This is a genomic window from Chryseobacterium tructae (assembly GCF_030409875.1).
Lineage (GTDB): Bacteria > Bacteroidota > Bacteroidia > Flavobacteriales > Weeksellaceae > Chryseobacterium > Chryseobacterium tructae.
In genome coordinates, this window is the sequence record NZ_JAUFQR010000002.1 from 7,501 (window position 1) to 65,171 (window position 57,671).

Consider the following 57,671-nt stretch of genomic DNA (forward strand, 5'->3'; position numbering starts at 1 on the left):
TGCATAATCTTTGTCATTCTGTAAGAATCTCTCCATCCCATTATTTACAAAAATCTTCCACTACAACTACCCACATCTAGTCTTCCATCAATAGGAGTGGGCTTTAGCCCGCTCAAATAAATAAAAATAAATAAATCCCCTTCCTCTGGCTTTAGCCTCAACCTATTTCAATAATCTTTTTCGAAAAACGGGACGATACATTATATAATAACTTCCATTACTCATTACTCATTACTCATTACGTGTATAAAAATCCTTCTATAATATCTCCAAAACAGTATTAGAACACTTTTAAAAAACAATTCCACAATTGTGGATAAGTATTAATTGTTATTTAAGTATAAATAAATCAAATAGTTAATAATGATACTTACCAACAATCAGTATGTGTATGTAAACTTTATGTTAAATAAACTTGCGGGGTATGTATGAAGAGTCTATCTTTGCCCCACTGAAAAACGAAAGAGATTCGGTAAGCGCAGAAGGGCTTTTAGATAAGCAAAAACAATATGATACTTGATAAGATATAAGCGAAAAAAGCTTTATAAGTTTTAGCAAATAAAACTTGTGAGATAAAATAAAGTTAGTATCTTTGCAGTCCCAATTAAGGGAGCGCAGGAGTATAGAGATTGAGGTTAAGGGAGGAATTAAGGTTACTTAAAAAAAACTTTAAAAATTTTTCTTTCGAAACATTTGGTCATTACGAAATAAAGTTTTACTTTTGCACTCGCAAATACGGAGCGACACTGACAGAAAGATTGCTTCGTTACAAAGCGAAAGAAGAAAAGATCATTGACATACAATATAACAACCAAGTAAGGAAAAACTAAAGCGTTAAAAAACTTTGAGTGAGTCAGACAAACATACAATGGAGAGTTTGATCCTGGCTCAGGATGAACGCTAGCGGGAGGCCTAACACATGCAAGCCGAGCGGTATTTGTTCTTCGGAACAGAGAGAGCGGCGTACGGGTGCGGAACACGTGTGCAACCTGCCTTTATCTGGGGGATAGCCTTTCGAAAGGAAGATTAATACCCCATAATATATTGAATGGCATCATTCGATATTGAAAACTCCGGTGGATAGAGATGGGCACGCGCAAGATTAGATAGTTGGTGAGGTAACGGCTCACCAAGTCTGCGATCTTTAGGGGGGGCCTGAGAGGGTGATCCCCCCACACTGGTACTGAGACACGGACCAGACTCCTACGGGAGGCAGCAGTGAGGAATATTGGACAATGGGTGAGAGCCTGATCCAGCCATCCCGCGTGAAGGACGACGGCCCTATGGGTTGTAAACTTCTTTTTGTATAGGGATAAAACCTACTCTCGTGAGAGTAGCTGAAGGTACTATACGAATAAGCACCGGCTAACTCCGTGCCAGCAGCCGCGGTAATACGGAGGGTGCAAGCGTTATCCGGATTTATTGGGTTTAAAGGGTCCGTAGGCGGATCTGTAAGTCAGTGGTGAAATCTCACAGCTTAACTGTGAAACTGCCATTGATACTGCAGGTCTTGAGTGTTATTGAAGTAGCTGGAATAAGTAGTGTAGCGGTGAAATGCATAGATATTACTTAGAACACCAATTGCGAAGGCAGGTTACTAAGCAACAACTGACGCTGATGGACGAAAGCGTGGGGGAGCGAACAGGATTAGATACCCTGGTAGTCCACGCCGTAAACGATGCTAACTCGTTTTTGGGGCTTCGGCTTCAGAGACTAAGCGAAAGTGATAAGTTAGCCACCTGGGGAGTACGAACGCAAGTTTGAAACTCAAAGGAATTGACGGGGGCCCGCACAAGCGGTGGATTATGTGGTTTAATTCGATGATACGCGAGGAACCTTACCAAGGCTTAAATGGGAAATGACAGGTTTTAGAAATAGACTTTTCTTCGGACATTTTTCAAGGTGCTGCATGGTTGTCGTCAGCTCGTGCCGTGAGGTGTTAGGTTAAGTCCTGCAACGAGCGCAACCCCTGTCACTAGTTGCCATCATTAAGTTGGGGACTCTAGTGAGACTGCCTACGCAAGTAGAGAGGAAGGTGGGGATGACGTCAAATCATCACGGCCCTTACGCCTTGGGCCACACACGTAATACAATGGCCAGTACAGAGGGCAGCTACACAGCGATGTGATGCAAATCTCGAAAGCTGGTCTCAGTTCGGATTGGAGTCTGCAACTCGACTCTATGAAGCTGGAATCGCTAGTAATCGCGCATCAGCCATGGCGCGGTGAATACGTTCCCGGGCCTTGTACACACCGCCCGTCAAGCCATGGAAGTCTGGGGTACCTGAAGTCGGTGACCGTAATAGGAGCTGCCTAGGGTAAAACAGGTAACTAGGGCTAAGTCGTAACAAGGTAGCCGTACCGGAAGGTGCGGCTGGAACATCTCATTTTAGAGCGTCTTTTAGACGATAAACAAAATTAGTATCGAGAGATACAAGTACTTATTCAAAGTAAAGCTTTAGTTTTTTGTTTGGTTGATTTATATTAAAAATACAAAACCCACTAGAAATTAGTAAAGGGATTGAGAGAGACAAAGAAGATAAAAGCAGAGAGAGAAAGACGAAGAAATTAGTCTATTATCTATCAGTCTATCATCTTTACGTCTAATAGACAGTCTCGTAGCTCAGCTGGTTAGAGCGCTACACTGATAATGTAGAGGTCGGCAGTTCGAGCCTGCCCGAGACTACTAATTAAAGGGATTTAAAGATTGAAGAATTTAAAGATTTAAAAATTAGCAGCGTTTAATTTTTAAATGATAAAATCATTAAATATTTAAATCTTGACCTAGAGGGGAATTAGCTCAGCTGGCTAGAGCGCCTGCCTTGCACGCAGGAGGTCAAGGGTTCGACTCCCTTATTCTCCACATATAGATGGTTTAATATTAAATAAGCAGATAGAGCCAAAAAAACAATATTTTGCGAATTAGATCAGAAATAGCATAACGATCATTGACATTAACGGTAAAGACATCACAAAGAGATAACCGAGCACTTTCGAGTGCGAAGTTTACAAAAATATTGATAATTTAAATTATCTAGAAAAATACTGAACTAATAATAATATTAGGAAAGAAATCGTTAAGGGCGTATGGCGGATGCCTAGGCTTTCAGAGGCGACGAAGGACGTGGTAAGCTGCGAAAAAGCTGCGGGGATTGGCACACACGAATTGATCCGCAGATGTCCGAATGGGGCAACCCGGCATGTTGAAGACATGTCACTCCGCAAGGAGAGCAAAACCCGGAGAACTGAAACATCTAAGTACCCGGAGGAAAAAGAAATCGAAGAGATTCCGTAAGTAGTGGCGAGCGAAAGCGGATTAGCCCAAAAAGTCTTTATATATTTAGAAGAACGTTCTGGAAAGAACGGCCGTAGACGGTGATAGCCCCGGTATTCGAAAGGTATATTAAGATGATAAATGAGTATGGCGGGACACGTGAAATCCTGTCTGAATATGGGGGGGACCATCCTCCAAGGCTAAATACTCCTGAAAGACCGATAGTGAACAAGTACTGTGAAGGAAAGGTGAAAAAGCACTTCGAATAGAAGGGTGAAATAGAACCTGAAACCGTACGCCTACAAGCGGTCGGAGCAGCATTAAGCTGTGACGGCGTGCCTTTTTGCATAATGAGCCTACGAGTTAATTTTTACTAGCGAGGTTAAGGTATTAAGTACCGGAGCCGGAGCGAAAGCGAGTCTGAATAGGGCGTATAGTTAGTAGGATTAGACGCGAAAACCTTGTGATCTACCCATGGGCAGGTTGAAGCTCTGGTAACACAGAGTGGAGGACCGAACCGGTTGACGTTGAAAAGTCTTCGGATGACCTGTGGGTAGGGGTGAAAGGCCAATCAAACTGGGAGATAGCTCGTACTCTCCGAAATGCATTTAGGTGCAGCGTCGTATATAAGTTTATTAGAGGTAGAGCTACTGATTGGATGCGGGGGTTTCATCGCCTACCAATTCCTGACAAACTCCGAATGCTAATAAATGTTCTACGGCAGTGAGGGCATGGGTGCTAAGGTCCATGTCCGAGAGGGAAAGAACCCAGACCAACAGCTAAGGTCCCAAAATATATGTTAAGTTGAAGCAACGCGGTTGGACTGCATTGACAGCTAGGATGTTGGCTTGGAAGCAGCCATTCATTTAAAGAGTGCGTAACAGCTCACTAGTCGAGCGGTCCGGCATGGATAATAATCGGGCATAAAACATATTACCGAAGCTATGGATTTGTATTTTTAGATACATCTGGTAGGAGAGCATTCTATTTGCGCCGAAGCAGTACTGTGAGGTATTGTGGAGCGGATAGAAAAAGAAAAATGTAGGCATAAGTAACGATAAAGGGGGGCGAGAAAACCCCCCCTCACCGAAAGACTAAGGTTTCCTCAGCCATGCTAATCAGCTGAGGGTTAGTCGGGACCTAACGCGAACCCGAAAGGGGTAGTGGATGGACAATGGGTTAATATTCCCATACTTGCTCACACTAAAAAGGGGACGGAGTGCCGTACTTACTGGAGACTGACGGAATAGTCAAGGCCTAGCCTTCGGGCGAAGCTGCTGTAGGGAAAGTGCTTCCAAGAAAAGCCGAAGTGAAGCAACCCGTACCAAAACCGACACAGGTAGTCGAGGAGAGAATCCTAAGGTGCTAGAGTGAATCATGGTTAAGGAACTAGGCAAAATAGTCTCGTAACTTCGGGAGAAGAGACGCCATCAGCAATGGTGGCCGCAGTAAAGAGGCCCAGGCGACTGTTTATCAAAAAAACACAGGACTCTGCAAAAATCGAAAGATGCAGTATAGGGTCTGACACCTGCCCGGTGCTGGAAGGTTAAGGAAGGTGCTTAGGGTTAAACCGAAGGCATTGACTGAAGCCCCCAGTAAACGGCGGCCGTAACTATAAACGGTCCTAAGGTAGCGAAATTCCTTGTCGGGTAAGTTCCGACCTGCACGAATGGTGTAACGATCTGGGCACTGTCTCAACCATGAGCTCTGTGAAAATTGTAGTATCGGTGAAGATGCCGATTACCCGCAATGGGACGAAAAGACCCTGTGAACCTTTACTATAACTTCGTATTGACTTTGAGTAAGTAATGTGTAGGATAGGTGGGAGGCTATGAAGTGGGCACGCTAGTGTCTGTGGAGCCGACGTTGAAATACCACCCTTTACTTACTTGGAGCCTAACTTCTTTTAGAAGGACATTGCGTGGTGGGTAGTTTGACTGGGGTGGTCGCCTCCAAAAGAGTAACGGAGGCTTTCAAAGGTACCCTCAGCACGCTTGGTAACCGTGCGTAGAGTGTAATGGCATAAGGGTGCTTGACTGTGAGACCAACAAGTCGATCAGGTGCGAAAGCAGGACATAGTGATCCGGTGGTTCCGTATGGAAGGGCCATCGCTCATAGGATAAAAGGTACTCCGGGGATAACAGGCTAGTCTCCCCCCAAGAGCTCACATCGACGGGGAGGTTCGGCACCTCGATGTCGGCTCGTCACATCCTGGGGCTGGAGAAGGTCCCAAGGGTTGGGCTGTTCGCCCATTAAAGTGGCACGCGAGCTGGGTTCAGAACGTCGTGAGACAGTTCGGTCTCTATCTATTGCGGGCGTTAGATGTTTGAGAGGGCTTGATTCTAGTACGAGAGGACCGAATTGAACAAACCTCTGGTGTATCAGTTGTACCGCCAGGTGCACTGCTGAGTAGCTACGTTTGGAAGAGATAAGCACTGAAAGCATATAAGTGCGAAACTCGCCTCAAGATGAGACATCTTTTAAGGGTCGTGGGAGATGACCACGTTGATAGGCTATAGGTGTAAAGACAGTAATGTCATAGCCGAGTAGTACTAATTACCCGTAGATTTATAGCCTGATATGGCCGCTCGAAAGTGCAGCAAGGTTAGCTCTTTGTGAAAGTTTTTATCGCTTAAAACAGATATCAGAGATTAGATCTCAGATATCAGACAAATTGGTCTGAGATCTGATGTCTTGCATCTGACATCTTATATACAACCTTTAGGGTGGTTTTTAGCGGTGGGGCTCACCTGTTCCCATTCCGAACACAGAAGTTAAGCCCACCAGCGCCGATGGTACTGCTAACGCGGGAGAGTAGGCCGCCGCCAGTTTTTATTTTATTTTTAAAAATCCTTTATCGCAAGATAAAGGATTTTTTTTGTTATATACCTTACCTCTGTAATCCCCCACCAATAGTAATACGTGCTCATTAACCAGTAATAAACAGTGAGCAATCCGAAGCCCATTCCTGATACCTCGTTCCTGATTCTTGATTCTCATACTCATACTGCTACTTGCTCTTCATGGAAGTCTTTACTCTTTATTCTTTTTATCACTAATATTTCCTGGTATCACTGCATACTTAGCTCTATTCCTCCTCGTTATTTAGGTTTTGGCTAAAGCCTTTTAGAATTGTTATTGATGATAAAGCTAGCTAAAGCCCACTTCTATTGAATGAATGTTGGATAGATAGATAGATAGATAGATAGATAGATAGATAGATAGATAGATAGATAGATAGATAGATAGATAGATAGATAGATAGATAGATAGATAGATAGATAGATAGATAGATAGATAGATAGATAGATAGATAGATAGATAGATAGATAGATAGATAGATAGATCAGGTCTAATGTTGTCTAGACCCCCACGGGATGACAAAGTATGGGATAAGTGATTATTGGAATCTACACTCTATCTTCTTCTAAGTCTATTTCTAATTTTTTTATTTACCAGGGTTACCCTTTTTACAATTCAATCTTTTATTTTCTCACAGATTTATTCCTTGATATCATTATTTTATCATTTATTACTATATTTTTAGCCCTGATGTTCTATGTTAATTTGCAAATTATTTAAGTTAAAATTTTATCTTTTATATAATCAGAATTATAAGGGACTTTGTTTTTAACTACTCCAAAGCATATTCTTAAAAGTTTATTGCATACAGCGATGAGTGCTACTTTTTTTAGGTTTTTCCTTTAGCTAACAACCTTAAATAAAGTTCTTTACAATGGGGATTGTGTTTTAATCGCCGTCCATGAACACACATACAATAAACTTCGTATATGAGTCTTGGAAGTGCGACATTTTCCAGGAGAATACGATTTTTTTCCAGATTGATATATTCTAGGAGCTAAACCAAAATACTTAACTAATGATTGTGCTGAATTAAAATTTTTAAATCCTGAAGTAGCCGTCATCAATTGTAAAGAGGTTTTTTCTCCAATTCCGGAAACGGACTGTATAAGTTCTTTAGTTTTCTTAAAGTCTTTATCCTGAAGTTGGGGAAGGCGCTTTTCTACTTCTTTGATTTCTTTATCCAAATGCTTAAGCTTTCTTTCATAATGCTTCTCAGTATCTGGATTAATTTGTGAATGGTAGCGTAATGCTTTAAGTCTTGCAGCATAACGTCGCTTCTCCTCTTCGAGATCAGTCAGAAGTTTGATCTCCTGATCCAGATATTCTATCTCCATGCTTTTGGGTACATAAAGAGCGGGGCTGAACATCTCTCCATAAAGCCTGATTAATCTGGCATCTTCCGCATCTGTTTTACTGATTATATTTTTCATTCTTGCAAAATGCTTTACAGACATACAATTGATCAGACTTACTTCTAATCCATGGCTCAAGGATAAATGAAGAATACGGCTGCTCAAATTCCCGGTTGCTTCAATAACAAGGCTATACTCTTGGGATGATATTTTTCTTATAAAAGAAAGAATCGAACGCTGGTTATTTTCTATATTGAAAAACACATTCTTGATTTTTGTTCATTAATAAAGCTTAGCGTTAAAAAAATTTAGCGCCAACATCAACACCGATAACTTTTTTTGATATTTTTTTGACATAAGCAATGACTTTATTAAAGAGGTTTTTCTTCTGATCCATCATGGTAAAAAGTTATTACCAAAACAATGTTCTATCCGGATTTAGAAGAAAAACAGCAGCAGGGGGGATAAAAATCAGGGGCGATATCTAGTATCTGAGAAGCGTCTGCCTTAATCCTGCTGCTTTTACTCTTTAGGTTTAATTTTTACACTAATTTACTCAAGTATTTTAAGTAATGTAAACTTACCATAGGAACGGTTACCCCACAGCAAGTGTTGGCATTTAGGCTATGTTCCGGAAAAGCATTGGCGCGAGGAGTATGAGTGGATAGCAGGATTAAGCTCCTGAAAATACATTGGAATAGCTACATTTCATCATTGATTTCTTATAATCTATTTTTCCTTATAATTAATAGACTAATATTATTTTAGTTAATTTATTATTAATTTTGTTTAAATCATTGCTTTTTTTTAGTTTTCTAATTTGTAAATTGTGTAACTTAGTCATTGTAAAATGATTACGAATCTAAAATATACATTCTATGAAAAAACATTTATTCCCTCTATTTTTACTGCTGTTTGGTGGATACTCACAGGCTCAGCAGGATTTTTTTGCTATTGCAGGAAAGGATACTCCAAGTATTACTTTCAATGATTTTCGTGTGATAGATGCGTTGAATGGAACTTCCGGGGAGAAAGTTTTTACAGCTGATTCATCTTCAAAAGTTATTTCACAAAACAGAAGAGGAGTGGTGACAGAAGATAAAAATTCTTTCAATAATTCTCAATCCATGACTATGGCAGCATTGGCGTATGATTCATCCAATAATAATCTGGTGTACATGCCTATGTTTCTTCTAATATTTATATGTTGAATCCTCACACTAAGGAAATTACTTTAATTGAGAATAATGTAGTGAGAGTAACATCTTGCTATATTAATTCTCATATTACAAGAATGGCTACAGGCTATGATGGAAATATTTACGCTGTTAATAACTCAGGAACACAGTTCCTACAAATCAGTAAAAAAGCTGGTCAATATGTAGTAAATGATCTGGGAATCATTAAGGATGATTCTTCGAACGGTAAGAATTCATTTACAACTTTAGAAACAGGATTTGGAGGAGATATGGTGTCTGATGCTGATAATAACTTTTATATTTTTGCTGCTTCAGGAAATGTATTTAAAGTTTCAACTAAGGAGTTAAAGGCAAAATTTGTTGGTAAAATTGCTGGAATTCCGGATAATTATTCAGTGAATGGATCAGCTGTTAATTCTCAGGGAAAGGTAGTTATCGCAAGTGCTAAAGGTGCTCCTCTATATGAAGTAGATCTTGCCACTTTACAAGCTAAACAACTTCCTGGAGAACAGAATCTGCATATTTATGATTTAGCAAGTAAATATTTTGTGAATGACAGAGTGTCTTCAAATAATAATGCGCTAACAAATCTGGATATTTACCCTACAAGAGTTGACGAGCAATTTGTGAATGTTCATATTAATAATAAAAAAGTAAAAGGAAATATTAAACTAAATGTTTTCGATATGTCCGGTAAAAATGTGATGACGCAGAGTTTATCTGTAAAAGATGGATCACTGGATCAGAAGGTTTACTTTAGAGGATTAATTAACGGAGCTTATATTGTAAGCATAGTTGATGAATCAGGCAAAGTAATATTCAATAAGAAGATTCTTGTCACAGAATAATAGCTAAAAAAATAGATCAATAAAATTTGACTTATCGTAAAACCTTTTCAATCAGATTGAGAAGGTTTTTTTAATGATTATTTGATATTCAATAAGTTTTATTTTTCGATATTATAATGTACTTTTATAAAAAAAATATAGATGAAGCTATACTTTAATGTAGGATATATTGTAAAAGCCGGGGAGAATCTGCAGTTGGTGATTGGGGAAGAAGGCGCTGCTGCTCATGTCCATACAATGTTTTATGCAGAGAATGGTTTGTGGAAATGTGAAGTGGATTACTTTTCAAAATCTATTTCTTATCAATATAGAGTTGTTAATGAAAAAGGAAATGTGTTAAGAGACGAGTTTGTTCAGCATCATCTTAATTTTCCTCATAACTATAAAGAGTTTATCATTTTTGATGAATGGAATAACAAGAACTTCCCTGAGAATTATTTAAATAATAAAATTCTTTATAATAAGTTAAACGGTTTTGCTCCAGAGAAATCAGCAATTCTAAAAAAGCATACTCATCTATTCAAAATAGAGGCTCCTATTTATAATCCTGATTGGAGGATTGTACTGTTCGGAAATACAGCATCCTTAGGAAACTGGGACTACAATAGAGTAATTCCTTTATTTCAAACTGATTTTGGTGTTTGGGAAGCATCTGTTGAGATTCCTGAAAATGATTTCATCCAGTATAAATATTGTATTTATGATACTAAAGAGAATAGAGTAGTAGATGTAGAACCGGTGAAAACCGATCCACTGTCGCTAATCCATTATCTGATGTTTTGCAAATTGTCTCAAATCATTATTTCAGATTTAAAGGATATCAGATGTATCATGATGCCGGAGTTGCCGTTCCTGTATTTTCTTTAAGAAGTGAAGAAGGCTTTGGAGTAGGAGAGTTCTCTGATATTAAAAAGCTTGCAGATTGGACAAAAGAAACGAATCTTGGCATTATTCAGATTCTTCCGATCAACGATACAACTGCAAATTATTCATGGACGGATTCTTATCCTTATGCAGCAGTATCTGTTTATGCTTTACATCCCCAATATATTTCACTGGAAAAACTTGACTTTTCTTTACCGAAAGAACTAGTTAAAGAGTATAGTGCTGATAAAGAAGCTTTAAATGCTCTTGAACTTATCGATTATGAAAAAATGATCGAAGGTAAATGGAAATATCTGAAAGCTGTCTTCTATGCAGAAAAAGATAAGATTTATAAAGATAGAAACTTTAAAAAATTTATTAAAGATAATGAATATTGGCTGGTTCCATATTCAGCATTTTGTGTATTAAGAGACAAATATAATACCCCTAATTTCAATGAGTGGAAAACTCATAAAAAATATATTTCAGGAAAGATTCTACAGTTTTTTACAACAAAGAGTAAGGATTATGATCTTTCAATGCTTCATGCGTGGGTACAATTTCAGCTTCATGTACAGCTAAAGGATGCTATAGATTATGCTCATAATCTTGGAGTTTCTTTAAAAGGAGACTTGCCAATCGGAATTTACAGATATTCTGTTGAAGCATGGACAGAGCCGGAATTGTTTGGAATGGATTTCCAAGCCGGAGCACCGCCTGATCAATTTACAGAGCTTGGGCAAAACTGGGAGTTTCCAACCTATAACTGGGAAGCTATGAAAGCTGATGATTATAGATGGTGGAAAAATAGATTCAAGGCATTGGAGCAATATTTTGATGCTATGAGAATTGATCACATTTTAGGATTCTTTAGAATATGGAGAATGCCTATTTCAGCTGTACAAGGGATTTTAGGATACTTTTATCCTGCTGTTCCTATTGTTCCAGAAGAATTTAAAGCTTGGCAGATTCCATTTAAATTTGACAGGTATTGTAAGCCGTTTATCAACAATGATATTTTATGGAAATATTTTGCAGGAGATAGCGGAAAGGCTCTTGTATTTATGGATCGCAATGATGACGGAACCTATCGTTTCAAAGAAGAATTTGACACTCAAAGAAAGTTGGTAAATTTCTTTAAGAAAAAGCCGCAGGGCGCTCTTGAAGAAAAATTGATTTCCCTTTGTGCCAATGTTTTGTTTTTGCCTGAAGAAACAAAAGGAGAAACAGTTTATCATCCAAGATTCAATGTTTATAATACAGAATCTTATCAATATTTACCGGAAACTGAACAGAAAAGTATTTATGATCTGTATCATGATTATTTCTTCAGAAGACAGGACCATTTGTGGTATGAAAAAGCGATGGAGAAACTTCCGGTTATCCTAAATGCAACCAAAATGTTGATCTGTGGCGAAGACTTGGGAATGGTTCCAGCTTGTGTACCGGTTGTAATGGACGAACTGGCTATTATTGCTCTTAAAGTTCAGCGTATGCCTTCAGAAAATATCCCATTTTATGATCCAAGATATGCTACTTATATGAATGTCGTTACAGCATCTTCTCATGACAGTTCTACTTTGAGGCAATGGTGGAAGGAAGATCCTGCTTTGACTCAGAAATATTTTAATCAGCAGCTGATTCAATATGGAAAAGCCCCTGAAGAATTAACTCCTGATTTAGCAGAGATCATCATGAAGCAACATTTATATAATGAATCGATGCTGGCTATTTTCCCTATTCAGGAATTCTTGGCTACAGATGCAAAGCTTACCAATACTAAAATCGATAACGAAAGGATTAATAATCCCGCTGTTTTCCCGCATTACTGGCGATATAGAATGCATATAAAATTAGAAGATCTTAAAGATCAGAAGGTCTTTAGTGAAAAGATATCTCATTGGATAAAAGATAGTGGAAGGATGTAAATTTAACATTTGATTATCAATGAGTTAATGATATTTTGAAAGAAGTTGGATCTTAGGATTTAACTTCTTTTTTTTATTTGTATCAAAAAGATAGAATTGAGATATTCTGCTATATATTAACCAATTAACGACTATAGAGATGAAAAAAATATTTTTGGGATTAGCTTTTGGGCTGGGCGTTTTGACGTCTGCTCAGCAGTATCCGAATAATGGTTGGGGGGATGATGGTTATTATCAAAATGGAGCAGGCTATTATGGCGATGAAGATGACAGAAATTATTTTCCTGATGATTATTATTACAATTATCCTCAGGATTACTATCCAAGTGATTATTATCAAAGCTATTACAATGACTATAGAAACAGTGTTATCAATATCGATTGGAATGGTTTCTTTGTTCAAAACAGATTAAACCGCTGGCAAGTAGATCAGATCATAAGACTGAATAATCTGTATGCAAGTTTTGCTGCATGGGATAATTTTTACAGATTTAATCCGGACAGATGGTATTATGATAGATTCTATGCTCTGGAAAGAATTATGGGGCCAAGGGTTTTCGTAGTTTTTCAAAACAATTATTATAGAGGAGCAAGTCCGATTGTGTATTTCCAAAATTACAGAAGAAGTTACTATGTTCCGAGATATACTGTAATGCCAAGATACAGAAATATAAACATCAATATCTATCGAGTAGATCGTGCAAGATTCAGAAGAGTTGATAACCCTACTTTCGATATTGTAAGAGGCAGCAGCAGGCCAGATAATGGTTTCAGAAATTCAGGAACATCGAACAGTGGATTCCGTAATTCAGGAGGCTTTAGAAATAACTCTGATAACAACACTGGATTTAGAGGCAGTTCAGATAGCAACGCAGGCTTTAGGAATAATAATTCCGGTGGCTTTAGAAGTAATTCTGATAATAATGGATCAAGAGGAAATTCAGATAATGGAGGGTTCAGAAATAATAATTCCGGAGGTTTTAGAGGTAACTCTGATAACAGCGGATTTAAAGGAAACTCAGGGAATGGTGGTTTCAGGGGAAACAATGAAGTGAAAAGAGAAGCAGCTCCGGCTCCATCAAGAGAAAACAATGGCGGTTTCCGAGGAAATAATGGTGGTTTCAGACAACAAAGATCTGAAAATTCTGCACCAGGTCGAGGTAATAGTGGAGGCTTTAGAGGAAGCTTGGTAAGGAATTAATTTTCATATATTATATTTAAGTGGTGTGAAGGACAGGTTTTTATAATCTGTCCTTTTTTTTGATTTATTTTTATTTTATTTCTGTTAAAATTTAACATTATTTATGAATGTGTTAATTTAACTTAGGGTTTAGTATTGAATCAAAAAGGTATAATAACAATTAATTAAATTTTTAAAAGATGAAAAAATTAGTTTTAGCAATAGCATTTATTGGACTGGGAGGTTTTGCAATGGCACAACAGACAACTCCACAAGATAGGGAAGCAAGAAGAGCAGAAATGCAACAGAAAATGCAACAAAAAGAGCAGGAGCATCTTGCACAGATGCAGAAAGATCTAAACCTTAATGCTTCACAGGTAGCTCAGGTAAAGGCATTACAGGAAAAAAGAAAAGCCGAAATGAAAACTGAGTTTGACAAAAACAAAGAAGTAAGACAGGCTAAGATGGAAGAAATGAAGGCCAAAAGAGCACAAATGGATGCAGATATGAAGAAAATTCTTACCCCTGAACAATATGATAAATGGCAGGCTGACAGAAAAGCAAAAATGGAACAGAAAAGAACGGCAATGAAGGATAGAAGAATGATGAAAAAGCCAATGAATACAGCTGCTCCAGAGGTTAAATAACTCTTTATAATTTTGATTTTTTAATGTGTAAAGGATGGATTTTTTTCCATCCTTTTTGTATTAAATTTCTGTAAAACTTTTGATTTCGGGCTTTTATTCACTATTTTTGACTATAAATTTAATACTTATGGTTAGCGAAAAAATTGCAAAATTAATTAACGAACAAATTGCCCACGAACAATACGCCGCTCAATATTATCTTTCAATGTCTGCATGGTTTTCAGGAAAAGACCTTGACGGAATTGCTAACTACTTCAGAGTACAAAGCAAAGAGGAATTAATGCATGCAGATAAAATGTTTGATTATCTGAATGACGTAGGTGGAGAAATCATTATTGGAGAAATTGCAAAACCTCCACATGAGTTTGAAAATGCAACGGATATTTTTGAGAAAGCATTGGCACATGAGAAAATTGTTACTAAAAGTATTTTCAATATTGTGAAGAATGCCAACGAAGAGGGAGATTTTGCAACAACATCATTCCTGCAGTGGTTCATCAACGAACAGGTGGAAGAAGAAGCCAGTGCTTCTCAATATGTAACGAAAATCAAAATGGTATGCGATAATCCATCTGCATTATACCTTTTTGATCAGGAATTATCACAAAGAGTATTTACTCCAACTCCAAATGCTTAAAACGTAAAAGTTTTTAACAATATAAAACCGCGATCGAGTATGATCGCGGTTTTTTATTTTCATATTCTGTATACAGTTTATTTGTACTCAACAGCTTTATCCAATTCAATGGGATTGTAGTTCCTTTTGATTTTTAATTGATAATCTTTTTTGATACTTTTTAATCCTTCAAAAGTATTAATTTCCTTATCATCAATCGTTAAACCCCAGGATCCTTCCTTCATATTGTTATACTCACTAAAAGGATTGTTATATTGGGTTAATACTAATTCCTGATACTTTTTCAGAGATATCTTTATAGGTACATTTCCAAGGTTGGTCTCAACAATATTGTGAGTATTATAGTCCGATGCCAGTTTATTGAAAGACATCAACTTATAACCGAAATTTCTATGAGAGTCTTCCAACTCTATTATTAATCCGGGTAATCCTTTGAATTTATAAGGCCCTTCAGATATAGGAATTTCTGGAGTAAACCATGCTGTCCATTTCCTGCCACTCCATACTGCTTCTGCTTTTTGTAATGTATAATGGTTAGAGTATTTAACTTCAGGCATTATTTTCCAGTTTATTTTATCGGTGGAAAAATAATAATAATACTTATCATCTACATTTACAAAATTTTCATTTTCAAAAGAATTCCGGTTTCTTTTGATCACTTGCTGTATGGGAAATGAGAAAGAAATGATTTCATTGTTTCTCACCAAAGAATCCAGTTTAATTAATTTCTTGTAATAAAATTTGGAGTCTTCTTTTTGAATATCAAGAACCATTTCAATTGTATCAGAGTAAGATTTTGTAGAATCTAACTTGTAATTAAAATCATAAATAGCCCTATAATTTTGAGCATAAGAATATTGGATAAAGCAGAAAATAAAAATAAAATATTTATTCATGAATAGTGATTAGCAAAGTGATGCAGCTTTTCTTTTTGCTTCAGCACAATTTCCATTGGGGTCTGTATAACAAGACTGGCTACCTTGTCTGTTTGAACATGATACACATTCTTTGCAACCCTGATTCCCGTCATTTTGATCATCGCATACGATAATTCCTCTCGTCAATTCGCATTTAACACCATTACCTCCGGCTAGTTTTTTAAGATCCTCACGAGATAGTTTTTTGAAATTTTTCATAATGATATAAATTTTTAAAATTAAGCTGTAAATATATAGTTAATTCATTTATCAGAGATATATATTAAAGAAATTTAATACTCTATATAAAAAGTAGGATAAGTTTGCCAGAGCTGGATTGCGGCTTTATAGTATGTGAAGATAGAATAGACGAAACTGTTTTACCAAGAATAAGAAATCAAAAACACTCAATAGTTTTGAGTTTTTGTTTACAACCGGTAAGAAGAAATAATTATACTGTGATAATACCGGATTTTTTAGTCATAATAAATTAATTCAACGATTGTAAGGCCTTTATAGAATGGCTACTGTTGATGGTGTATAAGGAAAATAGAGAAACAATACTCAATAGATATAAAACAGTTAAGAAAAATAGCTTTTTACGGATGTCTTTCTCATGTCGGATCGAATAGGCCTGTATCAGGAGGAGGAGAGGATATATCAGAATAATGACTGTAAATAAAGCGAAGAGCCCGGTCATAAATAATGAAAATAAGCTTTGGATATCAATGGTCTCTGGATTTTTATTAAATGAGCTGTGAGCGGCTTTATCCCAATAATAAATGCTCGTTAAAGCAATAAAAATACAGAAGCTCATCCATTGAATATTGAATAAAATTTTCCAGTTTTTAATAATGAAATTTCTTATCATAGCCATTGATTGTGTTTATTTATCCTGCCTTAGCCTCTGAATTCTAGCAGCAGTAATAAACGTAACCGCTCCAATGAGAAAACTGAATAATAAAGATTTTACTAAACTTTCTGTAGGCATATATTTAAAGCCTTCCTTGGTAACAGGAGGATCCAGATAATCCAAAATATTAAATATGACAATTCCGGATAAGGTCATCATAAAGACACTTATAAGAAGTGAGATTAAATAAATTTTCATGGTTATATCATTAATACTTGTGTTAGTTTTTAGGGTAATGATAATTTTACATTTTCCAGTAGTTTTTTTATATGACGAAAGATACAATTAATCTATTGTTTTAGGTACTTCAAAGAGGATTATATTTTGGTTAAGAAAAGGAGTATCCCATTTGGACATAAGATGTTATATTTCTGTACCACTCATTCTTATAAAATAATTACCTAGATAATCTAACATGGCCTTATCTGAATCATGTTCAGCAGTTATATAATATGAATTTTTATCTTACAGAATATCTTTCGCCTTTTGAACGGAGATTTAAAGATAGATGATCTGTGTTTTCAGGACTTTTTTGCCAAGCCTTTCCAGAATATTTTTGTATCCCTGTACTTGATCTTCATCCTTGCCCTTTTCTTCACCTGTTTTGAAATCAACAATGATATAGCCTTCCTCGCTTTTTAGAATACGGTCAGGCCTTGAAATATAGCTTTCCCCATTTTCAGAAATCATGATATCTTTTTCATTGATAACCTCCCATTTCTCATCAAAAAATTCAGCATACGTTTTGACAATTTCCTGTAGAGTAATTTCTATTTCGTTTTTCTCTTCCAGCGTAATCTGTCCATCCAGAGCATAACCTTCCAACACTTTGTTAATATCTTTTTCAGTATTGATCTTAGATAAAAGCTCATGTACAAAAAGACCAATTCTTACTTTTTCGTTTCTTACCTGATAATTCTTCGATGGTGTAGCAATTTTGATGGACGTATTTTTTTCATTTACGTTTTTCAGGCTCTGAATATTCTGAGTTTTAAAAGATGAACTTTTCGTCTTAGAATGCTTTTTCAGCATTTCAGGCTTTACCTCATACAGATCAAACGAATCTGCATTTTCGGTGTTTTTGGTCTGAATAAATTCTAATAACTCGAGATTATTAGAGGTTTTATTAGCTTTTTGAAGATAGAAAAATAGCTGCTCAACAGGTCTTGTAGTCGCTACATATTGCAAGCATAGCCTATCAATCAGGTTTTTATAAGAATTCTTTTTATTAAATTTTTGAATTTCCTCATCATACACTTCCAGGTTCTTACTGAACTGGTTGATGTTCACTGATTTTAAAGCATCACTCTCATTCGTCTCAAACCAGTTGGTAAATTCGCTGTCCCGATTTTTGTTCATCATAGGAATAAAAACAATTGGGAATTCAAGCCCTTTAGACTTGTGGATAGTCATGATCTGGATCGCATCAATGTTTTCCGATGCCTGAATGGTGTAGGAAGAAGCTTCCTCATCCCAGTATTTTAAAAACTCTTTGGTACTTGCTCCCGCATTTTGTGTAAAATTGAAAAGCATTTCCAGAAAGTTCAGCAAAAAATCAGTTTCCTTATTTTCCACAGAAAACTCATTGATGTAATATTCTATAAAATTATATAGATTGAATCTCGGAAAGTGATCCTGCTTCAGTTGTAATGAATATTTCAGCTGAATAAACTGAAGGATTTCCTCATGGCTTTCAATATCGAGAATCTCTTTCATTTCCAGTGTAAAATCTGCCATGTGAATTTTTCCCAACGTATTCAGGTAATACATCATCATAATCAGACAAGGCTTATTTTTAGGGTTAATTTCCCATCTTAAAAATTCAACAACCGCTTTTAAGGTATTGGAAAGTTCAAGGGTCAAACCTTTATCGGAAATCGTTTTGATATTGATTTCCTCGCCAAGATAGTTTACTTTTAAATTTCCAAGCTTTTGAGAGTAGCTGAAAATATCAAAATTTCCACGGCATAGAATGGTAATATCAGAGAACTTAAATCCATTGTCCAGACATTCCTGAATATCTCTTCGCATGCTCTCTGAGGTGTCATCATAAAACTCTTCATTAGTAAGATTTTCGATCAGATTTACCCTTACACGTCCGTCGATCTTAGACTTAGGAGTCTGTTCGGCATCTGTTCCAAAAATGTTTTTATGTTCCTCTTCCAGTCCCAAAGAGTGATACTGATACAGCTCATTGTTAAACTGTACAATATTTCGGGCACTTCTCCAGTTGTCTTTAAGAACGAGAAGATCAGCTTCCTTAGGGGAAAATTCCTTTTTATTGATAATGTCCAACATTAATTTACTTTCACCACCCCTGAATCTGTAAATACTCTGTTTCGGATCTCCTACCAGGGTAAAAGACGTATATTCTGTAGAAACACTATGATCTCTTAACGGGACAAAATTCTGCCACTGTAATTCCGAAGTATCCTGAAACTCATCAAAGAAATAATGCTGAAATTGAGCCCCTACTTTTTCATAAATAAACGCTGAAGGTTCATTCTTAAGATTTTCATTGATCAGGATATTAAATTTTGAAAGAAGAACAAGATCATTCTCTTCCTCAATTTTTTTTAGTTCATCCTGAATATCTTTATTCACCTTTAAAGGAAGCAAGGCTGATAATACTTTTTCCTTCTTCTGAGTCTCAATATACAGAAGAATAAGCTTCATTCTGTTTTCAATAAGCTGATCCAGGATTTCAAAGATTTCAGCTTCTTTATGCTTAGATTTTGACGCAGCTCCTTTTCTGTAATTGTTGATTACAGATTCTTCCAATGTGGTAGGAAAAGGAAAACCAGGTCTTTTCTGCTGGTAAAAATCGATTACTTTAGTAAAGAATCCTCCGATCCCGTTTTTTCCCTGAGCAAAATCTTCAATCTCAATATTTCTGGATTTGAATAATTCAATAGATGAGGCAGCAAGTTCTGCAGCCTGCTTTTTATTCAGAATAATTTCTTTACGAAGTCCATTTTTGATGTTTTCATAATTGGTATCGTCAAAACTCTCGTTATTTTTCAGGTGCTCATAATGAATATCTTTTACAAATTCCTTGGCCGAATCATACAGGTTTTTGTTCAGATTGATCCTTTCATTGTTTTCAAGGCTGTAGTCTACATAATCCATGAAAGAATTTGAGATGGTCTCATTTTCACCGATCTGATCTAACATTTTATCCACCGCTTCAATAAGGAACGGCTCAGCTTCAATTTCAAGGTTAAAGTTTTTAGCCAATCCCAATTCATAGGAAAAGCTTCTTACCAATCTGGAATTAAAACGATCAATTGTTCCGATATTTAAAGTAGAATAGTTATGAAGAATATGATCCAACAGTCTTTTAGAACGCTGATGCAAATCATCAATCGTAATTTTTAATCCTTGTTCTTCAAAAGCTTTCTGAATATTCTTGAGATCAGCATTCTCTGCATAGTTATTGGCGGAGAAATTTCCGAGCCAGGATAAAATTCTTTCCTTCATCTCGTTCGCTGCCTTATTAGTGAAGGTAAGAGCGAGGATATTCCTGATCGAATGTTGTTGATTAGGATAGCGGAGACAGATCATCAGAAGTCGCTGAACCAAGGCATATGTTTTCCCGGATCCCGCAGATGCGTTGATGACTGTATAAGAATTTTGCATTGTTAAAAGAGAATTGAGACTGCAAGTTAGCTAAATTTAAAAGAAAAATTTAACAATTCAATCCAGCTATTTAACAGTTTCGACAGTAAAAGACAGCAAGAAATACTAAAACGCGTTAATGGTGGTTAAACTTATGAAACAATTTAAAAATAATTTTAGCTTTGCTTAATAAAAAATAATCCGTGAAATTCAAACTACTTCTTTTTCTATGCCTTATTTTCTTCATCCATTCCAATGCCCAAAGTTATATCTTCGGAAAAGTAGCTTCTGAGAGTGGCACAGAAATACAGGATGTTACTGTTATCAATATTCGAACAGACGAAATGGTTCTATCTAATGATGACGGACACTTTATGATTCCCGGAAGAGTAGGTGACGAGTTACGATTTATCAAGGCTGGATATGATAGAGTAGCGAAAAAAGTTTCTCAGGAAAATGTACAGTCTCCTATGAATATCAGTCTTGTTCGGTCAACCATTCAGATTCCTGAAGTGGAAGTGAAGCAAGGGTTAACCGGAAATTTGAAAATAGATTCAAGAAGTTACAATAAGCCTCAAAAGGTTCAAAAACTGGAAACAGAAATGAATAAATATCTTTTACAGAAGTCAGATCCAAGGATTCTTGCTGCAAAGCCCGGAGAATTTGTACAGCCAAAAGGAGAAGGATTTATGATTGGAAAAGCTAATAATAAATGGGATGATATTGATTTAATGAGCTATATAAGGACAAGTCTTGGAGATGATTATTTTACCAATCTTAAAATAGAGAAACCATTAATAGATCATTTCATTTCCTATGTTTTTGCAGGTGGTTTTGAAAGAAAAAAGATATTGAAATATGGATTTTGCAGTGATGCGGATCTGTATAGATTTCAAAGTTTTGTTTTAACAAGAATTTCGTCTTATCGTGCTCCACAAACTCAAAAATAAAACAGATACATCTAGGAAAAGGATCTTTCTTTTCCTTATTATGCTGTGCAGTAATATTTTGTTTTCCCAACAAACAGTAGCCGGGAGAATTATAGATGACAATGGAGAAAGTTTAAGCGCTGTAACCATTGTTAATATGTCTTCGGATAAAAAAGCATATTCCAATTCACAAGGAATATTTTCTATTGAAGCTAATCCTAACGATGAATTGAGGTTCGTAAAGGAAGATTTCAAAAGAGTTTCAAGAAGAGTTCTTACTGATGGGGTAAATGCTCAATTGTTAATCACTCTTTTTCAGATTCCCAAAGATATCGGTGAAGTTAAAATTGTAAAAAAGCTGTCCGGAGATTTGGAACATGATTCAAGAATTGTTGCTAAAGTTGATAAAGGAGAACAGGTAAAACAGTCTATTGGTCTTCCGGAGCCCGTAGGGAAAATGAGAGAAAAGCCAGCAGAAATAAAGAGTGTTCTTTTACCCATACTATTAGGAAACCTGAATGTACAGGGAGTATATGATCTGATAAGCGGAAAAGCCCGAAAGCAGAAGAGACAATATAGATATGATGACCTTCAGGAACACATTGTTTGGGTGCGCAGTAGGGTAGATGATGATTATTTTGTTAAAGCGGGTATTCCCGCAGATAGAATCTCGGAATTTATTGAATTTTCATTTGCTGCTAAGCCTCAGGTTCGCACGTATGTAAAAGCCCGAAACTTATCCGGTGTGATACTAAGGATGGAAGAAGTGATCCCACTTTTTCTTGAACGGGTCAATAAGAGCCATCAATAAAATCTTCTTTTGTAACTTCAGCTTCAAAAATTTCCATTTGTGTTAAGAAAACCTTAAAGTATTGGAATGGAAATTGCTGCAATATTCTCATAATCAAAACTAAATTCACAAATTTTATGAATAAAAACATTATTGCAGTAGCAGTAGGAGCACTAGGATTCGTACTTGGGCTCGGTTTTTTGGGAAATGCTATCAAAAATAGAAATAAATCCGAGAACACGATTTCAGTAACAGGGTTGGGAACCAAACACTTTACCTCTGATCTGATTACCTGGTCGGGAAGCTTTTCTAAAAATAATTCCGATCTGAAATCAGCCTATGATGAATTGGCTTTAGATAGAAAAGTCATTAATGATTATTTAATTTCAAAAGGAATAAAACAGAATGAGATTGTATTTTCTTCTGTAGACATTCAGAAACAATTTAGAAGTTATAATGATGCTAATGGAAATTATGTACAAGGAGAATTTTCCGGTTACAACCTATCCCAAAATGTATCTATTGAAAGTAAAGAAGTAGGCAAAATTGAAAATCTTTCCAGAAATATCACTGAAATTATCAACCGCGGAATTGAGTTCACCTCTTCTTCACCCTCTTACTTTTACACCAAACTGGCTACTGTAAAGCAGGAGATGATTGCCAGTGCAACAAAAGATGCGAAGGAACGTGCAGAAAAAATTGCAGAAAACTCCGGAAGTAGCTTAGGAAACCTTAAAAAAGCAACGATGGGAGTCATTCAGATCACCGCTCCGAATTCAAATGAAGACTATTCCTATGGCGGGACATTCAATACCTCTTCTAAAGAAAAAGAAGCCAGTATTACCATAAAACTGGAGTACCAAGTGAATTAGAACTATATTAAAAACATAAAGTACAAAAGTTTGTGGTTATTCCAACTCAAACAGTATTTCACAATCTATAAAAATAAACGCCGGAAATGTTCCGGCGTTTTATATTAAGGATATACAATATCACAAAGTTCGTTTTTAATTTCCTCCACATTTTCAGGAGTGTAATTGGCCAACAGCCATAAGTTCAGAGATTGTTTTCCTTCACCGTAGCTTGGCTGTATATAAGTAGTATCAATCAGTTCAAAGTTGTTTCTTTGGTAGAAGGAATAACGTCTTTTAGCATCTTCATTCTGATCTTCAGGTTCTATTTCCAGAATTACCTGTGGATAATTTTCCAGTAAATGCTGGATGATGTGAGAACCCAATTTTTTACTCCTGAAAGCTTCAAATACTTCAAAGTGTTCTACAAAGACAAAAGAGCTCAGCTCCCATAAAATGAGGTATCCAATTTCTTCGGATTCGTGTATTACAGACATGAAGCTTACTTTCGGATTTGAAAATAGCTCCAGAAACTGTTCTTTATCTCTTTGTTCGTCTACAGGAAAAGTATTGGTATAAGAAGTATAGATCCCTTGGACTCTATGATCTTCAGCAGAAGTAATCGGTAAAAATTCCATAATTATTATAAATCAAAGACACTCGGTCTTCTGGTGATAAAAATATCTTTAATCCACAAAGTGAATGCCAAACCCAGATAAATCAGAAAGAAAAAACCGGCTGTAGCGAAAGTAGAGTAGATAAAGAAGATTCTTAATTTGGATACAGGAATCCCTAGTTTAGCACCCGTTCTCGTCAGTACACCAAACCATTCTCTTTCCATTTTATGACGGATATTACTCAGCATTTCAAGATTCTTTTAAAAGTTTAAATCCAATACTGCAAGTTAAGCAATTTTTTTCTTCACATGAATTTTTATAGTGATAAATCAGGCTCTGGCTTTCCAAAGCATTGTTTACAGACACACCAAGTTTTTTCCAGCTCAGGATCACTGAATTTTTTTCAGCAGGAATATTTTGATAGAACTCTATAATGTTATCCACAATTTCTTCACTATGGTATTTATGGTAAGCATACTTTAGAGGAAGGATGGTGTTAAGAATGATGAGGTCAATAAAATCTTTACTCAAAGTCTTAGGTTGCACCCTTGAGATGGTTCCGAAATTAAAATGACAGTCCCAATATTCAGAAGCTTTTACTGATTCAAAAATATTGTAAAGTTCTTCAGTATTTTCAGCTTCCATAACTTTTGAAAATAAATTCTGCTGTTGGTAAAGAGCAGCAAGTTGAGACAGACGGATCGTAGGAAAATTAGGTGGACGTAATCTTAAAAATTTAGGATGAAATGTCAGATCAGGAAGTTTAAATTTTGCTTTAAGGAAATCAAATTCACGTTTCCATATTTTCATCTGTCCATCATCTGGATGTATAAGCCATCCTGAGATCCCAAATAATAAAGCCTCAAACTGTAAAGGATTCTGGCGGATCTTATTGATAATACTGAAATCAATACTTTCAGCAATTTGCCTGAAAATATGAGCATTTACCTTTAATCCAAAAGAATAGGCAAGACTGTGGAATAATACTACTTCAAAATTATTTTTATAAAGACTTAGGCTTTGCTCAAGTTCGGTAGATTTTTCCTCCAGTTTTTTCAAAATATTTCCTTCATGAAAATGTACCGGAATTTTATCTTTGTTAAAAATATTTTCACAGGCGATAAACTGATTGCCATTGATTAATTTTTCATATTTCCATACTATATTTTCATCAATATAATGTTTCAGCTCAAGAGTTGGAACTTGTTGATCCGTATGTTCTCTGATTTCAGTATCATGTTGAAAGACTACGTGGAGAATAATATTCCGGTAATTGGGATCCTGAGAATGATTGTGAAAAATCCAGTCCGAGGAACGGACATGCAGTTCTATATTGCCGGCAAGAACCACACCGTTGATTTTGATTTTTGAATCGAGAAAATCCGGGCCGGCATCTTTATTCCATTTCCCGAATTGCATAATCTCAACGGAGTTTCCTTCAATATCCTTGAAGTCAAAATGTTTGAAAACCTTATAGTTCCAAAGATATTGAAGTAATTTTTCCGTCATAGTGTGACGATAAATATAATAGAAATATTATACTTTCGTCAACTCCTTTTTAAAATTTTCGATAGTTGTTCTATACATTTTCTCGTATATAGGAAGAATGTTTTTCAAATCGAACTTTATAGCCTGCTCTTTCGCATTTTCTTTCATTTTGGTTAAAAGTTCCTCATTGCTTAAGAGCTTAATCGTGTAGTTGCTCATCGCTTCTACATTTCCGATTTCAGCCAGATATCCTGTCTCTCCCTGGATATTTACTTCAGGAATACCTCCTGCATTGGAGCTGATTACCGGAGTATAGGCTGCCATTGCTTCCAATGCTGCCAAACCAAAGCTTTCTTGTTCTGACGGAAGTAAAAATACATCAGAAAGCTGTAGGATTTTATAAAGATCATTTACTTTCCCCAACAGACGGATTTTTGAAATAAGCTCAGGATTTTCTTCAAGGAATTGATTCACTTTTTCCATATCCGGGCCTTCACCAATAATGATAAGTTTGGATTTTACCTTTTTTTCAACATTTTTAAAGATCTGTAATACTTCATCCACACGCTTTACGGGACGAAGGTTCGATACGTGGATCAATATTTTCTCATCAGGATTGGCAAATTGAGTCCTCTGACATTCTGTACAGTCGTCAAATTCAGTATTATCAATAAAGTTAGTAATCACCTGGATTTCCTTTTTGATATTAAAAAACTGAAGCGTATCCTTTTTCAAGCTTTCAGATACCGAAGTAATAGCGTCCGACTGATTGATGGAAAATTCTACAGCATGTTTATAACTCGGATGCTGCCCTACAAGAGTAATATCTGTACCATGCAAAGTAGTCACCAGAGGAATATCATTATTGTCTTCCTGTAGCATCTGTTTAGCTGTAAATGCTGCATATGCATAAGGAATCGCATAATGAGCATGTAAAAGATCCAGTTTATATAGATTAACAACCCTGTAGATCATAGAACTTAATGCAATATCATAAGGTTGATATTGGAAAAGTGGATAGGTCTGAACATTTACCCTGTGAAAGAAAATATTCGGATTAGTAATGTCTAATCTCGCAGGAAGAGCTGAGCTGATAAAATGAACTTCATATCCTTTATTGGCAAGGGACATTCCCAGTTCTGTTGCTACAATTCCGCTTCCGCCATAAGTTGGATAGCAAAGTATGCCTATTTTCATTAGATTATTGTTGTTTTGATGTTGTTTTTATTTTGTGATCATTGGGGAAACAGGATTCAGATCCATACCCATTCCTGCTTTTAATTGGTCATTGACCAATACAGGAAGTCTGCCCCATATTTTTGTTTTTCCATTTAAAGCATCCGCTGTTGCATTCATGGAATCATCATTGTTTTCATAAGAAACAAGAACTGTTGAAACCTTTGAAAGATCAATATCCTTTAGAGCATAAGCACTTCCGAATACACTAAGAATCACATTTTGATTTTTACTAAGGTCAGCAAGAACTTTCTTCGATTCTGCAGAGATTTTATATGGTTTATAAGCTGTTGAATTATCCTTATGAATACCTACAATCACTGTAGATCCGGAAGGGATTGTGCTGATTTCGCCTGCCTTTTTAATAATAATATTAGATCCCATTCTATTAGCAAATGTCTGATAAGGTGCTTCTTCTAAAGGAATGTAATAAGTCTGTTTTCCAGTTAAAGGAAGCAGTTTCTTTTCATCCTTTAGTAAAGTCAATGCATTAGAATAAAGGTTCTGAACCAAAGTTTTATGGGAATCATTATTCAAATCAGTATTGATGTTCTCAGGGTTTTTAGGAGTGTATTGAGTAAGTCCTAAGAAATATTTTGTTAAAAGAATTTTCTTTACGCTTTCTTCTACTCTGGATTGCGAAATCTCTTTGTTGTCAATGGCCTTCTGAATTAATTTTTACCTTCAGAAACGCCTTGAGAGAAAAGCATGATATCATTTCCGGCTTTAAAAGCCATAGCATCTAGCTCTCCCGGTTTGTATTTGTTGGCAACAGCACCCATATTTAAAGCGTCTGTGATGATAAGGCCTTTATACCCAAGTTTGTCTTTCAATAATCCTGTGATGATGTTTTTAGAAACTGAAGCAGGGATTCCTTTTCCAGATTCTAAACTTGGAACATATAAATGAGCGACCATAACACCACCAATTCCTTTATCCATTAATGCTTTGAAAGGTGCCAGTTCTATTGAGTTTAATCTTTCCATATTGTGGGAAACCACTGGAAGATCAAGGTGAGAATCCGTATTGGTATCCCCGTGACCAGGGAAATGCTTGATGGCTGCTAAGATATTATTATCCTGAAGTCCGTTAGAATAGGATAGGGCAGAATGAATCACATTATCTACCTCAGATCCGAAACTTCTGTTGCCGATAATAGGATTGTTGGGATTGGTATTGACATCTACTACTGGAGCAAAATCCCAGTTAATTCCCATTCTATGACAGTCTTCTGCAATTTTTGCTGACATCTGATAGACGAGATTCTTATCCTGAATAGCTCCCAAAGTCATTGCCCATGGAAATTTATGTGCTGTTGCGATTCTCTGGAATAAACCCCATTCTGCATCCATTCCGATCATCAAAGGAACTTTTGACTTCTGCTGGAATTCATTAACCAGGTTAATTTCTCTTGCGGCATCGTCCTGCATCAGGATTAAACCTCCGATTTTATCATTGGTAACAATATTTCTTACCTGGCTGATATAGTCTTCTCCTTTATTAGTATATAATGCAACAATAAAAAGCTGACCTAGCTTTTCATCTTGTGAAAGATTTTTATACGTTTTTTCAACCCATTGCTGAGCCTTTTTTAAATCTTCTTTTGAAGTATTTTTAGGCTGATATTGGGCATTAATCCTAGGACTGATCAATGCTGCAATAAAGAGTGAAGTATATAATAATTTCTTCATGACTTTTTGAATAAGAACAAAAATACAATTAAAAAAATTGACGAAAACAAAGTTTTTGAAATTTTTGGTATATGATTTGAATACGGAATATAAATAATAACTAAACATTTATAAAAATGAAAAAAATTCTTCCACTTATATTATTAGCAGGTTTAGGATTCTTAACATACAGTTGTGATAATAGCAACAACGATCCAGTTGTAGTACCTAATCCAAACCCAGTGGATAATGATACATTCCCAATCATGATGGATGCTACAGGAACATTTAATGCTGGTAATAAGTATGCATTGACTGCAGATATTAGTATTGCTACAACAGATGTTGTATTAGTATATAGAAAAGCAGATGGTGTTTGGCAACAAATTCCTAAAACAATTTATGTAGATCCATCAACTTCTGTTTCACCAAGAAAATTTGATTACAATTTTGTTTTCGATAACAAAGCAGTTCAGGTAAGAATTGATGATCCAAGCTTTACCCTTGGAACCATGTCTTCTGCAGAAGCAACTAAATATCTGAACGATCAAACTTTCAGAATTGTATTAGTACCAGCTGATCCAGCGAAAAAGACTGCAAAAACAAGCAGCAGTGTTGATTTCAGTGATTATAATGCTGTAGTAAAATATTATAATCTTGATGAGTCTAAAATTAAGACGATCAACGCACACTAATTAAGAAATATCTTTTCAGTTTTTTATAATTAAAAAAGCTTCGGGAGTTCTCTTCCGGGGCTTTTGATTTTAGGATAAAGATGAACCGGAAGAAAGGTTTGATAAATGCTTTTTATAGATCATTACAAAACTTGTGAGCTCTTGTCAGAATTATAATCAGTCAAAAATCAATAACAAAGTTTTTAATACATTTTACTTTTCTGGACTTAGTATATTATTATTGAATAAAAATAGAAATGAATGGATCTTTAGCTCTATTCAATTTTGATCGTTTTTTCAAGCCTTAAAGCTGGTATAGGGATGTATTTATGGACTATTTTATCTGTAGAGATATATTCCAAATAAAAGAGCTTCAGAATGTATTCTGAAGCTCTTATTTTATCTAGTTATCATTGTCATCGAGTAGATGACCAAAGAAATCTTTTTTTGTTTTTAAATAGCCTTTACTCATCTCATTGGCTGGAATCTGTAATGGAATCCTTGAGTTGAGATGTACATTGCTTTCAACCACATATTTTACCTTTTCAGGATTATTGGTCAAAAGGTTAACATCTTTTACATCCAATAGATTAAGAATTTCAATGGCTACTCCAAAATTTCTGTCATCTGCAGGTAGTCCCAGTTCAAGATTGGCTTGTACTGTATCAAGACCTTTTTCCTGTAATGAATATGCCTTTAATTTATTGATGATGCCAATATTACGACCTTCCTGACGAAGATAAATAATGATACCTCCGTTTTCGTGGATGTATTTCATTGCCGCATCCAATTGCTGGCCGCATTCACATTTTTTTGAATGGAAAACTTCTCCGGTAATACATTCTGAATGGAAACGCACATTCACAGGTTTTGAAAAATCTGTGTTTTCCGCGATAATAGCCATATGAGGCATCCAGTCATTTTCATTTTCCGAGAAAGCGATCATTCGGAAATTGCCGTGTTCTGTAGGAACATTGGCTTCCGCCTGAGTTTTAATCATTGATAGTTCAATTAGTTTTTAACTTCCTGGTAAAGCATCTTCAATAACGGAAATATTGGTTTTTAAACGTACCAAATATCTGTTAAGAACTTCATCATCATCTTTTTCAAGGCTTTGTCTTTGCTTTTGAATTTTCTTATATGATTTTTCGAAGCTTTTCAGAGCTCTGCTTTTTCCTGCAGAATTATTAGCGTCAATAGCATATAAATAATTCTGAAGGCTGTACTTCAAACTTGTGACCTCATCATTTAGCCCATTGTTTTTAAACTTAGGAAAAGTTGAGATAATATTTGATATTTCAGAAGCGTTTACGTTTTCCTTGATATTGATATTAAAACTCTTTTTGGAGCCTCTATCAGAATCAGAGCCCTTTGTATCGCTATAAAAATTATTTGACAGCGGAGAAAGGTTAAGCTTTTCCGTTGCGCAGGAAGATGTTAATAGTATTAGTACTCCAAAAAAAACTAGTCTTTTCATTTTTGTTGCCCTTTTTGATAAAGGATTGGGTTAAGACTTTCATCATTATACATTTTCATTTGTTTGTATACTTTCGTCTTAACGTTACCGTTTTCAATATCAGCAAGCAACTGGTCTATAGAAGTTGATAGATCTTCCTTCTGAGCAAGCAGAACATCCAGTTTAGCCTGGCAGTTGTTTCTGTGTTCCTCAGAAGCGGATTCTCTATTGGCTTCTAATGACATATGATAGACCTTTAATGCAAGGATGGATAATCTGTCTACTGCCCAAGCGGGAGTTTCGGTATTTATCTTTGCTTCAGGTTTAGGAGTTATATTTTCAAACTTATTAAGGAACCAGCTGTCAATATATTCTACCAGATCAGTTCTTTTCTGATTGGAGGCGTCTATTGTTCTTTTCAATTGAAGAGCTTCAGCCGGATCAATATTTTCATCTCTAATTATATCTTCCAGATGCCATTGAACGGTATCAATCCAGTTCTTTGCATACAAAATCCGTTCCAAACTATCTTTTTCGAACGGGTTATTAATTAGAGTGTTAACGTCATCAGACACGTGATAGTCTTCAATAGATTGATTGAAGACTTTCCATGCAGTCTCAGTAAATTTCATTAATTCTAAGGAATTTTAGTTACTTGTAGAATTATCTTTTGTAGAAGACGATTTATTTTCAGAACCTGGTTTGTCTTCTTCTTTTACCGCATCTTTAAATTCTTTGATCCCTGAACCAACTCCTCTCATTAGTTCTGGAATTTTCTTTCCTCCAAAAAGCAATACTAATAGTATCGCTACGATAAGGATATGTTGCCAAGATAAGGCAAGTATTGTTAGTGTATTCATCTCTTAAATTTTTGCAAAGTTACACTTTTTTTAATATGAAATCCAACCTAATGGATCAACTGGTGTGCTTCCGTTCCATACTTGGAAATCAAGGGTGTAAGCACCGTCAAAATCCTGAGCTACAGTTCCTACCGGAGTTCCTGCAGAAACTTGTTGTCCTTTAGAAACCCCTACACTTCCTAAGTTGGAATAAATGGTAAAGTAGTTTCCGTGTTTGATGATCACAGTTTTTGTCCCATCATTGTTAGCTAATACTGAAGATACAGATCCTGGATATACAGATTTTGCACGAGTGCCTGATGGTACGGAAATTTTGATACCATTGTTTTCCTCGGTAATATTTTTGAAAACAGGGTGTGGCTGTCTTCCAAAACGGTGAGTGATCTGTCCGGCTCTGTCTGCAGGATATCCTAATCTTCCTCTGTTGTCAGCAAAACTGCTTCCAGTGGATGTAGTCACTCCATAGCTTGTCATGGCTTTAGACTCTGCCGCTTTTTTCTCTTCTTCTTTTTTCTTGTTTAAAGCTGCTTCTGCTGCTCTGGCTGCTGCTAATTTATCTGCTGCTGCTTTTGCATTGGCTGCTGCTTCATCAGATGCTTTTTTAGCAGCTACTTTTCTGGCCTCATCTCTTGCATTGGCTTCTGATCTTGCCGCTTCTTCATTACGTTTTCTTTCTTCTTCAGCTCTTTTTGCCGCTAATTCTGCTGCTTTTTTAGCCTCAGCTTCAGCAATTCTTCTTTCTCTTTCTAAAGCTTCAGCTCTGGCTTTGGCTTCAGCTTCAATTCTTGCTTTTTCTCTTTCAGCAGCTAGTTTTGCTAAACGTATTTTTTCCGCTTCTGCTTTTCTTCTGGCTTCTTCTTCCGCTTTTGCAATTCTGATCTCTTCCGCAATAATGGCTCTGATCTGTCCTTCAAGCGCTTTAGATTGAACCTGCTTTTGCTTCAGTTCAACAGTAAGTTTAGCTTCGTTCTTTTTAAAATCAGTGACCAATTGCTCTTTCTGAGCTCTTTCTGCATTGATCGTCGCTAAATCCTTCTGTTGATTTACCAGAAGGTTTTCTTTCTCTTTTACAGAGCTTTGTCTTTGCGTAATGGTTTTTTTAATCTGGTTGGCGGCATCACTGATTTCGGCTGCCTTTTTATCCTGATAGTCTGAATATTGCTTTAAATATTGTACTCTTCGGATCGCCTCGCCCATGTTTTTAGCCGAAAGAATGAAGGTTACTTTATTCTGTACTCCTTTATTTTTATAAGCATTTACCAAGACTTCAGCATAGTTCTTTCTCAGAACGGCCAATTCCTTATTCTGGCGGTTGATTTCAAGCTGTTTCAGATAGATGTCATCTTCAATAAATCTCTTTTCTTTTTGAGTATTATTGTAGACTTTTTCTCTTAAGACTAACTTTTGATTAACGCTGGTAAGGTAGGCTATAGAAAGTTTAGATTCGCTTCTTGTTTTAGCTAAATCTGTATTTATTTGTGCAATTTGTTTTTTAAGTTCGGCATTCTGCTTCTGCAGCTGTTCTTTCTTCTGCTGTCCCTGGTGCAGTCCAAACATAAGAACACCTATTAAAAAGCTAAATTTTTTAATCATTTAATCTCAATTTTCTTATAACTGGATGGTACAGAATAAGGTGTTTCCATCCTCGAAAAGTCAAATTTCGTATTTTCCAGTAAAATTTGACTAGATTTTGAGCCTTTTATAATTATTTTAACATTTTGTGGAAGGCGAATTCCATTGTATTCACTCCAGTCACTGTATGATATTTCCAACTCATCCGGAGATAAAACATCTTTTAAGTTGACACTTAATAAGTCGTAATTGGTATCGTACTGCAAGGCAATTTTATATTCCCGGGTCTTTTCATCGGTTACAATTTTCTGGTTTACATTAGAAACCATTTTATACCCTTGTGCGTTTTGAGTAAGGGAAAATTGAGAGTCACTGATCTTTACAAAGGTTCTTCCCAATAAAATTTTCTCCAGGGATTTATAATCAATGAAATTTACATTTAAGAGATTATTCAGATAATCAAAATCCGAATCAATGTAGGTTTTACTGGTTTTGTCCTGTCCTTTTATTCCTTCTGGAGTAGCAATTCCTCGGGCTACATTAAATAACAGAGCTCTCAGGTTCATCCAAACCTTTTTATCATTTTCTATGTAAATTGTAGCATCCAATGTAGGAATGAAGCTTCCTGTTTCTACACGAACTTTACTGTCTATTTTGATCTGGTCAAATTTTGGCGGGATCAATACATGTTCGTAAAAGGTAAGTTTATCCCTTACCGATTGGTTTACGTCTTTTGGGTTTCTGTTATCTTCTGTTGTTTTGATACTGTCTCGAGTATTGCCTGTATCATTTTTTACCGCATTACGGGTTTTACAGGATGATAAAGCAAGAAGCAATAAAAGAAGCGGGATCCAATTTTTCATGTATTTATCTTTTTCAATTAAAAAAATACGGTGCAATATTAACGCCAAACCACACAAAACATTTTGTGTGGTTTGGCGTTATCTTATTTAAAATAAAGAAATTTTAATCTTATTTGGAAAGAAAATCCAAAACGGAATAATCTCCCAATGAAATTTCTCTTGCCACTCCAACATACTGAGCAGAATTGCCAATCATTGAGTTGGAAAGGTTTCCGTGGTTGATTTTCGTGTTTTCCTGAATCAGAGAGTTTTCAATGTTAGAATTTACAATAATTGTATTGTTTCCTAATGAAACACCAGGGCCTACTTTAGAATTAGAGATCTTTACATTTTCTCCAATGAAGCATGGAGGAATGATCAATGAGTTTTCAATCACTGAAGAAGCCGGATAATGGCTCATTTCTTCTTTTTCATATTCAAGGATTTTACTGTTGGTTTCTACGGTAGCATTTTTGTTACCACAGTCCATCCAGTCATTTACTTTACCAAGGGTAAACTTAGCTCCTTTGGCTCTAAGGTTTTCCAAGGCCATAGTAAGCTGGTATTCGCCACCATTTTTAATATCATTATCCATGATATAGTTTATTTCATCCATTAGCTTTTCAGCACTGTTGAAATAGTAGATTCCTATGATCGCAAGGTCTGATACAAATGTTTGTGGCTTCTCTACGAAATCAGTAATGAAACCATAGTTATCCAGTTTTACGACTCCGAATGCGGATGGATCTTCTACGCTTTTTACCCAGATTACTCCATCAGAATTTTTATCCAATTGGAAATCTGCACGGAAAAGAGTATCGGCAAAAGCAATCACTACATCACCTGTCATTGATTGTTCTGCACATTTGATAGCATGAGCCGTTCCAAGAGGATCATTTTGATAATATAGACTTCCTTTTGCTCCTAGCTTTTCAGCAATCTGAAGAAGTGATTTTTCGATCTCAGCGCCAAAATCTCCGATAATAAAAGCTACCTCTTCAATTTTTTCTCCTGCAACTTTAGCAATATCCTCCACCAATCTTTGTACAATAGGTTTCCCTGCAATAGGAATAAGTGGTTTTGGAACAGTTAATGTATGTGGACGTAATCTGGAGCCACGTCCAGCCATAGGAACTATAATTTTCATAGATGATTTAACGATGTTTTTTGTTAAAAAGTAGTGTATTTTTAGCTAAAAATAATAATTACGAGATTTTTAAAATCTAAGGCTTATCATATTTAGCAGCTTTGTTAGTTTTTAAGTTTAATGGTTATCAAAAGAGAGACCAAAGTTTAATTCTTCCTGATTCTTGATAAGATCATATCTTTTTCAGAATAGATCAGAATTCCAAGGAAAATTAAGAATAATAAATTGCTTGTTAAAATATTATAGTTAAGATATTTTACAATAATAAAACTGAAGACTCCTAGTAATAGTAAGAAGAAAGACATTTTCTTCATTCTATAAGGAATTGGGTAATATTTTTGTCCCAGCCAATAAGAAACAATCATCATGATGGTATATGCTCCGAATGTTGCCCATGCAGAACCAATCATGCTGTGGTAATAAGAGAGGGCTAAATAATTCAAAGCAATATTAATCCCTGCCCCAATCCATGAAATTGCGGTTCCAACACTCGTTCTGTCTGTTACTTTGTACCAGGTGGAAAGTTATAATATATTCCGAAGCAAAGATTTGCTACAACAATAATCGGGATAATGTCTATAGCGATCCAATATGATTTGTTGGGGATAAAAACGCTTTTTAACCAGGAAATATTGGCGATGATTCCTAACGCTACGGCACAGGCAAAGAAAGCAAAGTATTCTGCTACTTTAGCATATGTTTTCTTAGCATCACCTTTGTCCATTTGTTTAAAAAAGAAAGGTTCAATTCCCATTCGGTAAGCGGTAACAAATAAGGTCATCAATACGGCTAATTTATAGCAACCACCATAAGCACCGGCTTGTTCATCTGAAATATGATTTCTTTGAATTGATTTATCGAAATTTTCGTTCACCATAAAAGCAAGACCTGCCAACATCAATGGGAATGAATATTTGATCATTCGTTTGAATAATGAGGTAACGAATTGGAATCTTACTTTGAGTATTATAGGAAGTAGTAATAAGAAACCTAAGGCACTTCCCGCCAGATTACTGAAGAAAGGATAATCTACATTTTGGTTTAAGCCAAAGCTTTTTGATACATTTTCCGGAATCCAAAAGAATAGAGCCGCTGTAAAAACCGCTTGAAATATGGATTGGAAAACTCTTATCGCCGAATATTTGATAGGTTTATTATGAAAACGAAGCCATGCAAAAGGAATGACTAATAAGTTGTCAAAAAATGCAATTAAAGCAAACCATTTAATATATTGAGGATTATCATGATAACCTAAATAATCAGCAATGGGCTGATTGAATAAATAACATAAGGCAAGGAAGAGGGAAGAGGTTGAAAACAAAAACCAGAATGAAGTATTAAAGGTCTTTTTCTCATTGTCATCTTCCGCAGAGAATCGAAAATAGGCAGTTTCAAAACCGAATGAAAGGATAATATTGACAAATGAAATCCACGCATAAAGCTGTGTGAAAATCGCAAAACCCTCATTGGGAATTTTATAGATTAAAAGTGGATTAAGGATGAATAAAATAATTCTTGGAGCGATAGCACCTACTCCATAAATAATTGTTTGCCCTAATAATTTCTTATACAATTCGAAAAATTTTATGCAAATGTAAATATTTAGAAATTGATTTATTACGAGTGGTATTAAAATTCATTCATAAACCTTAATTTTGCTTTTTATAGAAGTTAAAAGCAAGATGTTATAAACTAGTGCTTGTATGTATTCATCTGTTCTGATTGATAACATGATTCCTTTCTAACCTCTCATTTCTAATCTAATTTCTAAAAAAGTAAAATGAAGACCCTAATCAAAAATGTAAATATTGTCAACGAAGGGAAGATCGTTGAAAGTGATATTTTAATAGAAAATGACTTAATTTCAAAGATAGCTTCTGATATTTCTGAAGATGCAGATCAGGTAATTGATGGTTCTGGAAAGTATCTTCTTCCGGGAGTGATTGATGATCAGGTGCATTTTCGCGATCCGGGACTTACCCATAAAGGAGACATCGAAACAGAATCAAGATCAGCGATTGCTGGTGGGGTAACCAGTTTCATTGATCAGCCTAATACGGTTCCTAATGCTGTTACTCAAGAGTTATTGGCAGATAAATATGAAATAGCTTCTCAAAAAGCATATGCAAATTATGGCTTTATGATGGGAGGAACAAATGACAACCTTGAGGAAGTTTTAAAAACAAATCCAAGAAATGTTCCCGGAATAAAATTGTTTCTAGGATCATCTACAGGAAATATGTTAGTAGATAACCCTGAGACTCTTGAAAATATTTTCAGTAATACAAAAATGCTGATTGCTGTTCATTGTGAAGATGAAGCGACTATTAGAGCCAATACTCAAAAGTATGTGGATGAATATGGAGAAGATATTCCAGTGAAGTTCCATCATTTGATCAGAAGTGAAGAAGCTTGCTATAAGTCTTCATCAAAAGCTATTGAACTGGCTCAGAAAACAGGGGCAAGACTTCACGTTTTTCACCTTTCAACGGCTAAGGAAATGGAACTTTTCAGAAATGATATTCCATTAAAAGATAAAAAGATTACAGCTGAAGTATGTGTTCACCACCTTACCTTCACGAATGAAGATTATGATACAAAAGGAGGTTTAATCAAATGGAACCCGGCTGTAAAAACACAAAAAGACAAAGATGCCCTTTGGGAAGCTTTGTTGGATGACAGAATTGATGTTATAGCAACAGACCATGCTCCTCATACTGCGGAAGAAAAGAATAATGTGTATACAAAATGTCCGTCAGGGGCACCATTAGTACAGCATTCACTAGTTGTGATGTTGGAAAATTATAAAAATGGAAAAATATCTCTAGAAAAGATAGTAGAAAAAATGAGCCATAATCCGGCAATTCTTTTCAGAGTGGAAAAAAGAGGATTTATAAAAGAAGGTTATAAAGCGGATCTTGTTTTGGTAGACTTGAATGCGGACTGGACAGTATCCAAAGATAATTTACTCTACAAATGCGGCTGGAGCCCGCTGGAAGGAATGAACTTTCACACTAAAGTTACTCACACTTTTGTTAATGGACATTTAGTTTATGATAATGGGAAAATTGCTGAAGAGAAATTTGGAGAGAGATTGTTTTTTGAAGTAAAAGAATAAGATTATAAAAATCAACAGAAGCGGGCTTTAGCCCGCTTTTTATTTTAGATATTCCATTGGCTTTAGCCAAAGCTTATCAATATGTAGATTAAAAATAAATGGTAGAGGATATTTATTTCTCACAGATTACACAGGTTTTTAGACTCAATCATCTGCTCAATCTGTATGATCTGCGTGAGCTTATTTAAATATAAAATTCTAGAGGAAATATTCTTTAGAATCTATTTTTTAGCCTTATTTCCCATATAAAATGTAAGTTTTCCACCATTCATGATCTCAGAATGCTTCAATGTGAAATTCTTGATCTCTTTTCCATTTAAGAGAATCTTTTGAACATATACATTTTGTGGGCTTTGATTGATGGCCTCAATCTCAAAAGTCTTTCCATTTTCTAAATTCAAAACAGCATTATCAATGGCAGGGCTTCCGATTGAATAATTTTCAGAGCCAGGTGCTACAGGATAAAAACCTAATGAACTTAAAATATACCATGCACTCATTTGTCCGGTATCATCATTCCCACCTAATCCATCGGGTGTTGCTTTATATTGCATCTCAAGAATGTGACGGATCTGTGATTGCGTTTTCCAAGGTTGGCCTGCCCAATTATAAAAATAAGCAACATGATGTGCCGGTTCATTTCCATGAACATACCCACCGATGATCCCTTCTCGGGTAATATCTTCTGTATCTGCAAAAAATTCATCAGGCAAATGCATCGTAAATAATTCGTCAAGCTTTGATGCAAATTTCTTTTTTCCGCCCATCATTGTTATCAGCTCATCTGGGTTTTGAGGAACAAAAAAGCTGTAGTTCCATGAATTTCCTTCGATGAATCCTTGTCCGTGTGTACTTAATACATCAAAATCTTTTTTGAAACTTCCATCGGCTAGACGTGGACGCATAAAACCAATGGTTTTATCAAAATTATTTTTCCAGTTTTCAGAGCGTTTGATGAACTGATTGTAAATTTCTGTTTCACCAAGGTGTTTGGCAAGTTGAGCAATAGCCCAATCGTCATACGCGTATTCCAAGGTATTTGAAACTGAAGTTCCGTTTTTTTCTGCAGGAATATACCCTAAGTCAATATATTGTCCGATGCCTTCATAATCTTTTTTGTTGGCTGTAGCTACGCAGGCTTTCAAAGCTTCTTTTGGGTCACCATTATAATTTCCTTTAATGATGGCATCTGCTACTACACTTACACTGTGATAGCCGCTCATACACCAGTTGTCATTGGCATAATGTGACCAGATAGGGAGCATTTTCATTGAAAACTGATTGTAATGTGCCATCATAGATCGCACCATATCATTGTTTCGCTTAGGCTGGATAATATTAAAGAATGGATGAAGCGCCCGATAGGTGTCCCATAGAGAGAAAGTTGTATAATTAGTAAAACCATCAGCTTTATGTACATTTTGATCCAATCCTTTATACTCTCCGTTTACATCCATATAGGTAGTAGGGTTGATAAATGTGTGATACATGGCAGTGTAAAAATTAGTCTTTTGGGTATCAGAACCTTTAATGACTATTTTATTGAGCTCTTGGTTCCATGTTTCCTGTGCTTTTGCTTTAACCTGATCAAAAGATAAGTTTCTTGTTTCTTTTTCAAGGTTTTCCAGAGCATTGGCCTGACTTACCGGGGAAATGGCAAGCTTTATTTCAATCGCTTCATTTTCATTAGTATCAAAATCAAAGTACATTTTCAGATTCTTTCCTGCGATCTCAGGAAAATTTTTTGTTTGATCAAACTTTCGCCAGAAACCTTTGTATACTTGTTTTTCATCATAGCTTTTCTGCCCATAGGATTTAAATGATTTTGAAAACTTCATCGCAAAATAAACCGTCCTGGTTCTTGCCCAACCATTGGTTTGTCTGTAACCTGTAATGGTATTTTCATTTTCTACACGGGCATAAGTCCAAACATTTTTTCCATCATAGTTATAAATTCCTGCCATTAGATCCAAGATAATATGGGATTGATCAGATTTAGGGAAAGTATATCGATGAACTCCCACTCTTGGAGTAGCTGTTAATTCTGCTAAAATGTTGTAGTCGTCAAGTTTCACCTGGTAATATCCGGCTTCTGCTTTTTCGTTCTGATGAGAAAATCTGCTTCTGTATCCGTTTTCAGGATGGGTTGCTGTTCCCGGGTTAAGCTGAAGTTTACCTACAGTAGGCATGATCAGAAAATCGCCAAGATCAGAATGTCCTGTACCACTAAAGTGAGTAGAACTGAAGCCTGTGATGGTTTTGTCTTCATAACGATATCCTGCACAATACTTGTACACTTCACCATTGTATTTCCCGTTAAGTTCGTAAGAAATAGAATCAGTTTCAGGGCTTAGTTGTATTGCTCCAAAAGGAACTGTGGCACCAGGATAGGTGTGTCCCATTTTTTCAGTACCAATCAATGGATTTACATATTGGTACAATTTTTCAAATTTTTGAGCTTTACAGTATAAGCTGGAAAATAAAAGAAAAAGAAAAACAGAGGTTGTGTGATTTTTCATTAAATGATAAATTTTCAAAGATTAAAATTAATTAAAATCATCATTTACTGTGTTGTTGTGAAAGAAATTTGTCTAGTATTTGTTTTTTTCAGAAAAGCGGAAACCTATTCCATGAAGGTTTTCGATCAGAATATCGTGTTCATCGGCCAATACCTTGCGTAATCTGGAAATAAATACATCCAGACTTCGCCCCATAAAATAATCATCATCCCCCCAAATAGCTTTCAGGATATCTTGCCTTTTTAGAACCATATTCTTATTTCGGATAAAATACAGAAGCAATTCAGATTCTCTTTGGGTAAGACTAATGGTACTCACGGTATCCTGTAATGTGTAATTTTTGGGATCAAAGTCATATTTCCCAACTTTATAATTTGAAGAATATGTGTTGGTTTTTTTCGAACGTTTCAGAAAAACTTCAATTTTCAGGATGAGTTCTTCTATGCTGAAAGGCTTTACCAGATAATCATCAGCACCTATTTTAAGCCCTTTTATGCGGTCTTCTTTTAATGCTTTTGCTGAAATGAAAATGATGGGAATATCAGAGTTTTTATGGCGAATCTGCTCAGCTACTTCAAATCCGTTCAGTTCCGGCATCATAATATCCAGCAGGCAGATATCAAAAATTTGGTCGCTAAAGGCTTCAAGAGCAGATTTTCCATCAGAATAGCAGCTGATGTCATAATACGTTTCCAGGCTATCTTGTATCAGGAAAGCAATCGTTTTGTCATCTTCCGCATATAAAATTTTAGATTTCTCCATAGGTATTTATTCAAATTAAAACGGGAAAAATAGAGTGGTGGTAATTCCTTTGTCCGCATTATTCTCAACTGAAATTTTCCAGTTATGTTCCTGCACAATTTTTTTTACATAAAACAAACCTAATCCAAAGCCATTAACCTCTTCACTTCTTTTTGTATTTATCCTGTAAAACTTCTCAAAAATATGAGAAATATTTTTAGCCGGGATTCCTATTCCATTGTCTTTAAACTTTAAATATAATCCTTTTGAATCTTTATAGGATGAAATCACAATTGTAGGTTTTACCTCACAATATTTAATGGAATTATCTAGAATGTTGTAAATGATGTTGGTAAAATGAAATTCATCAGCCATGATTGAAGTACTGTTGTCAATTTCTATATGAATGCTGAGGTCTTCGTCTTTTTGCTGTATAGCATCAGCAATATCCTGTACAAATAGGAGTAATATAATTTTCTGAAGCTTTAATGACATTCCTGAAGCATCATTTCGGGCAAGATTTAATATCTTTTCAATATGGCTGTTAAGTTTGTAGCTTTGATCGATAATAATGGAGGTATAGGTTTGCAGTTTAGTATTTTCCTTCACCATTTCCTGCTTATTGAGGGCTTCCGATGCCAAAAGGATTGAAGATAGAGGTGTTTTAAACTCGTGTGTCATATTATTAATGAAATCACGCTGTAATTCCGAGAATTTTTTCTGCTGAATGATCGTATAGATAGAATATACATATACAAGAAGAATGATGATCAGAGCAAATGTGAGCAAGTACCAGAACCGTAACGAACTGATCAGATAAGTTGCTTTATCAGGAAACCGGATAGAAAAATAATAGATGAGATTTTTATGCTTTGGAAAGTTGATTACCTTATTACTGGGCTGTTCCTGATGGGTAGTCATATACTTTCCATAAATCATTTTATCACTGTGACAGTTGTATAGAGCATATACATAATCGGTATTGATCTGAAGACGGGTGAATTCTGTTTTCAGATAATACTCAAGCACTACAGGATGAAACTCATTGTTAATGTTAACTACATAATAATCGTTGGCAATATTTTGAACAGGATTTTCAGTAAAAGAACTTTTTCCACCGGATAATTTTTCTGCGACTTCCATCAACGCAATATTTACCTTTTGATTGAATTTCTTATCTTCAAGATTATAAGCCTGACGAGCCCAGATCAGCTGAGCTATTAAAATACCGATAATAGCGATAAACCCCAGCGTTATAATGATATTGAGTTTTTTGATTTTCATTTTACAAGGCAATATTATCCAAAAATATCTATTAATCTTTTATCATTAACAACTCATTAACAAATGTTTGATAGCAGTTAACAAGTTATAGAGCTTATCTGCTTTACATTTGTGATATCATAAGGAAAAATACAAATGTATTTATGATATCTAACTATTAAAAATTTATACTCATGAAAAAATTAAAAATTACAGCAGTTTTAGCAGTTCTAGCTTTCTCTCCATTCTATGCTAATGTATTCTCAACAGAAGGTTCTTCAATTGTAAAAATGGTAGCTGATGGCATCAAATGGAAATCAGAATCTATAGATGTAGGAAATATTCCTCAGGGAAAACCAAAGATTATCAGATTTGAATTTACCAATACAAGTTCAAAACCGATCATTATACAAAATGTAGCTCCTTCATGTGGCTGCACAACAGCAGATTATACTAAAACTCCTATTCAGCCAGGTAAAAAAGGTTTTGTAGAAGCAAGCTATAACGCTGCAGCGGCTGGACCATTCATGAAAACGGTGAACGTTACAACCAGCGAAAGCAAGACACCTAAAACCCTTTCTTTCAAAGGAACAGTTGCTTCATAACTCATATTTCAATATCCACTAAAAGCTGTTTTACAGAAAGTAAAACGGCTTTTTTCTTATTACTATCTCCTGCATAATTTTAAAAAGTGAAAGGAAGAATAATTATATTAAATTTACATACAAAGTATCATTAATTTTCTTCAGGAATCTTTTGTCGCCTGTAGAATCTATATTATATTTATTAAAATCATTAAATTATGAGTATGTATACACAACCCATGTTGCGCGAAGGTGCACTAAAAGATAAAGTAGCGATTGTAACCGGCGGCGGAAGCGGTCTTGGAAAAGCGATGACCAAATATTTTCTTGAATTGGGAGCCAAAGTGGTGATCACTTCCAGGAATCTGGAAAAATTAGAAACTACTGCAAAGGAACTGGAAGCCGAAACTGGTGGAAAAGTTCTTTGTGTAGCTTGTGATGTAAGAAACTGGGATGAAGTGGAAGCTATGAAGGAAGCCACTATTAAGGAATTTGGTAAGATTGATATTTTACTAAACAACGCTGCTGGAAATTTTATTTCTCCAACAGAAAAACTGACTCATTCTGCTTTTGATTCTATTTTAGATATTGTTTTAAAAGGAACCAAAAATTGTACACTTTCTGTAGGAAAACACTGGATAGATTCTAAAACTCCAGGAACGGTTCTGAATATTGTAACCACTTATGCATGGACTGGTTCTGCCTATGTTGTACCATCCGCTTGTGCTAAAGCAGGAGTTCTGGCAATGACCAGATCACTGGCCGTAGAATGGGCAAAATATGGAATTCGTTTCAATGCCATTGCACCTGGTCCTTTCCCTACTAAAGGAGCTTGGGATAGACTTCTTCCGGGAGATTTACAGGAAAAATTCGATATGAAGAAAAAAGTTCCGTTGAGAAGAGTAGGAGAACATCAGGAGCTGGCTAACCTTGCTGCTTACCTTGTTTCAGATTATTCCGCTTATATGAATGGAGAGGTTGTAACCATTGATGGTGGAGAATGGCTTCAAGGGGCAGGAGAATTCAATATGCTTGAAGCTATTCCAAGTGAAATGTGGGATGCATTAGAAGCAATGATTAAATCTAAAAAATCAAATTAATTAATTTTTTTATATAAAAAGCTCCCGGATTTGTAACAATTCCGGGATTTTTTTTTACCTATACAAAAAGTTTTTCAAATGAATTGTAAATTTCCAATACTTGTTTCCACCGTTGCAGCTTTCCTTTTTACAGGATCGGTATACGCTCAGGAGACTCCAAAATATGATTATGTAGAAGCATTCAAACCATTCTTCTACCCTCAGACGGGTACGGAAACCCGCTCTGCAAGCGGGCAGCCGGGACATGCCTATTGGCAGAATTCAGCAGATTATCACTTAAATGTAAGTCTGAACGAAGATAAAAAAGAGATTGCAGGAACTGCTGAAATTACCTACACGAATAATAGCCCAGATCAACTAAGCTTCCTTTGGTTGCAGCTTGATCAGAATTTATTTGCAAAAGACTCCCGAGGTAATGCTGTCGTACCTTTGTCCGGAAGTAGAAATGGAGCTCATGGAGAAACTTTTGAAGGCGGATATACTATTAAATCTGTAAAGCTTGATGGCAAAGAAGTAAAATATACAATTACAGATTCAAGGATGCAGATTGATCTGCCCAAAGAATTAAAAGCAAAGGGTGGGGTTGCCAAAATTACCATCGATTATTCTTTTATTTCTCCTGCATATGGTTCAGACAGAATGGGAATACAGGATACAAAGAATGGTAAAGTATTTACTATGGCACAATGGTATCCAAGAATGTGTGTGTATGATGATGTATTAGGCTGGAATACTTTACCTTATTTGGGTGCTTCCGAATTTTACTTAGAATATGGAAATATTACCGCTAATATTACTGTACCTGCCAATCATTATGTAGTGGCATCCGGAGAATTGCTGAATGAAAAAGAAGTATATAACAAAGAAGAAATCAACCGATGGAATCAAGCCAGAAACAGTGATAAAACAGTAATGATTCGTCCTGAATCTGAAATTGGAAAAAACAAGGCAACAGGAACGAAGACCTGGAAGTTTAAAATTGTTCAGGCGAGAGATTTTGCGTGGGCTTCATCTGAAGGCTTTATTTTGGATGCTGCAAGAATTAACCTTCCAAATGGTAAAAAATCATTGGCTATTTCTGCTTATCCGGCTGAAAGTGCTGGCGAGAAAGCATGGGGAAGATCTACAGAATATACTAAAGCTGCTATTGAGCACTATTCAAATAAATGGTATGGATATACTTATCCTGCAGCAACCAATGTTGCAGGGAATGAAGGCGGAATGGAGTATCCGGGAATTGTTTTCTGTCATATGGATTCAAAAGGAGAAAGCCTTTGGGGAGTTACAGACCATGAATTCGGACATAATTGGTTCCCTATGATTGTAGGCTCTAATGAAAGACTATTTGCCTGGATGGATGAAGGGTTTAATACTTTTATCAATGGACTTTCAACAGAAGCTTTCAATAAAGGAGAATATTACAGGAAAAAAGATATGGCAAGAACGGGGAGTTTTCTGATGAGTGATCATCTAGAACCCATTATGGTAGGTCCTGATAATATGAAAGAATCAAATATAGCTGCATTAGCTTATTATAAACCGGGTGCTGGATTGTCTATTTTAAGAGAATCTATTCTTGGACCGGAAAAGTTTGATAAAGCATTCAGAACCTATATTGATCGTTGGGCTTTCAAGCATCCTACCCCTTGGGACTTCTTCCATACAATGGAAAATGTTTCCGGAGAAGAATTGAATTGGTTTTGGAGAGGATGGTTTTTTAATAAATGGAAAATTGATCAGGCAGTTAAGGAGGTAAAATACATCAATGGGGATTTTAAAAACGGAGCTCAGATTACTGTGGAAAACCTTGGTCAGTTGCCAATGCCTACAACCGTTCAGTTGAAATTCAAAGATGGGACAGTGCAAACTGTAAAGATTCCTGTTGAGGTTTGGAAGAGAAATAAAGAATGGAAATTTAAAGTGGACTCTAATAAAGAAGTTGCTGAGGTGAAATTGGATCCCAATTCTATGATTCCTGATAGCAACGTGAAAAATAATACATGGATACCTTCAGATGTAAAGCCGATTGATAAGATCAATGCTAAAGATTTTATGGGTACTTATGGAAGTAAAGAGTCTCCGGTTAAAATAACATTTATTGAAAAAGAGGGTAAGCTTCTTGGAAAAGCAGGTGAAAAACAAGAATTTCCTTTGGAATACCTAGGTGATGATAAATTTGCTTTTGAACAGGCGGGTATCACAATTGCTTTTAGCAAAGATAAAAAGACAATTACCCTTACTGACAACGGAAGGGAATATAAATTTAATAAAGAATAATCTTTTTTGTAAGAAGATAATTTAACATTATCATGATATAAATAAGGCTTCTCTCATCCAGAGAAGTCTTATTTTTGTCTCAAATTGATAGATTATATGGTGCGTTTCAGCTTTTCAATGATGTTTCTTATGCTTTTTGCATTGGGATTTTCACAAGACCTTACGGTAATGAGTTTTAATATCAGATTGAATGTTGCTTCTGACAAAGAAAACGCATGGCCGGAGAGAAAACAGGAGGTTGCTGATTTATTAACCTATTATCATCCTGATTATTTTGGAGTTCAGGAAGCACTTCCCGAACAAATGAAGGATATTAAAAATGATTTGAAGAATTACGATTATATCGGAGTAGGGAGAGATGATGGGAAACAGAAGGGAGAATTTTCTGCTATTTTTTATGATACCCAAAGGCTGGAAGTCGTAAAATCAGGAACGTTCTGGTTGTCCGAAACTCCTGAGAAGCCTTCAAAAGGATGGGATGCAGCATTGAACAGAATCTGTACTTATGCTATCTTCAAGGATAAAAACTCAAAAAAAGAGTTTCTGGCTATGAATCTTCACTTTGATCATATTGGAAATGTAGCCAGAGTAAAGTCTTCCGAACTCATTCTAAAAAAGATCAAGGAGCTTAATCCTGAGAATTTGCCGGTAACGGTAAGCGGAGATTTTAATCTTACGGATGATACAGAGCCGGTTAAAATCCTTTCACAGAATATGAAGGATACTTTTAATCATTCAGAGACGAAACATTATGGGCCTATAGGAACCTTTACGGCTTTTAATGTGAATGAAGTGCCTAAAGAAAGAATCGATTATATTTTCACAAAAGACTTTAAAATAAGATCTCACCGTCATATCAACGACAGAAGAAAAAACCTCCTTTATCCGTCGGATCATTTTCCGGTTATGGTAAAGCTTTCCTTCTAAAAAATTAAATGGTGGGAAAATCAATCTCAAATCCAATTCCTCTAAGGGATTGGATTTTTACATTCGGGTCATTACTAAAATACTTTCGCAGTCTGCTGATAAATACATCAAGGCTCCTTCCTGTAAAATAATCATTGGTTTCCCATAAATTATCCAGAATATTATTTCTTGTGATAGTAGAATGATTATGCTTCAAAAGATACAACAGGAGCTCCTGCTCACGGATTGTCATCCGGATATTTCCATTGGGGTGGGAAAGAAGAAGTTTTTGAGTATCCAGAGAGTATTCCCCAATCTTTAGCTGAGATTCTACAGCAGAAGGTGAAGTTCTTTTCAAAATATTTCTGATTCTCAGCACCAGTTCTTCAGGGTCACAAGGCTTGGCAATATAATCATCAGCTCCTATTTTTAACCCGGTTAAACGATCAATTTTTTGATTTTTTGCAGTTAAAAATAAAAGCGGAAAATTGTTTTTTTCCTTTATTATCATTTTTGCCAATGAAAAACCGTCGATATTAGGCATCATAACATCCAGAATACCCATCTGAAAAGGAAAATCAGTGGTAAGAAGAGGAATGATGTCCTCAGGATTCTGAAACCAGCTGACATCAAAGTCTTCCAGCTCAAGATATTGCTTAAGTATTGTTCCGAAATCAGAATCGTCTTCTGCCAGTAAGAGTTTAGTTTCATAAGGAATGGTTATTTTAAAAGTACTTCCAATACCAGCCTGGCTGGAGACATCAATCTTGCCATGATAGGAAGTGATGATTTCTTTCACAAAGTAAAGCCCAAGCCCAAGTCCTTTGCTATTATGAATATTATTCGATTGTATTCTGTAGAATTTTTCAAAAATATTTTTCAGCTCTTTACTTTCCATACCTTGCCCGTTGTCGGAAACCTCAATTTTCAGATGTTGAGAAGAGGTATTGATATTGACTGTCACAGTGGAAGCACCATATTTGATACTATTCTCACAAAGATTCTTGATCACTGTTTCCATAAAGTTTTTATCGAAAGGGAGCTGTATAGCGACTTTATTTTCAAATTTAAAATCTATTTTCGGATACGTAAAAGCCAGATCCTGAATAAAGAAATCCCAGTTTTCAGGTTGTATTGCAATTGTTTCATCCGGCGTTTCATCTTTGTGAAGCTGTAGCATGAGGCTTTCCAGTCTTGTAATTTGTCGGTCGATAAGTGGCAGGGTATCTGGGTTCCAGCCTTTCTTTAGTGTTTTGGAGGCTATTTTTAAAGTAGCTATTGGCGTTTTAAACTCATGGGAAATGTTATCCACAACAGTGTGGAGAACTTCTACCTGCTTTTGTTGCTTGATGAGGTTTTTGACCGTGAGAATATATAATAAAAGAACACTTACAAGTAAGCTCACGCAGCAAATAATTAATACAATAATCCCTCTGAACACGAGACTTTGTATATTTTCAATTTCAATTTCTGTTTTGGTCTCCACATGGAATGCATCCATATTATTTATCGTTTCTTGTCCGGAAGTTTCCTGGATAGAAGACGTTCTCCATGTTCCGATACTGGTAATCCGCGGTTTTCTCACCTTATCTTTTGTTTCATAAATGGTGACAGGTTGTTGTATCAGCTTAGTGCTGTCGGGAAGATGAAGGATTACATTATATTGAATTCTTACACAGATGATATATCCGTTTTTTTTGTAACGATCATGAATGTAAGTTGTTAAATTCTTGCTGGAATTTTTTTTGTTCTCAACCAGATATTTTAAGAAATCCTGTTTGTTGAGTTTTTTGTGATAGTATTCAGTGACAACTTTTTTCAAAGAATCACTTTTATTGTCACTGGAAGAATGATTGTTGACTACCTGATCAGTATAGACTGAAATATTCTGGTCTATAGATCTATATATCTCCCTTTCTTTAACCTGATAGGTTTGATATATAAAATATACCTGAATGCCCAGCAAAAAAAGAAACAGCGTGGCAAAAATATAAATCAGATTTTTATTCTTGGATATCATCAAAACAAAGATAAAGCTTTACCATTGTACTGAAACAGTATTTTTATCATTAACCTTTCATTAACCAATCTGCTGATATATAATATTTTTCTTAATTTTAAAACACAAAGACGATCCCATGAAAAAGCTTATTATTCTTTTTATAGTATTGCAGGTGACTGTAATGAGCGCTCAGACTCATCGATTCATCTATGAGCTTCAATACAGGCCGGATTCCAATGATCCCAATTATGATAAAGAAGAAATGGTGCTGGATATCAACCCTGGAGAAGTAAAGTTCTATGAATTTGAATTTTTGGTGAATGATTCCCTTAATGTCCTTCATGGAGGAATGTCTTCTCAGCACACCAGTTTGTCTGAACAAACCATCATTCGGAAAATAAATTCCAATAAAAATAAAAACTACTTTCAGATCAGAATGATGCCTTACTATTATGTTTTTGAAACTGAAGATAATATTCAGTGGAAAGTAGAAAATGATACCAAAAAGATCAATAATTATAACCTTCAGAAAGCAACTGCAAAATTTGGAGGAAGAAGTTGGACAGCATGGTTTACACCAGATATTAACATTCCCGAAGGGCCTTATAAATTCAGAGGATTGCCAGGATTGATATTGTATATTGAAGATGATAAGAAAGATTTTATCTACTCTTTTTCTAGAAATAATAATCTGCCCAAGACCTATGATACAAAAGGATTTCTCGAAAAACATTACTCGATGGATCCTATTACAATTGATTTTAAGAAATGGGTAAAGCTCAATCTTGAGTTTTATAACGATCCTTACGCCAGGATGAGAACAGAGTTTCAACCGGATTGGAATGTAAAAATCAATGGACAACAAATTAAAAGTAAGGAAGAATTTGCTGGTCTGACGAAACAAACGCAAATGGATATAAAAAAATATTATAATCCGATAGAATTGGATAAAGCCATTCCTTATCCATAAAATATAGCTTAGATGTATTGTAAAAGCCTGAATTTTTGATTCAGGCTTTTCATTTTTAAAGCAAAAAGGTCGTTAACCCATCATTAACCTTCTATTAACCGAAATTCTCCTGTTCAATATAGATTTTTGTACTGTAAATACAAGAGGTGATATGATATCATTCTTAAAAATATGACCATGAACAAAACTCTTCTTTTTCTGTGCTTTCCCATAATGATGATGGCTCAAAAACAAAAAATTGCAGGTACGGTGATGAACACCGAAAATGAAAAACTTTCAGCAGTGAATGTAATCCTTTACAATTCCAGAAATGAATTAATTAAAGAATTAAAAACTGATGGAAATGGAGGTTTCATGCTGGAAGATATCAAAGAACAAAATATAAAGCTGGTGATAAAGAATAATGGATATTCTTTATTTGAAAAGAATCTGGATTTGGAAAAGCCTGAAGCGTTACAAATTATTCTAAGAAAAGAAACGAAAGAGATCGAAGGAGTGGTCATGACTAAACGAAAACCGTTGATCAAAAGAAAAATTGACCGTCTTGAATTTAATGTGGAGAATAGTAATATTTCATCACTCAATGCATGGGAAATTTTAAAGAATACCCCGAATGTAGCTGTAAATAATAATGTTCTCACAGTAAAAGGGAGTGCAGGGATTTTGGTAACAATCAATGATAAAAAAGTAATGCTGACTGGCGATGAACTTAAAAATCTTTTGGAAAATACGCAGGGAGACGAAGTGAAATCTGTAGAAGTGATTACCAATCCACCTGCAAAATACGAAGCTTCAGGAAGTGCAGTGCTTAATATTGTTATGAAAAAGAACAAAATTGAAGGCTATCGTGGAATTTTGTCTTCAAAATATATTCAAACGCAATATGCAAAGGCTGTTTTCGGACTGTCTCAATATTATAAGAAGGATAAGCTCTCCGTTATGGCAAGCTATTATAAGGGAATGGGAACCTATCTCCGTGAAGGATCTGACTATGTTTATTATCCCGAAAGCCAGACCAGATGGGTGAGTACGATGAATAGGAAGGATAAAAACACTAACCAGAATACTCTGAATTTTAATGTGGAATACGAATTGGACAGTTTGACCAATTTGAGCCTCAACTATTCAGGGTATTTTTCTCCAAAATCTCATGGAATCTACGATGTGCCTACCGCCATCTACAACAATCAGGAAGTCATAGAATCTCATTATAGAACCCTGAACGATCATGAATCAAGTTCCATTAATAATTCTCTTAGCTTTCAGGTAGATCGAAAGTTGAATAAAAAGAGCAATCTATCCTGGGTCAATTATTTTACCAGCAACAATGCCAAAAAATACCAGAATGTAGCCACCCATTTAAATTTTGCAGGCGAGGCTCCCAGAGAAGAAAATTTCATGACCCAAAATAAAGCCGATGTGCAGCTGTATTCTACTCAACTGGATTATCAATGGAAAGGGGAAAAACTAGAACTGGAATCAGGAGCAAAGTATAGTTTTGTAAAGACAAAAAGTACGCTTGATTTCTCTGACAATGAAAATGGATTTATAGAATACAGACCTGAAAAAAGCAGTATTTTTGATTATAAAGAATATAATTTTGCCTTGTATTCTTCTCTAGCATACAATATAGGAAAATGGAGCTTTAAAGGTGGGCTTCGTGCGGAAATGACAGACCTCGAAGGAGTTGTTTCTGAACCTTATGAGCAAAATAAAAGTAACTACTGGAGCTTTTTTCCTACTTTTTATGCACAATACACCACCGAAAATAAACATGAGTTTGGTTTTTCCTATGGCAAAAGAATCAGCAGACCTAATTATTCATGGCTGAATCCGGCAAAGTCTTATTATAATCTGTTCTCTTATTTTCAGGGAGATCCACAATTGAAGGCAACCATTATTCATAATCTTAACCTTTCTTATTCCTGGAAAGACTGGCATCTTGATCTGTATTACCGTAAAGAATTATATCCATCTATGGAAATCTCTTATCAGGTGCCGGAAACCAATAATGTAGTTTACCATTTTACCAATATTGAAAAAGGACAGGCATTTGGACTAAGCTTGTACAAAAATGTCCAGATAAAACCCTGGTGGAATATAGTAGTCTCTGAAAACCTGGAACACAACGAAAATTATTTTAATGGAGTAGATGGTATTCTGCATCAGAATAAGGTTTGGAATTTGATGTCTAATATCTCTGCCAATTTTACATTAGATAAAACTAGTGATTGGAAAATGGAAATGGGACATCGCTATTATTCGCCGGGGGTTCAGGGGCCTTTCAGGATTTCTGCTACCTGGTCTGCTTATTTTGTAATGAATCGAAAGTTCTTTAATAAAAAGCTGGAAGCATCATTTTTTGTCAATGATATCTTTAGAACAATGGGGCAGAAAGTAGTTACCAAATATGCCAATCAGGATAATTATTTCCTGGATTATTCGGATACTCAAGGGGTCACATTATCTCTTAAATATAACTTTGGAAACCAAGCTGTGAAGAACGCAAAAACGATTAGAAAAACATCAGAACAGGAGAGGCTTTAGAATGTTTTAAATAAAAAAGCAATTACCATAAAACATTATTATAAAAGAAATTACTACTTGGTGTTACATTTTCGCTATTTTTGATACTTATCTTAAAAAGAGATCATTATGAAGCGAATTTTTTCCGGAATGTTGGTGGTTGTGTCTTTGTTGCAACTTTCCGCTCAGGAATTATATATGCCGAGAAATATTAAAAGAGCCTATGAGAAAGGAACCCGTGATATTTCAGGGGCACCGGGTAAAAACTATTGGCAGAATAAAGGAACTTACAATGTTGATGTAAAAGTAGATGCCAATACGAAGGTCGTTTCCGGAAAAGAAACAATTGTTTATACCAATAACAGCCCGGATAATCTGAATGAATTGGCAATTAGATTTGTGAATAATCTGCACAAACCGGAGTCTCCAAGATCCGGATCGGTTTCCAAAGATTTCCTGTCCACAGGGCTTAAGATTAAATCATTTATTGTAAATGGTGAAAAATATGATATCAATAGTGATGATTGGGGAACTGTTGAAAAAGTAAAACTAAAGTCAGCTCTAAAATCAAAATCAAAAGCTGAGGTTAAAATTGAATGGGAATATCCGCTTTCTGTACAAAGTGGGAGAGAAGGTCAGATTGATCCGGAAACATTCTATGTAGCGTATTCTTTCCCAAGAATTTCTGTATATGATGATTATAATGGATGGGATATGCTTCCACATTCCGACAGACAGGAATTTTATAATGATTTTAATGACTATAGTTTTGCCATCACTGCACCAAAGAATTATGTAGTATGGGCAACCGGAGATTTCCTGAACCCGGAATCTGTTCTTCAGCCTGAATATTTGAAAAGATATAAAGCTTCATTGAAAAGTGATAAGCTAATGCAAATTGCTAGCGAACAGGAAATGAAGTCCGGAAAAGTAACCCAGCAGAATAAATGGAATATCTGGAAATTTAAAGCCAATCATATTACAGATTTCTGTTTTGCTTTGAGTAACCATTATGTATGGGATGCGGCAAGCGTTCAATTGAAAACCAAAAGAGCAAGTGTTCAGGCAGGATATAAAGCAGGAGCTAAAGATTTTGAACATTATGTAGACTGGATGCGCTATAACCTGGACTGGTTTTCTAAAAACTGGCCGGGAGTAGAATATCCATATAATGTAATGACGGCTATTCAAGGGTATGCAGATATGGAATACCCAATGATGATTAATGATACAAGTATCCCTGATGATCTTCAGGATGCAAGACTTACTGCAGATCATGAAATTGCTCACACTTATTTCCCTTTCTATATGGGAATTAATGAAACAAGATATGCCTTTATGGATGAGGGTTGGGCAACTACTTGGAATATTTAATTGGAATTGATGAGAATGGTGAAGCGAAAGCTAAAGATTTCTATAAAAACTTCCGTGTGAAAAGATGGATCAATGACCCGTCAGCGGAACAGGATCAGCCGATTATTACCATGAGTACACAAGTAAGTGGTTCCGGATATGGAAACAATTCATATGTGAAGTCATCCTTATCTTATCTGGCATTAAAGGATTATCTGGGAGATGAGTTATTTAAAAAAGCATTACATCACTATATGAATAACTGGAACGGAAAACATCCGGTTCCATGGGATTATTTTAATTCTATGAGTACGGGTTCAGGAAAAAACCTGAGCTGGTTCTTCCAAAATTGGTTTTATACCAATAATTATATTGATTTAAAAGTGGCCGGAGCCTCTCAAATGAATGATTTGCTTACTGTGAATGTAGCAAATATAGGAGGGTTCGCCATTCCGTTTGATGCAGTATTATCTTATGAAGATGGGACTACAGAAAAATTACATTTTTCACCATCTGTGTGGGAAAAAGATCAAAAGATAGCTGATCTTGTGATTCCTATCAAGAAAAAAGTGAAATCTGTACAGCTGGATGGTGATATTTTCATGGATTATACACCGGGAGATAACAGTAAAACTTTATAAAATGAAAGCCTTCAGATTTGAAGGCTTTTTATTTTAAAAAAATGCGGTTAATCTTAAACCAAGGGTAATATAACTTATCTTTTCTTTAGCAATAAGATTATTCAATTGCTGATCCAGCTCTGCACTTTCTTTGATTTCATCGCTAAAGTGATAACGGATGGTAGAATTGATCAGGTTATAATCCGTATAGAAAGTAAGACCTAATCCAGGATTAAACTTATAAGTCATAGAGGCTCCTGTATTCCAACGGAAAGAAGGTTTCGGTTTGTACCTGGCGATCTGAAGTTCATGATTAGGAGCATCAATATTATCCCCTTTACAAATACTTTTCCGCTCGCGGTAGCTGCGTAGCCTCCCGTTACTTTTAAAGTAAGCTGCCATTTATCAGAGAATTCATGAGAGAAATAAGGACCGATACCTGCTGACAAAAAGCCCATAGATTGAGTCTTGACCTCATGGTCACCAAAATCCTGTCCATCATCAAAAGTAATTCTTTGAGATTTAATAGGAAAACTACTGAAAGTGACATCTGCACCTACTCCCCATTTTTTAGAGAAGAAATAGGCACCTTCTATTCCGCCTTCAAAACCAACTTGTTTTTTATCATCCAATTCAGATTCTCTCAGGAAGTTGGTGGTACCTAATGCCGTACCCATTTTCAATGCAAGGAAGGAAGGATAATCATTTCCTTGTATTCTGGATAAAATACTTAAATTATCTCCCTTGTTCTTATAAATTTTATCAATAAAGAAATATCCAAGTTCTGTAGATATAATTCCGATTCCCGCCCCAGCAAGAATATCAGGAACCCAGTGTCTGTTATTTAAGTTTCGTCCAAGTCCTGTAATCGTAGCAGAACCATATCCGGCAATACTGTAAGCCGGATTTACCATCCCATATTCTTTATGCAAAAAGCTGGCATTGGTAAAAGCCATGGCAGCATGTCCTGATGGAAAAGAGTTGTTTTTAGATCCATCCGGACGTTCAACTTTTGTCGTATATTTAAGAGAATTCACAAGGATTCCCATGATCACCAAGCTGGCACCATAAGATAAAGTAGCTCTTCCAATATTGTTTCTTCCTTTTACACCTCCCAATTTCAGTCCATAAACGGCTACGGCAGGTGCATATTGAAGATAATCATCATATTTTACCTTGAAGTTGGGGAGGAATCGGTTTCTGACCTCACGGATATTTTCTTTTTCTCCCCATGTTGCAGCAGCGGCAGTAAAAAGAATGGCTGGGGCCACAGATTTTTTTACCCATTCCTTCTTGAAAAATGGCGCAGACTCTTTTATGGGTGTGTTGGTGTTGATTAAAGCAATATCCTGCTTAAGGTTTCGAGATTGGATTGTATCCTGTGCTTTATAACTATATAAATGCAGTAAAATCCCTGATGCTAGGGCTATTTTTTTCATCGTTGTGATCCTGAAATTTAATATCGTGTAAAAATATAAAAAAAATCTATCCCAAAAATTGAGATAGACTATTTTAATAAATTTATAATATTTCAGCTGATATTATTAATTATCTTAACCCAGCTCTTGGTCCGGATGCGGATACTACAGCCTGCATTCTTGTTTTTTGATTAGCAGAAAACATATACATGGACTTGTCATCTACATAATCCATATAATTCATAAACATTTGAGAACGGCTTACTCCACCACAAACTCTGTTCAAAGGATATGTTGGATTTCCGTAATTAGGACCTGGAGAAGTTGGAGTGTCATTAGAGTAATCTGTTTGGCAGCCTGCATCAGATGATCCCCAAAGGTGTGGAAGGTTTAAGTAATGGCCTACTTCATGCGTTACTGTTCTTCCTAAGTTGAACGGAGCTGAAGCGCCAGTTTTTCCTATATATTGATAACCTATCACAAGACCGTCATACCACTGTCCTGCATGTTCCGGATAATAAGCATAACCTAAAGTTCCAGGCTGGCTATTTTCGTCCAGAATTGAATTAACAACCCATATATTCAAATTTTTATTTACATCAGTAGCATCTATTCCACCGGTACTTGCTTTCTTCATCTGCTCAAGATCAGATCTCCAGCCTGTTTTTGAATTCTGTTTACGGTTAGTAGCCACTAATTTGAAACGGATTTTTACATCACCTGCTGCTGAAGGTTGAAATGCTGAAGGAATCTTGGTAACGTCAGTGTTGGTAGCACCATAATCAGCATTCAAAACAGCAATTTGTTCAGCGATTCTTGCATCGGAAACATTTTGGGTTGAAGTATTGTAGATCACGTTAAAAACAACCGGGATTTCAACGGTTCCATCTGCAAGTACTTTTCCAAATTTAATATTTTCTGCAAATTTTTCAGTACCGAATTCAATATCGGCTATTTTTTGTTTAAGTGCAGGGTTTTTCAGAAGCATTGCTTGTCTTATTTCTTCAGACGGACATTTTCTCTGGGTAGCGGTTGAAGCAGTAGGAGAAGCTTCTGAATTCATTGAGGATTCATTTTGATTGGTAATGCTGTCATTATTACAGGCTGACATAAAGCTCAGAATCAGAGCTCCTAAAAAGAGTTTTTTCATATCGTTATAATATAATGTGGTTGAGGGTATGAAATTATATCATTTAAAATTAATATGCAAGTTTTTTATCCAAAAGCTTGATAAATGTTTATTTTATCTACGTTTTAATTGAATATATTTCAATATAATTACATTTGTTTTGTGTTTTAATTAATTATTGATTATTGTTTTATATTTCCCTTTTAAGTGTGTTTTTAAGTGAAAATAAATTATATTTCTTGATTATTTGTAGAATATTTTTCGCAATGAATCAATCAATGAAATAGCTTTAAATGAGAGTTGTAATTATTGATTTTTTTATCTTATTCTTCTTAGTGTATGGTTTTGATGTGGGGGAAATAAAAAAAACTATCTCAATTTGAGATAGTTTTTAAAAATTTTTAAAAAATGGATTTTTAATTAACTCTTAATCCAGCTCTTAGTCCATTAGCTGCTACTACAGATTGCATTTTTGTTTTTTGCCCTGCAGTAAACATATATAATGATTTGTCATTAGAGTAGTCCATGTAATTCATAAACATTACAGATCTCTTCACACCATAACATGTATTGTAAAGTGGATAAGTTGGGTTGCCAGTATTAGCAGTTGTTTGGGTAGGAGTATCTGCAATCAAATCATCTCCACAAGTTTTATCTCCCCAAATGTGTCTAAGTCCCATATAATGTCCTACTTCGTGAGTAGCTGTTCTTCCTAAGTTAAAATTAGCGGATGTTCCGGTTTTACCAAAAAATGGAGCTGCTATTACGACAC

The 57,671-nt window shown here is 35.6% G+C and carries 43 protein-coding genes, 2 tRNA genes, 3 rRNA genes and 4 pseudogenes (1 of these 52 running past the window's edge); 24 read left to right on the plus strand and 28 right to left on the minus strand.

The annotated features are described in order from the left end of the window. Positions 1 to 865: 865 nt before the first annotated feature. The 5 genes from QWZ06_RS22975 (at position 866) to rrf (ending at position 6,104) form a co-directional block, all read left to right on the plus strand. A 16S ribosomal RNA gene (locus tag QWZ06_RS22975) occupies positions 866 to 2,389 on the plus strand. Between the two features lie 222 nt (positions 2,390 to 2,611). Beyond that, positions 2,612 to 2,685 (plus strand) — tRNA-Ile (locus QWZ06_RS22980). Between the two features lie 103 nt (positions 2,686 to 2,788). Next, positions 2,789 to 2,862, plus strand: a tRNA-Ala gene (locus QWZ06_RS22985). Between the two features lie 204 nt (positions 2,863 to 3,066). Further along, positions 3,067 to 5,849 (plus strand): 23S ribosomal RNA (locus QWZ06_RS22990). Between the two features lie 146 nt (positions 5,850 to 5,995). Further along, positions 5,996 to 6,104, plus strand: a 5S ribosomal RNA gene (rrf, locus tag QWZ06_RS22995). Together the 16S, 23S and 5S rRNA genes with 2 tRNA genes alongside form the textbook arrangement of a ribosomal RNA operon. Positions 6,105 to 7,004: 900 nt before the next feature. On the opposite strand, the gene QWZ06_RS23000 is transcribed toward rrf, so the two are convergent. After that, positions 7,005 to 7,754: a transposase gene (locus QWZ06_RS23000; protein ID WP_290301421.1), complete on the minus strand. Its 750-nt coding sequence runs from the start codon at positions 7,752 to 7,754 to the stop codon at positions 7,005 to 7,007. A 614-nt stretch (positions 7,755 to 8,368) separates the two neighbouring features. On the opposite strand from QWZ06_RS23000, the gene QWZ06_RS23005 reads away from it, so the two are divergent. The 7 genes from QWZ06_RS23005 to QWZ06_RS23035 all read left to right on the plus strand — a co-directional run bounded on the left by QWZ06_RS23005 (position 8,369) and on the right by QWZ06_RS23035 (position 14,793). Beyond that, positions 8,369 to 8,701 (plus strand): hypothetical protein, encoded by a 333-nt coding sequence (locus QWZ06_RS23005; RefSeq protein WP_290301422.1) that lies wholly within the window; start codon positions 8,369 to 8,371, stop codon positions 8,699 to 8,701. After that, a complete protein-coding gene (locus QWZ06_RS23010) occupies positions 8,695 to 9,537 on the plus strand; it encodes a T9SS type A sorting domain-containing protein (RefSeq protein ID WP_290301423.1) in 843 nt (280 codons plus the stop codon). The genes QWZ06_RS23005 and QWZ06_RS23010 overlap by 7 nt, the downstream gene beginning before the upstream one ends. A 141-nt stretch (positions 9,538 to 9,678) precedes the next feature. Continuing rightward, positions 9,679 to 10,404 (plus strand): carbohydrate-binding module family 20 domain-containing protein, encoded by a 726-nt coding sequence (locus tag QWZ06_RS23015; protein ID WP_290301425.1) that lies wholly within the window; start codon positions 9,679 to 9,681, stop codon positions 10,402 to 10,404. Then, a complete protein-coding gene (locus QWZ06_RS23020) occupies positions 10,362 to 12,329 on the plus strand; it encodes a 4-alpha-glucanotransferase (RefSeq protein WP_290301427.1) in 1,968 nt (655 codons plus the stop codon). Before QWZ06_RS23015 ends, QWZ06_RS23020 begins: the two co-directional genes overlap by 43 nt. Positions 12,330 to 12,468: 139 nt before the next feature. Then, a complete protein-coding gene (locus QWZ06_RS23025; RefSeq protein WP_290301428.1) occupies positions 12,469 to 13,530 on the plus strand; it encodes a hypothetical protein in 1,062 nt (353 codons plus the stop codon). Positions 13,531 to 13,709: 179 nt separating this feature from the next. After that, positions 13,710 to 14,156 carry a DUF4890 domain-containing protein gene (locus QWZ06_RS23030; RefSeq protein WP_290301430.1) on the plus strand — a complete coding sequence of 149 codons (447 nt, stop codon included), beginning with the start codon at positions 13,710 to 13,712 and terminating at the stop codon, positions 14,154 to 14,156. A 127-nt stretch (positions 14,157 to 14,283) separates the two neighbouring features. After that, positions 14,284 to 14,793 carry a ferritin gene (locus tag QWZ06_RS23035; protein WP_290301432.1) on the plus strand — a complete coding sequence of 170 codons (510 nt, stop codon included), beginning with the start codon at positions 14,284 to 14,286 and terminating at the stop codon, positions 14,791 to 14,793. A 77-nt stretch (positions 14,794 to 14,870) separates the two neighbouring features. Here the strand turns inward: QWZ06_RS23035 and QWZ06_RS23040 are convergent, their stop codons facing one another. The 5 genes from QWZ06_RS23040 to QWZ06_RS23060 form a co-directional block, all read right to left on the minus strand. Next, positions 14,871 to 15,689, minus strand: coding sequence for a GLPGLI family protein (locus QWZ06_RS23040; RefSeq protein ID WP_290301434.1), 819 nt, complete (start codon positions 15,687 to 15,689; stop codon positions 14,871 to 14,873). A gap of 9 nt (positions 15,690 to 15,698) precedes the next feature. Further along, positions 15,699 to 15,929: a bacteriocin-like protein gene (locus QWZ06_RS23045; protein WP_290301436.1), complete on the minus strand. Its 231-nt coding sequence runs from the start codon at positions 15,927 to 15,929 to the stop codon at positions 15,699 to 15,701. A gap of 271 nt (positions 15,930 to 16,200) precedes the next feature. Continuing rightward, entirely contained in the window at positions 16,201 to 16,587 is a 387-nt protein-coding gene (locus tag QWZ06_RS23050) for a hypothetical protein (RefSeq protein WP_290301437.1), read from the minus strand. 9 nt (positions 16,588 to 16,596) lie between these two features. After that, positions 16,597 to 16,821 (minus strand): hypothetical protein, encoded by a 225-nt coding sequence (locus QWZ06_RS23055; RefSeq protein ID WP_290301439.1) that lies wholly within the window; start codon positions 16,819 to 16,821, stop codon positions 16,597 to 16,599. Positions 16,822 to 17,121: 300 nt separating this feature from the next. Next, positions 17,122 to 20,262, minus strand: a complete 3,141-nt coding sequence (locus QWZ06_RS23060; RefSeq protein ID WP_290301441.1) for a UvrD-helicase domain-containing protein — start codon at positions 20,260 to 20,262, stop codon at positions 17,122 to 17,124. A gap of 182 nt (positions 20,263 to 20,444) precedes the next feature. Between QWZ06_RS23060 and QWZ06_RS23065 the strand changes: the two genes are divergently transcribed. The 3 genes from QWZ06_RS23065 to QWZ06_RS23075 all read left to right on the plus strand — a co-directional run bounded on the left by QWZ06_RS23065 (position 20,445) and on the right by QWZ06_RS23075 (position 22,832). After that, entirely contained in the window at positions 20,445 to 21,191 is a 747-nt protein-coding gene (locus QWZ06_RS23065) for a carboxypeptidase-like regulatory domain-containing protein (protein ID WP_290301444.1), read from the plus strand. Positions 21,192 to 21,249: 58 nt separating this feature from the next. Continuing rightward, the gene (locus tag QWZ06_RS23070; RefSeq protein WP_290301445.1) at positions 21,250 to 21,981 is read left to right on the plus strand and encodes a peptidase associated/transthyretin-like domain-containing protein; all 732 of its coding nucleotides are present in this window, start codon (positions 21,250 to 21,252) and stop codon (positions 21,979 to 21,981) included. Positions 21,982 to 22,097: 116 nt separating this feature from the next. Continuing rightward, positions 22,098 to 22,832 carry an SIMPL domain-containing protein gene (locus QWZ06_RS23075; RefSeq protein ID WP_290301446.1) on the plus strand — a complete coding sequence of 245 codons (735 nt, stop codon included), beginning with the start codon at positions 22,098 to 22,100 and terminating at the stop codon, positions 22,830 to 22,832. A gap of 104 nt (positions 22,833 to 22,936) precedes the next feature. Here QWZ06_RS23075 and QWZ06_RS23080 read toward each other — a convergent pair whose 3' ends face one another. From QWZ06_RS23080 to QWZ06_RS23100, 5 genes and pseudogenes are all read right to left on the minus strand, one after another. After that, the gene (locus QWZ06_RS23080) at positions 22,937 to 23,449 is read right to left on the minus strand and encodes a GNAT family N-acetyltransferase (protein WP_290301448.1); all 513 of its coding nucleotides are present in this window, start codon (positions 23,447 to 23,449) and stop codon (positions 22,937 to 22,939) included. A gap of 5 nt (positions 23,450 to 23,454) precedes the next feature. Continuing rightward, complete coding sequence (locus QWZ06_RS23085; protein ID WP_034695702.1) at positions 23,455 to 23,676, minus strand: PspC family transcriptional regulator; 222 nt, start codon at positions 23,674 to 23,676, stop codon at positions 23,455 to 23,457. 1 nt (position 23,677) lies between these two features. After that, positions 23,678 to 24,937, minus strand: coding sequence for a DUF2851 family protein (locus tag QWZ06_RS23090; RefSeq protein WP_290301453.1), 1,260 nt, complete (start codon positions 24,935 to 24,937; stop codon positions 23,678 to 23,680). Positions 24,938 to 24,964: 27 nt separating this feature from the next. Next, positions 24,965 to 26,113, minus strand: coding sequence for an N-acetyl-alpha-D-glucosaminyl L-malate synthase BshA (gene bshA / locus QWZ06_RS23095; protein ID WP_290301454.1), 1,149 nt, complete (start codon positions 26,111 to 26,113; stop codon positions 24,965 to 24,967). A gap of 27 nt (positions 26,114 to 26,140) precedes the next feature. Next, positions 26,141 to 27,843 (minus strand): annotated as a pseudogene (locus QWZ06_RS23100) (glycoside hydrolase family 3 protein). Positions 27,844 to 27,959: 116 nt separating this feature from the next. Between QWZ06_RS23100 and QWZ06_RS23105 the strand changes: the two are divergent. Then, positions 27,960 to 28,517 carry a hypothetical protein gene (locus QWZ06_RS23105; RefSeq protein ID WP_290301456.1) on the plus strand — a complete coding sequence of 186 codons (558 nt, stop codon included), beginning with the start codon at positions 27,960 to 27,962 and terminating at the stop codon, positions 28,515 to 28,517. A gap of 382 nt (positions 28,518 to 28,899) precedes the next feature. Here the strand turns inward: QWZ06_RS23105 and ribA are convergent, their stop codons facing one another. The 8 genes and pseudogenes from ribA to QWZ06_RS23145 all read right to left on the minus strand — a co-directional run bounded on the left by ribA (position 28,900) and on the right by QWZ06_RS23145 (position 35,946). After that, positions 28,900 to 29,496 (minus strand): GTP cyclohydrolase II, encoded by a 597-nt coding sequence (ribA, locus tag QWZ06_RS23110; protein ID WP_290301458.1) that lies wholly within the window; start codon positions 29,494 to 29,496, stop codon positions 28,900 to 28,902. An 18-nt stretch (positions 29,497 to 29,514) separates the two neighbouring features. Then, the gene (locus QWZ06_RS23115; protein WP_290301460.1) at positions 29,515 to 29,973 is read right to left on the minus strand and encodes a hypothetical protein; all 459 of its coding nucleotides are present in this window, start codon (positions 29,971 to 29,973) and stop codon (positions 29,515 to 29,517) included. Next, on the minus strand, positions 29,970 to 30,584 hold the full coding sequence (locus tag QWZ06_RS23120) for a DUF4254 domain-containing protein (RefSeq protein ID WP_290301463.1): 615 nt from the start codon (positions 30,582 to 30,584) through the stop codon (positions 29,970 to 29,972). The genes QWZ06_RS23115 and QWZ06_RS23120 overlap by 4 nt, the downstream gene beginning before the upstream one ends. A gap of 15 nt (positions 30,585 to 30,599) precedes the next feature. Then, complete coding sequence (locus QWZ06_RS23125; RefSeq protein ID WP_290301466.1) at positions 30,600 to 30,812, minus strand: twin-arginine translocase TatA/TatE family subunit; 213 nt, start codon at positions 30,810 to 30,812, stop codon at positions 30,600 to 30,602. A 30-nt stretch (positions 30,813 to 30,842) separates the two neighbouring features. Continuing rightward, on the minus strand, positions 30,843 to 32,405 hold the full coding sequence (locus QWZ06_RS23130; RefSeq protein WP_290301468.1) for a M23 family metallopeptidase: 1,563 nt from the start codon (positions 32,403 to 32,405) through the stop codon (positions 30,843 to 30,845). Next, positions 32,402 to 33,247, minus strand: coding sequence for a lipoprotein insertase outer membrane protein LolB1 (lolB1, locus tag QWZ06_RS23135; protein WP_290301470.1), 846 nt, complete (start codon positions 33,245 to 33,247; stop codon positions 32,402 to 32,404). The genes QWZ06_RS23130 and lolB1 overlap by 4 nt, the downstream gene beginning before the upstream one ends. 109 nt (positions 33,248 to 33,356) lie before the next feature. Beyond that, positions 33,357 to 34,373, minus strand: coding sequence for a sugar phosphate nucleotidyltransferase (locus QWZ06_RS23140; protein WP_290301474.1), 1,017 nt, complete (start codon positions 34,371 to 34,373; stop codon positions 33,357 to 33,359). Positions 34,374 to 34,519: 146 nt separating this feature from the next. Further along, positions 34,520 to 35,946: pseudogene (locus QWZ06_RS23145) on the minus strand (lipopolysaccharide biosynthesis protein). Between the two features lie 207 nt (positions 35,947 to 36,153). On the opposite strand from QWZ06_RS23145, the gene QWZ06_RS23150 reads away from it, so the two are divergent. Further along, on the plus strand, positions 36,154 to 37,491 hold the full coding sequence (locus QWZ06_RS23150; protein WP_290301475.1) for a dihydroorotase: 1,338 nt from the start codon (positions 36,154 to 36,156) through the stop codon (positions 37,489 to 37,491). A 221-nt stretch (positions 37,492 to 37,712) separates the two neighbouring features. Here the strand turns inward: QWZ06_RS23150 and QWZ06_RS23155 are convergent, their stop codons facing one another. From QWZ06_RS23155 to QWZ06_RS23165, 3 genes are all read right to left on the minus strand, one after another. Then, on the minus strand, positions 37,713 to 40,010 hold the full coding sequence (locus QWZ06_RS23155; protein ID WP_290301478.1) for a GH92 family glycosyl hydrolase: 2,298 nt from the start codon (positions 40,008 to 40,010) through the stop codon (positions 37,713 to 37,715). A 72-nt stretch (positions 40,011 to 40,082) separates the two neighbouring features. Further along, complete coding sequence (locus QWZ06_RS23160; protein WP_290301479.1) at positions 40,083 to 40,772, minus strand: response regulator transcription factor; 690 nt, start codon at positions 40,770 to 40,772, stop codon at positions 40,083 to 40,085. Positions 40,773 to 40,787: 15 nt separating this feature from the next. Then, positions 40,788 to 42,035 (minus strand): sensor histidine kinase, encoded by a 1,248-nt coding sequence (locus QWZ06_RS23165; RefSeq protein WP_290301482.1) that lies wholly within the window; start codon positions 42,033 to 42,035, stop codon positions 40,788 to 40,790. A gap of 173 nt (positions 42,036 to 42,208) precedes the next feature. Between QWZ06_RS23165 and QWZ06_RS23170 the strand changes: the two genes are divergently transcribed. The 4 genes from QWZ06_RS23170 (at position 42,209) to QWZ06_RS23185 (ending at position 46,902) form a co-directional block, all read left to right on the plus strand. After that, positions 42,209 to 42,619 carry a DUF1573 domain-containing protein gene (locus QWZ06_RS23170; protein ID WP_290301484.1) on the plus strand — a complete coding sequence of 137 codons (411 nt, stop codon included), beginning with the start codon at positions 42,209 to 42,211 and terminating at the stop codon, positions 42,617 to 42,619. A 197-nt stretch (positions 42,620 to 42,816) separates the two neighbouring features. Then, positions 42,817 to 43,698, plus strand: coding sequence for an SDR family oxidoreductase (locus QWZ06_RS23175; protein ID WP_290301487.1), 882 nt, complete (start codon positions 42,817 to 42,819; stop codon positions 43,696 to 43,698). Between the two features lie 78 nt (positions 43,699 to 43,776). After that, positions 43,777 to 45,975 carry a M1 family metallopeptidase gene (locus QWZ06_RS23180; protein WP_290301489.1) on the plus strand — a complete coding sequence of 733 codons (2,199 nt, stop codon included), beginning with the start codon at positions 43,777 to 43,779 and terminating at the stop codon, positions 45,973 to 45,975. A gap of 96 nt (positions 45,976 to 46,071) precedes the next feature. Continuing rightward, the gene (locus tag QWZ06_RS23185) at positions 46,072 to 46,902 is read left to right on the plus strand and encodes an endonuclease/exonuclease/phosphatase family protein (protein WP_290301490.1); all 831 of its coding nucleotides are present in this window, start codon (positions 46,072 to 46,074) and stop codon (positions 46,900 to 46,902) included. Positions 46,903 to 46,906: 4 nt separating this feature from the next. Here the strand turns inward: QWZ06_RS23185 and QWZ06_RS23190 are convergent, their stop codons facing one another. Further along, positions 46,907 to 47,599, minus strand: coding sequence for a response regulator transcription factor (locus tag QWZ06_RS23190; protein WP_290301595.1), 693 nt, complete (start codon positions 47,597 to 47,599; stop codon positions 46,907 to 46,909). Beyond that, a pseudogene (locus tag QWZ06_RS28030) lies at positions 47,600 to 48,901 on the minus strand (sensor histidine kinase); the annotation flags it as partial. A gap of 118 nt (positions 48,902 to 49,019) precedes the next feature. Between QWZ06_RS28030 and QWZ06_RS23200 the strand changes: the two are divergent. The 3 genes and pseudogenes from QWZ06_RS23200 to QWZ06_RS23210 all read left to right on the plus strand — a co-directional run bounded on the left by QWZ06_RS23200 (position 49,020) and on the right by QWZ06_RS23210 (position 54,373). Beyond that, entirely contained in the window at positions 49,020 to 49,853 is an 834-nt protein-coding gene (locus QWZ06_RS23200) for a GLPGLI family protein (RefSeq protein ID WP_290301492.1), read from the plus strand. A 177-nt stretch (positions 49,854 to 50,030) separates the two neighbouring features. Beyond that, positions 50,031 to 52,400 (plus strand): outer membrane beta-barrel family protein, encoded by a 2,370-nt coding sequence (locus tag QWZ06_RS23205; RefSeq protein WP_290301493.1) that lies wholly within the window; start codon positions 50,031 to 50,033, stop codon positions 52,398 to 52,400. Between the two features lie 108 nt (positions 52,401 to 52,508). Continuing rightward, positions 52,509 to 54,373: pseudogene (locus QWZ06_RS23210) on the plus strand (M1 family metallopeptidase). Positions 54,374 to 54,406: 33 nt separating this feature from the next. On the opposite strand, the gene QWZ06_RS23215 reads toward QWZ06_RS23210, so the two are convergent. The 4 genes from QWZ06_RS23215 to QWZ06_RS23230 all read right to left on the minus strand — a co-directional run. After that, positions 54,407 to 54,601: a hypothetical protein gene (locus QWZ06_RS23215; RefSeq protein ID WP_290301495.1), complete on the minus strand. Its 195-nt coding sequence runs from the start codon at positions 54,599 to 54,601 to the stop codon at positions 54,407 to 54,409. After that, positions 54,598 to 55,791, minus strand: a complete 1,194-nt coding sequence (locus tag QWZ06_RS23220) for a phosphatase PAP2 family protein (RefSeq protein WP_290301497.1) — start codon at positions 55,789 to 55,791, stop codon at positions 54,598 to 54,600. The genes QWZ06_RS23215 and QWZ06_RS23220 overlap by 4 nt, the downstream gene beginning before the upstream one ends. 109 nt (positions 55,792 to 55,900) lie before the next feature. Continuing rightward, on the minus strand, positions 55,901 to 56,920 hold the full coding sequence (locus tag QWZ06_RS23225; RefSeq protein ID WP_290301499.1) for a zinc metalloprotease: 1,020 nt from the start codon (positions 56,918 to 56,920) through the stop codon (positions 55,901 to 55,903). 395 nt (positions 56,921 to 57,315) lie between these two features. Then, a protein-coding gene (locus QWZ06_RS23230; protein WP_290301500.1) for a zinc metalloprotease crosses the window boundary here: on the minus strand, positions 57,316 to 57,671 show its end. It continues 664 nt past the right edge of the window; the window shows 356 of its 1,020 coding nt (coding positions 665-1,020); the start codon falls outside the window, past its right edge; the stop codon is at positions 57,316 to 57,318.

Excerpts from the sequence above, each read along its gene's own strand:
- QWZ06_RS23005 (WP_290301422.1), top strand. The coding sequence starts at position 8,369 with ATGAAAAAACATTTATTCCCTCTATTTTTACTGCTGTTTGGTGGATAC.
- QWZ06_RS23010 (WP_290301423.1), top strand. The coding sequence starts at position 8,695 with ATGTTGAATCCTCACACTAAGGAAATTACTTTAATTGAGAATAATGTA.
- QWZ06_RS23015 (WP_290301425.1), top strand. The coding sequence starts at position 9,679 with ATGAAGCTATACTTTAATGTAGGATATATTGTAAAAGCCGGGGAGAAT.
- QWZ06_RS23020 (WP_290301427.1), top strand. The coding sequence starts at position 10,362 with ATGTATCATGATGCCGGAGTTGCCGTTCCTGTATTTTCTTTAAGAAGT.
- QWZ06_RS23025 (WP_290301428.1), top strand. The coding sequence starts at position 12,469 with ATGAAAAAAATATTTTTGGGATTAGCTTTTGGGCTGGGCGTTTTGACG.
- QWZ06_RS23030 (WP_290301430.1), top strand. The coding sequence starts at position 13,710 with ATGAAAAAATTAGTTTTAGCAATAGCATTTATTGGACTGGGAGGTTTT.
- QWZ06_RS23035 (WP_290301432.1), top strand. The coding sequence starts at position 14,284 with ATGGTTAGCGAAAAAATTGCAAAATTAATTAACGAACAAATTGCCCAC.
- QWZ06_RS23040 (WP_290301434.1), bottom strand. The coding sequence starts at position 15,689 with ATGAATAAATATTTTATTTTTATTTTCTGCTTTATCCAATATTCTTAT.
- QWZ06_RS23045 (WP_290301436.1), bottom strand. The coding sequence starts at position 15,929 with ATGAAAAATTTCAAAAAACTATCTCGTGAGGATCTTAAAAAACTAGCC.
- QWZ06_RS23050 (WP_290301437.1), bottom strand. The coding sequence starts at position 16,587 with ATGGCTATGATAAGAAATTTCATTATTAAAAACTGGAAAATTTTATTC.
- QWZ06_RS23055 (WP_290301439.1), bottom strand. The coding sequence starts at position 16,821 with ATGAAAATTTATTTAATCTCACTTCTTATAAGTGTCTTTATGATGACC.
- QWZ06_RS23060 (WP_290301441.1), bottom strand. The coding sequence starts at position 20,262 with ATGCAAAATTCTTATACAGTCATCAACGCATCTGCGGGATCCGGGAAA.
- QWZ06_RS23075 (WP_290301446.1), top strand. The coding sequence starts at position 22,098 with ATGAATAAAAACATTATTGCAGTAGCAGTAGGAGCACTAGGATTCGTA.
- QWZ06_RS23080 (WP_290301448.1), bottom strand. The coding sequence starts at position 23,449 with ATGGAATTTTTACCGATTACTTCTGCTGAAGATCATAGAGTCCAAGGG.
- QWZ06_RS23085 (WP_034695702.1), bottom strand. The coding sequence starts at position 23,676 with ATGCTGAGTAATATCCGTCATAAAATGGAAAGAGAATGGTTTGGTGTA.
- QWZ06_RS23090 (WP_290301453.1), bottom strand. The coding sequence starts at position 24,937 with ATGACGGAAAAATTACTTCAATATCTTTGGAACTATAAGGTTTTCAAA.
- bshA (WP_290301454.1), bottom strand. The coding sequence starts at position 26,113 with ATGAAAATAGGCATACTTTGCTATCCAACTTATGGCGGAAGCGGAATT.
- QWZ06_RS23105 (WP_290301456.1), top strand. The coding sequence starts at position 27,960 with ATGAAAAAAATTCTTCCACTTATATTATTAGCAGGTTTAGGATTCTTA.
- ribA (WP_290301458.1), bottom strand. The coding sequence starts at position 29,496 with ATGATTAAAACTCAGGCGGAAGCCAATGTTCCTACAGAACACGGCAAT.
- QWZ06_RS23115 (WP_290301460.1), bottom strand. The coding sequence starts at position 29,973 with ATGAAAAGACTAGTTTTTTTTGGAGTACTAATACTATTAACATCTTCC.
- QWZ06_RS23120 (WP_290301463.1), bottom strand. The coding sequence starts at position 30,584 with ATGAAATTTACTGAGACTGCATGGAAAGTCTTCAATCAATCTATTGAA.
- QWZ06_RS23125 (WP_290301466.1), bottom strand. The coding sequence starts at position 30,812 with ATGAATACACTAACAATACTTGCCTTATCTTGGCAACATATCCTTATC.
- QWZ06_RS23130 (WP_290301468.1), bottom strand. The coding sequence starts at position 32,405 with ATGATTAAAAAATTTAGCTTTTTAATAGGTGTTCTTATGTTTGGACTG.
- lolB1 (WP_290301470.1), bottom strand. The coding sequence starts at position 33,247 with ATGAAAAATTGGATCCCGCTTCTTTTATTGCTTCTTGCTTTATCATCC.
- QWZ06_RS23140 (WP_290301474.1), bottom strand. The coding sequence starts at position 34,373 with ATGAAAATTATAGTTCCTATGGCTGGACGTGGCTCCAGATTACGTCCA.
- QWZ06_RS23150 (WP_290301475.1), top strand. The coding sequence starts at position 36,154 with ATGAAGACCCTAATCAAAAATGTAAATATTGTCAACGAAGGGAAGATC.
- QWZ06_RS23155 (WP_290301478.1), bottom strand. The coding sequence starts at position 40,010 with ATGAAAAATCACACAACCTCTGTTTTTCTTTTTCTTTTATTTTCCAGC.
- QWZ06_RS23160 (WP_290301479.1), bottom strand. The coding sequence starts at position 40,772 with ATGGAGAAATCTAAAATTTTATATGCGGAAGATGACAAAACGATTGCT.
- QWZ06_RS23165 (WP_290301482.1), bottom strand. The coding sequence starts at position 42,035 with ATGAAAATCAAAAAACTCAATATCATTATAACGCTGGGGTTTATCGCT.
- QWZ06_RS23170 (WP_290301484.1), top strand. The coding sequence starts at position 42,209 with ATGAAAAAATTAAAAATTACAGCAGTTTTAGCAGTTCTAGCTTTCTCT.
- QWZ06_RS23175 (WP_290301487.1), top strand. The coding sequence starts at position 42,817 with ATGAGTATGTATACACAACCCATGTTGCGCGAAGGTGCACTAAAAGAT.
- QWZ06_RS23180 (WP_290301489.1), top strand. The coding sequence starts at position 43,777 with ATGAATTGTAAATTTCCAATACTTGTTTCCACCGTTGCAGCTTTCCTT.
- QWZ06_RS23185 (WP_290301490.1), top strand. The coding sequence starts at position 46,072 with ATGGTGCGTTTCAGCTTTTCAATGATGTTTCTTATGCTTTTTGCATTG.
- QWZ06_RS23200 (WP_290301492.1), top strand. The coding sequence starts at position 49,020 with ATGAAAAAGCTTATTATTCTTTTTATAGTATTGCAGGTGACTGTAATG.
- QWZ06_RS23205 (WP_290301493.1), top strand. The coding sequence starts at position 50,031 with ATGAACAAAACTCTTCTTTTTCTGTGCTTTCCCATAATGATGATGGCT.
- QWZ06_RS23215 (WP_290301495.1), bottom strand. The coding sequence starts at position 54,601 with ATGACTTATAAGTTTAATCCTGGATTAGGTCTTACTTTCTATACGGAT.
- QWZ06_RS23220 (WP_290301497.1), bottom strand. The coding sequence starts at position 55,791 with ATGAAAAAAATAGCCCTAGCATCAGGGATTTTACTGCATTTATATAGT.
- QWZ06_RS23225 (WP_290301499.1), bottom strand. The coding sequence starts at position 56,920 with ATGAAAAAACTCTTTTTAGGAGCTCTGATTCTGAGCTTTATGTCAGCC.